The following is a 57,671-nucleotide window of genomic DNA, read 5'->3' on the forward strand; positions in this document are numbered from 1 at the left end:
GCATTTATTGAATTACTACCTGAAGAAAAACGCAGTGGGCACAAAAAAGTCGTGATCCCTCCGCGTGATACCTCGAAAGACAATATTATTGCCATTGAAGCCCAAGACCTCACCATGCGTTTCGGTAACTTTGTAGCAGTTGACCATGTGAATTTTAAGATCCCAAAAGGGGAGATTTTTGGTTTCTTAGGCTCCAATGGTTGTGGCAAGTCAACCACGATGAAAATGTTGACGGGTTTGTTACAAGCCAGTGAAGGGCAGGCATGGCTATTTGGCCAAGAAATAGACCCGAAGGATATTGAAACACGCAAGCGTGTCGGTTATATGTCACAAGCATTCTCATTATATAGTGAATTGAGTGTTGAGCAGAACCTTGTGCTTCATGCCAAGCTTTTTCATATATCTGAGGATAAAATCCCTCAGCGAGTTGACGAAATGTGCCAGCGTTTTGAACTTGATGATGTGCGAGACGTTATGCCAGACGACTTGCCTTTGGGGATCCGTCAAAGGCTATCTTTAGCTGTCGCGGTTATTCATGAACCTGAAATGTTAATCCTTGATGAACCCACTTCAGGTGTAGACCCCGTTGCCAGAGATATGTTTTGGAATTTAATGGTCGACTTATCAAGACGTGACGGTGTCACTATTTTTATTTCTACCCACTTTATGAATGAAGCAGAGCGCTGTGACCGCATTTCACTCATGCATGCAGGTAAAGTCTTAGATTGTGATACCCCTGTTAACTTGACCAAGAAAAGAGGGCTTGGCACGCTTGAAGAAACCTTTATCGCCTATTTACAGGATGCCGTGGGGGATGCAGGACAAGGACAAGAGACCGCGCCAGAGTTCCACGTTGACCCTGAACTAAAAGAACAAGCGACTGAAGCATTGAAAAAACGTTTTAGTTTGCGTCGGCTATTTAGCTATTCCATACGGGAAGGCATGGAGTTACGTCGTGACCCTGTACGTTCAACACTGGCATTATTAGGAACGGTAATTCTTATGTTTATCATGGGTTACGGCATTAGCATGGATGTGGAAAATTTACGTTTTTCAGTGCTAGATCGCGACCAAACAGGGCTAAGTCAAGGATATACACTGAACTTAGCTGGTTCACGTTACTTTATCGAACAACCTCCAATCAAAGATTATGATGATTTAGAGGCTGGTATGCGTAGCGGAAATATTACCGTTGCGATTGAGATCCCACCTAACTTTGCAAGAGATGTTGCTCGAGGGAGTAACGTTAAAATTGGTGTGTGGATTGATGGTGCGATGCCAAACCGCGCTGAAACTGTGCGTGGTTATGTACAAGCGATGCATTTAGCATGGCTGAGCACGATGGCTGCGCGCCAACCGGCTGGCGTTGCAGGGATACCGGCTATCGACATTGAGACTCGATATCGTTATAACCCAGATGTTCGTAGCTTACCGGCAATTGTTCCCGCGGTTATTCCATTATTATTAATGATGATCCCAGCCATGCTGAGCGCGTTGAGTGTTGTTCGGGAAAAAGAGCTCGGTTCGATTATCAATCTTTATGTTACTCCGATCACCAAATTAGAGTTTTTGCTTGGAAAACAGCTCCCTTATATTCTATTGGGTATGTTTAACTTTGTGCTACTTTGTATATTATCGGTATATATATTTGGTGTTGAATTTAAAGGCAGTTTTCTGACGTTAACGTTGGCTGCATTTTTGTATATCAGTATTGCAACAGGCATGGGGTTATTGATTTCATGCTTTATGAAAAGCCAAATTGCGGCAATTTTTGGTACTTCTATCATTACGTTGATACCCGCAACTCAATTTTCAGGAATGATTGACCCTGTCTCATCATTGGAAGGTATTGGCCGCTGGGTTGGGATGGTCTATCCAACATCACATTTTTTGACTATCACACGAGGAACTTTCTCTAAGGGATTAAATTTATTCGATTTACAGTCATCATTTATCCCATTACTGATCACCATACCTTTGGTTATTGGGCTAAGTGTTCTATTCCTGAAAAAGCAGGAGGCATAGCGATGATCCGTAAAATTCAGAATATTTTTAACCTAGGAGTCAAAGAATTACGCAGTTTAGGCCGCGATAAAGCGATGTTAGCTTTGATTGTTTTTGCTTTTACCGTGTCGATTTATTCGTCAGCAACCGTGACGCCTGGATCTTTACATAATGCGCCTATTGCGATTGCTGACCAAGATAAATCACAGTTATCAAACCGAATAATCAATAGTTTTTATGCACCTTATTTCTTATCTCCTGTAGATATTACGCCAGACCAAATTGATGGTTTGTTAAACCGTGGTTCATATACGTTTGCATTAGATATTCCACCTAATTTTCAACGTGATGTGCTTGCAGGGCGGCACCCAGAAATTCAAGTCAATATTGATGCAACAAGGATGAGCCAAGCCTTCTTAGGAAATAGTTATATTCAAAATATTACCTTAGGGGAAGTGAATGAATTTTTAGCAAAATACCGTAGTAATGCGAGTTTGCCTGTCGACTTGGAAGTACGTATGCGCTTTAACCCCAATTTGACACAGTCATGGTTCGGTTCTGTCATGGCAATCATTAATAATATTACGATGTTATCGATTGTTTTAACGGGGGCGGCGCTGATCCGCGAGCGGGAACACGGTACAGTCGAGCATTTGATGGTTATGCCTTTAACACCATTTGAAATTATGATGTCGAAAATATGGTCAATGGGGCTGGTGGTACTGATAGCATCCGGTGTTTCCTTAATTTTGGTCGTAAAAACATTGCTACAAGTACCAATCGAAGGGTCTATCTTATTGTTTATGTGTGGGGTGGCCTTGAGTTTATTTGCGACAACGTCGATTGGTATTTTTATGGGGACGATTGCACGCTCCATGCCCCAGTTTGGTTTGTTGATGATCTTAGTGCTATTGCCATTAAATATGCTTTCTGGCGGGATGACTGCGCGAGAAAGTATGCCTCAGCTTGTTCAAGATATTATGTTAACCATGCCGACAACACACTTTGTTAGCCTTGCTCAAGCGATTTTATATCGCGGTGCTGGCTTCCAAATTGTTTGGCCTCAATTTGCAGTTCTTGTTGTGATTGGTGCTGTGTTCTTTTCTCTCGCACTCATTCGTTTTCGTAAAACGATTGCCACCATGGCATAACCTACTGTACATGAAACATCCATTAAAAATAAAACGCTTGCTGAATTGTTCAGTAAGCGTTCTAATGCTTTGCCTATTAATTATATGAACATGATTAGGTTGTGCCTATCAAATCGATAGTAGGTAATGATTGGATTAAGCTGCTGTAAAACAGTAACTTAATAGGCAACCAAACAGGAGAACATCATATGTCATTAATTAATACTCAAATCAAACCATTTACTAACCAAGCATTTAAAGATGGCCAATTCATCGAAGTTTCTGAAAAAGATGTTGCAGGTAAATGGAGCGTTTTCTTCTTCTATCCAGCTGACTTTACCTTTGTTTGCCCAACTGAACTGGGTGACATTGCTGACCATTATGAAGAATTCCAAAAATTAGGTGTTGAAATTTTCTCTGTTTCTACTGACACACATTTCACCCATAAAGCATGGCATGCAAGCTCAGAAACTATCAGTAAAATCAAATATGCCATGATCGGTGACCCAACTGGCGCATTAACACGTAACTTTGAAAACATGCGTGAAAACGAAGGCTTAGCAGACCGCGGTACTTTCGTTGTTGACCCACAAGGTATTATTCAGGCAATCGAAATTACTGCTGAAGGTATTGGTCGTGATGCAGCTGACCTGTTACGTAAAGTTAAAGCAGCACAATATGTTGCTAGCCACCCAGGTGAAGTTTGCCCAGCTAAATGGAAAGAAGGTGATGCAACGCTGTCTCCATCTTTGGACTTAGTCGGCAAAATCTAATTAATCTATCTTAATTGATTAATACTGAATAATTCAGGTTGCAGGTGTTTAGGCCTGCAACTTGGATCATGACGGGTATATGTACCCGATTTTATGATAAAAATTAAAGGGGATTACATGCTCGACAATAATTTACAGGCACAGTTGAAAGCCTACTTAGAACGTTTAACTAAACCCGTTGAATTAGTTGCTAATATAGATGACAGCCAAAAATCAAATGAAATCAAACAGCTGTTAGAACAAATTGCATCACTGTCAGATAAAGTCACTGTACGTGAAGAGCGCAATAGCGCACTAAGAACACCGTCTTTTTTAATTACTAACCCAGGTACAGATAGTGGTTTGCGTTTTGCAGGCTCACCTCTGGGACATGAATTTACCTCTCTTGTGCTAGCATTATTGCAAATCGGTGGTCATCCATCGAAAGAAGCGCAAGAGTTATTAGAGCAAGTTAAAGGCCTTGAAGGCGAATTCCACTTTGAAACTTATTACTCTTTATCTTGCCATAACTGCCCAGATGTTGTTCAAGCTCTGAACTTAATGGCAGTTTTAAATCCAAATGTTAGTCATACCGCCATTGATGGCGCGCTTTTCCAAAACGAGATTGATGAACGTAATGTCATGGGCGTTCCAGCGGTTTACCTGAATGGAAAAGAGTTTGGTCAAGGGCGTATGACACTCAGTGAGATTGTGAGCAAAGTTGACACGAATGCCGATGCGCGTGCAGCGAAATCACTGACAGAGCGCGAGCCTTTTGAAGTCCTCGTGATTGGTAGTGGCCCAGCAGGGGCTTCAGCAGCAATCTATACTGCACGTAAAGGGATCCGCACAGGCGTGATAGGCGAGCGTTTTGGTGGCCAAGTCATGGATACGGTTGATATTGAAAACTATATTTCCGTTATCAAAACGGAAGGCGCTATTTTTGCAGGTGCGTTGAAGAACCATGTGGACAGCTATGATGTTGATGTTATTGATGGGCAGTCAGTGACAAAATTGATCCCAGCTGCGCAAGAAGGTGGTTTACACCAAATCGAAACAGCATCAGGCGGGATCTTAAAATCACGCAGTATTATTATTTCAACGGGTGCTCGCTGGAGAAATATGGGCGTTCCAGGGGAACAAGAATACCGGACGAAAGGTGTTACATTCTGCCCACACTGCGATGGCCCATTATTTAAAGGCAAGCGTGTTGCCGTGATTGGCGGTGGTAACTCAGGTATTGAAGCGGCTATTGACCTAGCGGGTGTCGTTGACCATGTGACTGTACTGGAGTTTGCACCAGAACTGAAAGCGGACTCAGTATTACAGCAAAAAGCACGTAGCATGAAAAATGTGGATATTATCGTTAATGCGCAAACCTTAGAAGTAAAAGGTGATGGCAGTAAAATGACCGGCCTTGAGTATAAAGACCGCACTGATGATAGCGTACATTTATTGGAAGTTGCGGGGGCATTCGTACAAATCGGTTTATTGCCTAATACCAATTGGTTAGGCGACACCGTTGCCAGAAACCGTATGGGCGAAATTGAAATTGACGCTCGTAACGAAACCAGTATTAAGGGTATTTTTGCTGCTGGTGACTGTACTACAGTACCTTATAAGCAAATCATTATTTCAGCCGGGGAAGGGGCCAAAGCCGCACTTAGCGCATTTGATTACCTAATCCGCACAAGTACCAGAACCGCTGAATAGGTGTAATTTACTTTATATTCAGTGAGTTGTAGTCAAAAGGCACTCGGGGGCGAGTGCCTTTTTTTTGTGCATAATCTGTACAAAAAAGGCTCAAAAGTGCCTAAAAGTGTTCAAGTGTGGACAACTTGTGGACGATCTAAACGCTGATTTGGTGGTACTTACAGCGGAGAAATGCGTCCCAGTGTGGACAATTTGTGGACACGCAAAAGTTAAATTTGTATTGCTTTTCGTCGTCAAAATCATCCTAAAACGAACAATCTATTAAGCTAACTCTGTGCCTCCTTTTAATGGATTATACGTAATCGCATCTTGAAGAAAGTCCGGTGCAAAGTGTGCGTAGGTCAGTGTTTGCTGTAATGTCGAGTGACCTAAGATTCTCTGCAAAGTAATAATACTGCCGCCATTCATCATAAAATGGGTTGCGAAAGTATGCCGTAATGCGTGCGTGGCTTGGCCCTGCGGCATATCAGGCTTAATGGTCTTTATGTGCTTTCTAAACATATCATAAGAGGTGTTTGGAAAAAGCAGACCGGATTTTCGCGTACACACAGCATCCGCGACTTCTTGGGAAATCGGCACAATGCGCGCTTTGCCCGTTTTGGTAAAAGTGAAACGGATTTTATTTTGGATCACGTGCTCGCGTTTTAATTTAACTGCTTCCCCCCAACGCGCACCGGTGCTTAAACATAAAATCGCCACTTTTTTATTATCACCTTTTAATATATTCAGCAGCAGCCCAATTTCTTCATGCGTTAAATAGGACATCTCAGTCGCTTTTTGCTTTAACCGTGATAGCCCTCGTATTGGGTGTTTACCCATAAATAAATCCGTGCGCTTTAAAGCGGTAAATATGCCGCTTATCGCTGAAAAATCACGGTTTATCGTGGAGGACTTGATATCGCCCCGTTGAAAGGGTTGTATTCCGAGTCTAGCTATCATGCTAATGGGTTAGGTGCGGCAACGGTGAAATTTGCTTTACCCGAGGGGGCATATTGGGAACGAATTATTGATAGACCCTCACGGTTTGATCGCAAAGCTAATTTTTTTGGTTCTTATAAAGGGTATTGGTGGACACTGCCGCAACAGGATTTGACTCAAGCTAAAGAGATTTGGCTGACTGAAGGTATTTTTGATGCACTTAGCTTGATTCAAAATGGTATTGCGGCTGTATCGTTAATGACTTGCCATAATTACCCTGAAGTCGCGTTGAATGCGCTGAAAGCTGCACTAGGGAACAATAAAAAGCCGTTGTTGGTTTGGGCGCTAGATAATGGCGCAGCCGGCGAACGCGCCATGAAAAAGTTTGTTGCCCGCAGCCATGATGATGGCTGGAAAGCTACGGCCGCGAGACCTGCTGAAAAAGAGTGTGGCAATGATTGGAATGACTTGCATATGAAAGGCAAGCTAACGGAGCGCGATATCGCCCGTTATCGCTATTACGGCAAGTTATTATTAGCCTCAACGGCGTTTGAAAAGGCGCGTTTAATGTTTAACTGGACGGAGCGTTCAGAGTTCGATTTTCAGCACGATAACCGCTTGTATTGGTTTAAGTTGGATATCGATAAAATGATGAAAACCATTGAACGTATTCATGATGCCGAACCTGATTTAGATGAAGATGAAGCCAGACAAAAAGCGGTAAAAGAGTCCGGCACGGTGGTTGAAATCGCTAATTGTTATCCCACACCATTATATTTCCAAAAGTCTGTAGAAACCGACGAGTCATGGTATTACATGCGCGTCGATTTCCCTCGCCAGCCGCAAGTTAAAGCCACTTTTACCGCCTCACAGTTAACCAGCGCCAGTGAATTTAAGAAGCGTTTATTGCATGTGGCCAAAGGGGCGGTTTATACCGGCACAACTTTGCAATTGGACCGCATTTGCAAGCAAGCCTTGCCGGATATCAAAGAGGTGATCACGCAAAATTATGTAGGCTATAACAAAGAGTATGGTGTGTATGTGTTTAATGATGTTGCGGTGCAGGATGGTAAGTGTTTTACGTTAAATGAGGAAGATTATTTCTCTCTTAATAAGTTGGATATCAAGACGTTAAGCCTTAGCCCATCATTGGCCATTAATACCGATTTTAGCGAATTTGATACCAGTTGGTTAAGTTCTCTTTGGGATGCGTTTGGCGCAAAAGGTTATGTGGTGTTGGCGTTCTGGTTGGGTTCGTTCTTTGCGGAACAGATACGCAAGACCCATAAAAGCTACCCATTTTTAGAAATATGCGGTGAGCCTGGTTCAGGTAAAAGTACGTTGATTGAGTTTTTATGGCGTTTATGTGGCCGCGCAGATTATGAGGGGTTTGATGCATCAAAATCGAGTGTTGCCGCTCGAGGACGAAACTTTTCGCAGATAAGTAATTTGCCGGTGTGTTTAATTGAAAGTGATCGTGTGCAAGATAACGCAAAACTTAAAGCGTTTGATTGGGAAGAACTTAAGTCACTGTATAACGGCCGCGCGACGCGTTCGTTAGGGGTGAAAAATAGCGGTAATGAGACTTACGAACCATTATTTAAAGGTAGTATTGTGATTGCACAAAACGCAGAAATTAACGCGTCACGCGCCGTTTTAGAACGGATTATTCATCTTTATACCGATAAAGCCGAGCAAAGTGTTGAAACCCGTTATGCGGCCATTGCCCTTGAGCGTTATCCCATTGAAAAATTATCTGGTTTTTTGCCTACGGTATTGATGAAAGAAGCGGCGATATTAAAGCAATACAATGAGCGCGTAGATGGCTTACAGGCGCAGTTATTTGCGGACAAGGCGATTAACCATGAGCGGATCGCCAAAAACCATGCACAGTTAATCGCATTATTGGAAACGTTAGCGTTAGTTTTACCCGTAAAAGCGGCACATATTCGCCAAACTCGTGGCTTTATTATTGAGTTGGCCAAACAACGTGTTCAGGCGATCCAACTTGACCAACCGCAAGTGATGGAGTTTTGGGAGCTGTTTGATTATTTACACGATAATGAGGCCTTTGGTGTGAATCATTGCGGTGAAAAGGGAGTTTATGCGGTGAATTTTAACCATATTGCACAGGTGGCCAGTGAATACCGCCAGTCTATGCAATTGAATACCGATATTAAGAACTTATTGAAATCGGGGCGAATGCGTAAGTTTGTGGGCGTTAAGACGGTGCGAAGTGTGGTAAACAGCCAGTTTAATAGCACGCTTGCGGTGGGGAGTACGCTTAAAAGACCCGAAGTGATTAAGTGCTGGGTATTTCAGGAAAACAGTGAGAGTTAGTTTTCTCCTCTATTTATCTATAGGCTGCCGATGTGCAGCCTTTCTTTTATCTGTAGAAAGCCATCAAGTAAGTGCTATAAATACTCAGAATGACAAACAAGTGAAAGCATAATGGATTGTACAATAAATGAGCATTACTAAGTGTCTTTTATATAAATAGAGAATTTGTGGGAGGGGTTCGGAAAGCGGTTACAATGGTTACAAAATTAAAATAGTCTTATATCTTATTGATACTATAAATAAATATGGTAATAGAAAAAGGTTACAAATGGGTTACTTTGTGGTTACGTGTAACCGTTTTAATAGGTTACAAATTAAAAATATAACTTATTGTTTTATAAGGATGTAACTTTTTAAACCCTGTTTTGTAACCCGTTGTAACCAGTAAAAAGTTACAACGGAGTTGTTTGTAATCAGTGGGTTATAGGTGGTTTTGGTGGAGTGTAACCGATGTAACCGGTTTCCGAAGCACTGACCGTTATTTGTGGTACTAAATTCGATTATTGTATTGATGTATCAGAATAAAGATTATGCGTTATTTAATGTTTTTTATAAATGTGCATAACTTTTAGGATTAGCTCTGATAGTGGCTATAGTACATATAATTGATATACGAAATACTATAAGATAAGTGTTAAAAAATAAGCCATTAAAGTAGATGTTAGTGAAGCTAAATATTATGTAAGATATAGAATTACTTGTTAGAATATAGTCTACTATATAGTAATTATTTATAACTAATTAAAGTTACAGTTTAAAAATAACTTAAACTGTAACTTTTGATTTTTAATTATTTAAATAAACTTTCTAATGCATCTAACTTATTTTTGGCATTATCTATTCTTGAATCGTATAATCTAGCTTTCGTATCTTTAAGTTTGATTTTTACTTTTTGCTTAAGGTCATCGTAGTTATCAAGTTTATTTATTACTGTTAACGCATCAGTTTTTAAGCTTTTTTTTATATCATCAATAAAAACCGCATCTTTATTTAATAAATTTTTTCTTATCTTTGAGTTTACCGTGTATATACAGTTAGTAAAATTAAGAGCCAAATCAGAGAAATTATCATCTCTAGATAAATCATTGATAAATGAATACTTATGTCTGTTGTAATGAATATTTTTAATCTTGAGCGTTCCATCATAATTTATATGAAAATTAACTTCAATAGACTCATTGATAACATTAATTATGGAGTTAACATCTTCATCAGAAATTTCATCCCATAAATTTATGCTAAAATCTTGACACATTGGAATGATTAGATATCTATCTATATTTTCACTATCAATATCGATCAAAAAATCAATTACTTTAACAAATCTACGTTTAGTGATTAAGTCATCTTTTAATATTTTGTATAGTTTTTCTTTTGTTTCTTGAGGAATGTCCTGAATAAAACATGCTGCATGGTATTCTTGGACTGATTTATGTAAAAAAACATATCTATTATAACCATCCCTTTGGATTAAACATGTAATATTAATAAGGTCAGATTTTAATTTTTCAGGGTCATGTTTGTTTTTATCTATGTTGCTTATTTCCATTCCTTTTTCAACATATTTACTAATTGATAATTCATCAAAAGAATTTATATCATCATAGATACTTTTAAAGCATAGTGTGCAGAAGCATTTTAGACAATCAGAGACTGTTACTGAAGATGATTTTTTTCTATTAAATCTTTTTACAATATCATGCCTTAAATATAATGTGCTAAATAGATTTTTATAAAATCCAACCGCATTTGTAGGCATTTCTTCAAAATGAGAATGACAAATATAGAATAATGTAACTAAAATAGGTGTGTTCATTACATTTTGTAAGTTTTCATTTGCCTCAAAACGTGAGATTATATCTTCCAATAATTCATCTTCATTTCTACCATCGTACATACTTAGTTTTATTAAAATGGATCTTATGTCATAATAATTTAATTTTTCAACTTTTAAATTTTCGATATTAACTTCATAACATATCTCAGTATCTGGTCTGGTTGTTGTTATAATTTGAGTGTTATACTTAGTGTATATTTCTATTATTTCATTGAGGATTACTTCTCTTTTGTCAGAAGATACTTCATCAAACCCGTCTAAGAACAATATTATCTTGCCACTTTTCAATAGGTTACAGGTGTCATTTGAAGTCAAGTCTATATTGCACTTTGATAAAATATCATCTTTTATGTAATTAACTATCCCATTGGTTTCAGATTTATATAGTGTTATAAAAAAAGGAAGTTTATCCCCATTCTTTAATTGTTCAATAAATATTTTTTTTAAAATAGTACTTTTTCCTTGGCCTGCAAAACCAATTATATTAGTGATTTTTGAATTTTCAATAAAAAAATTATCTGCTACTTTAATAGGCGCTGAGTAATTATCTTTTATGGTTAGAGTCAATGGGTGATAAATGTTGTTTATATATACATCTTTATTCTCACTATGAATTGTTCTAGTCTTTGTTACTTCTGCAACATGTTTTATTAGATAACTATTGTAATTTTCTTTTTTTAACAGATTTTTAATTATGTTAGTACCTAATGGGAAATTAGTACTTTCAAAATATAAAAATAGTGAATCTAACAGTTTGTTTCCTGCGCGGATTATGCCTAGTTTTGTGAGTTCTAACAGAGGATCCATTTTAAGAGCCATTATTTATTATTAATATATTTATATTATACTAGGGATTGTAATTAGTCATCTTAAGTTTACATAAAATAAAGAAAAACTGTTTTTCAAGCATATTTGATGAGTTAAATCTAGTGTTAAATAGAATATAACTGATTATTTTGATTTTATAGAATAACGCATACAGTCTTTCAGCCAGTATGAAATACCTAACCTATAATAAATGTTGTTAGTTCTAATGCTAGAATAAAAACCTGTTTTCTTATGCTATGAAAATATAGGTGTTATAAGGCTAATTTTGAACTAATTTGCACTATTTTGATGATGGTTTGTTTTTCATACAATTATAGTTTGGGCTTGCTTCCAACCCTCCGCACACCTGCACAAATTCCCACCCCTTTTGTGTGCGGGCGAGGCGGGGGAGCAAGCGCCCGCAAAGGGGTAAAGATGAGCCGCGCTGGCTATGGTGTGATTAGCTCGTTAATGGTGTTATTTGCGATTATTCAGGCTGTACAGCCTAGATGAGATAAAAAATAAATTTGGGTGTGTGGAACAGATAGAACGGCGCTAAGGCCGTTCTATTACGTTTGAAAGGGGGAATGTCGGTTAATGTGAATTGAATGGTTTATTTATAATTCGGTTCTTTGTTCTTCGCCTGCGTCAAAAAATCCAGCAATGCATATTGTTTAAAGAGGATCACTTCAACACCTAGAATGTCATTAATTGATTTCATGCTTTCCATCAGTGGTAGTAACTCATTGAACCAAAACACCATTGCGGCTTTTTCGATATCACCAAGGCTACCCGAGCCTTGCGGGATGATCCCCATCAGTTGTGGTGGTATCCGGTGCATGGCCAACAAATCATCGCGGGTGGTGTCCTTGATACCAACAAACTCGTCTTTTGCGCTGATTTGTGAGAATGGTAAAATTTGAATCCCATCCTTGCCACCGTTGGCGGCATACACAAAGATATTCTTAAACGCCTTGCCTTTGCGGGCTTCGGTGAGTGATTTTTTTAATGACTCGACGGCCTTGTCATCAGCCAATGCCGCGGAAAGATACACCATGACACCGGCGTGACTGCCATTTTCATAATAGTTGGTCCGAAATAGGGTGGCTGAATGATTCAAGTTAGCGGAAATAAGTCCGGCCAAATAATCGGGAACGCCGTATATCTCTTGGTGAATACACGGGTTTTTCAAATGGATAATGCTATTTTTGCGAAATTCGTAGGCATCTTGGTAATTCTTCACTTGCCAGTATTGTCCTTCATTCACACCGGCACGGGTGTACTTAGCCAAGGAGGGTTTAAGAGTTAACATATCACCGAGCCAGTTAATACGTTTTTCAAGGTATCCATTACCAAAAACCACAAAATCCTGCGCTAAGGTAGTGAAATCAGGGCGTGATAAATACGGTGTTGGTTTAAAACAACTGGTGATCACATTACGTTTAAACACTAGCGGTGATTGATGGTAGGCAGCTGACGAGGTAAACGAACGCGCAATACCAGTAAAATCAATTGGAGTTTCATACCAGCGGCCATTATGGTTGCACTCCATGCAGTCCAGCAAATCACCAATGCCAGAGACAATTTTACGGATTGGGCAGAGGGGAATTTAGTCAAAGTTCCTGCCTTTGATTTAACGGTCGGTGGCGTGCAGCTCCTCGGCGTCAATGACCGGCTTATGTCATTAACATTAACGGATAATCGGGGTTTTGAGGCTGACACACTAGAACTTACTATCGATGATACCGACGGCAAAATTGCGTTACCGGCGCGTGGGGCTGAGATTTCCGTTTCCCTAGGCTGGCAGGGGGAAGCTTTGGTACACAAAGGGATATATACCGTTGATGAAATTAGCCACTCAGGCCCTCCCGACCAAATCACGGTAACTGCCCGTAGCGCGGACTTTCGGCAAGACTTCAACGTCAAACGGGAATACAGCTGGCACGATATCAAAGTGCCTGATGTGGTGAGTGCGATAGCGGGGCGTTATAACTTAAAACCTGCGGTCAGCAAACAATTGATGTACATCGAAATTGACCACGCTGACCAGACCAATGAAAGCGATATTAGCTTTTTAACGCGCATGGCTGAAATGCTCGGCGCGATAGCCACCATTAAAAATGGCAGTTTATTATTTATCGTGCCTAATCAGGGAGTCACGCAAAGCGGCAAGCCGTTACCAGTAATCACAATCATGCGGGAAAGTGGGGATAGGCATTATTTCCGATTGGCCGACCGGTAAGCGTACACCGGCGTACAAGCTTACTGGTTAGATTTGAACTACGGCAAACAAAAGAAAACCAATCTTAAACGCAAGCAAAAGCCCAAAAAAGAGAAGTCGAGCAAAAAAGAGGGCGATTATATCGAGGGTGCCGAGGGTAACGTTTTTGTGATGCGACAAACCTTTAAAAACGAGCAATCCGCTAAACGTGCCGCCGCGGCCAAGTGGTCAAAATTACAAAGGGGCGTAGCAGAATTTAATATTACGTTGGCCGAGGGGCGCGCAGACCTTTACCCTGAAATGCCCGTCACGGTAACTGGCTTTAAACCGACTATTGATAGTCACCAGTGGGTGATTAGCCGAGTGACACACACCATTGATGGGAACGGGTTTATCACCCATTTGGAACTGGAAATAAAAATCAAAGATATTGATATGACGGATGGCGAGCAAAACGAAACATAATTGATTATAATAACGTCAGGCATACCCATAACCCAAGGTTATAAAATGGCGTTCAATTGTCCAAAGTGTGGCGCTGTGACTTATACCAAAACCAGTAAATCCATGAGCAGTGAAACCCGTAGAAGTTACCATCAATGCCAAAACTTGCTATGCGGCTGTTCTTTTACGACAATAACCTCAGTCGAGATTTATCTAACAAAAACAATCCCACAAGAACTGCCAGAAGGCTTTGAAATCCCGATGGATGAGCTACCTAGATCACATCGGGGAGAGAAACAGATGGAGATGTTTTGATATGTGGGGAAATAGTTAATGCATTACACTCGTACAATACCAGTTCCTGGTGTTCTGAGTTTTTTTAGCCATTGAGCTATGTTATCCCTATTTACCTCTTCAATTGGATAACTTCTTGCTTCTATGGTTGAACGGGCTCCAACACTAAATTCAGACGAAGTCACTAAAATGCCTAGTTCGCTTCCTTCATGAAGTATGTCGGTGTATAGTCCTTTAACAGTTACTTTATCTATCTTTTTATTAATTCTTTTGCATTGAATAATATAATTAGGAGCACCTATGCTTGTTTTGTTCCATACTCTTAAGTCGACACCATCATCATTACTACCAGGACCAAGCTCAACAGTATAGCCAAATCGTTGAAAACATTCCGCGGTTAATTCTTCAAATTTTCTCCAGTGGATTTCACCTAATTTTTCTATATTATTTGATAAGAAATCTATAAAGCGTTGATCAAGAAAAGCTCCACTATTAGCGATAGGGTTATATTGTTTAAATAAATCAGATAAATTAATAATATCTCTATATTGATGAAATTTTATTTTAGTATTTGGGCTATGCTTCATCATATTATCATAACTTATAAGCAACTGAACTATTGCATCTAGCCCTGCTTTTCCAAAAGTTTTAGATGCTTCTGTCATCATACCTTCTGGATTTAAAGACTTCGCCCCTTCTGTAATTGCTTTTTTGATCTCAAGGTCTATATGCTTATAAAAAATTTGATTAATTGAATGTGCAAAATCAGCTCCATTTTTATGTTCTATTTCTCTCATAGTTTTAAATGTTTCAAATATTCCACCAAATGGCTTATCTGTAACTCCTATTTTATGTAGAAGGGTATAATAAAGTGAGTCATATTCCTCTGACCTAATCCGAATTGGATGGGATTCTGAAGAATGTACATACTTATCAAACCCGCTACCTTGTAGAAGGTCACAGATCTCTTCAATTGAAGCTGCAAGCCCTGATTTATAGCCAATAATTTCATGGAGATGATTTGCAAGTTCATGTTTTTTAAACAAAATGGCTCCCATAAGAACTCCTTTTTTAAACTAATTAACTAAATGTACTTTTTAGGGATTAACATACATCATGATGAAATAAAATTGTAATATCCGTAGTATAATACATTTTTTAGGACTATTAAAAATCAAAAAATATATTTTATATAGGTAGTGTTATAATCTCAGAATTATTAAACAAGAGGCTTTAGTTATGAAAATAATAAATAATAATGAGTTGAAATTTATTTTTAAAAAAATGATTTTAAGTTATAAGTATATTTCTTTTGGTGTTGCATGGGCCTCGTCAAAAATGGATTTATATACGTTACTTGTTTCTTATAAAGAAAAGATAAAAACAGGCATCATTGGAACTCATTTTTACCAAACTCATCCAGATGTTTTAGATGATTTTTGTATGTCTAAAAAGGTTAAATTTATCTTACAGCCTAATGGGGTTTTTCACCCTAAAATATATCTTTTTTGGAATGATGAGAATGATTGGAGTGTAATTATCGGAAGTGCGAATTTTACATATGGTGCCATGGAAAAAAACACAGAGTTATGTGTATTAATCCAGCAAGAAGATTCGAATTATGATCTTACATATTTTATTGAGCTAATAAGTAATTATGAAAAAAATGCCCAAAGTATCACTATAGATGAGGCGAGGAAGTATAGAAATATCTGGAATATTAGATCTCGATCCTTGCTGAAGATTGCAGAAGTCTATAATAAGAGCAAAAATACTAACATATTATATAGTAAAGTATTAACAATGGATTGGAAGGAACTATATAAAGAAATACAAAATGACCCATATCATGGGTTTAAAGATAGAATACATCTTTTAGAAAAAATAAAGTCTTATTTTGAAAGGAATACACATTTCTCAAATATGGATAAAGGTGTTAGATGTGGTATAGCAGGGCTTAGAAGTAATGAAATAAAAAATTGGGCTTGGTTTGGTTCCATGATCGGTGCTGGAAAGTATTATAGTGCCATTAACTCAAATAATATAAATATATCTAATGCGCTGGATGAAATATCGTTAAGTGGAACAATAACGAAAGATTCTTATTTAGAATATATTGGGTTGTTTAAGCTAGCATTCCCAGAAGGGAGGGATGGCGTTGGTATTGCAACACGGCTACTATCCATGAAACGACCAGATCAGTTTATTTGTTATAATGAACAGAATAAAAAAGAGCTTGCGGAAGAGTTCTGTTTATCTAAGCGTAACTTAAACTATGATGAGTATTGGGATTTGATTATTGAACGAATAATGGATACTCCTTGGTGGAATTCTGAACTGCCATCCTCTGGAATTGAACGAAGTGCATGGCAAGGTCGAGTAGCGATGCTTGATGTTCTATTTTATAAAGAAAAATAATTATATCCAATGATTATACTGAATACGAATTCTCAAGAGATAGCGACATAGTTATAGATGGCATGTTTCTTGAATTAACTGTTGCAAATACTAACCCAATACTACAACTTGCAGAGGTTTTTTACTTGGATGTTACTCATCAATTTACATTGACTTGCTTTGAGCCAAATATCCCTGTCGCAGTTATTGAAAACTTGATTGAACAGGCTAAAGAACTCCTCCAATACATTGAAAAATAAGCAAGAATAAAGCCTCTTATCAAAAGAGGCTTTATAAGTGTGGTCAATATGTGGACATTGACTATTGACTAAATCCATTTAAATCAATTGTTTAACTCACTTTTGGAACGCCGCACTTAGCGCCTTTGATTACCTCATCCGCACAAGTACCAGAACCGCTGAATAGTTATAATTTACTTTATATTCAGTGAGTTGTAGTCAAAAGGCACTCGAGGGCGAGTGCCTTTTTTATATAACTATGGGTTATGACTAAAAATAAGCAGGTTTAAAAGTGAAATAAAAGTTTTTTTAAACTAAGTGTATTAAGAATAAGTTGGTTAAATTCTTGAGCGTTGTGTCTATCGCCTGACATTTGGCCGCCAATTAAACATAAGTGAACCAATTTCCCGATTTTTTCGGCATATTCACGGGGAATAGAAAGCTGATTTAGTTTATTAATAACGAAGGACAAACGTTTTTCATCAACACGGTGTTGGTACTCTGCGACTAAAGAGTCGTTAAGTGCCCAAGCACGGATAGCTATCTCTCTTAGTGGGTGTTTTTGAGAGGCAACATTAAGGTATCTTTTTAAAATATCATCAAGAGTATGCCCCATGTTAGCTTGTACCAACATCAGCTCTGTATATTCTAGCTCCCAACGATAAAGCAGTGTGCGTACAAAGTCTTCGCGATTCTTAAAATGATGGTAAAAAGACCCTCGAGTTACATTTAATAGCCTAGCAATATTTTCACTGGAAAAACGAGTATGTCCTTCAGTGTCTAATATTTTAAATCCCGCGTTGACCCAACATTCTCTAGTTAATTTTTTCATTGTTCAATACAGACTGTGTATGGTGAAAACATTATTGTTACTGTTCAGCTCTAACTTGTCTTAATAAGAGTGTAAGGGAATTAATATGAAAGAAATAGCTATTATTGCTTTCGATGATTTTACAGATATCGATTTATTTTTGATGTGGGATATTTTGGGGCGTAATCAACAGGATTGGCGTGTGCGTATTTTAGGTGTGACACCAACAATTCGTTCGACGCATGGATTAACAATTACGGTCAATGGTGCAGTGAAAGATGCTAATACGGCTGATGCAGTTTTATTTAGTAGTGGCAAGATAGGAGTCCCAAATATTTTAACTAATCCTAATTTTTTACCTAAATTACATTTGGACCCAAAGCATCAATATATTGGTTCTATCTGCGCAGGCGCATTTATTTTAGATGAGTTGGGACTATTACCAGAACGCAAAGCAACGACACATCAAGATGCGCGTGAAGGCCTTATATCTCGAAAAATAACACCTATAGATCAACCGCTAGTGTGCCATGGGAAAATTGCAACCGCGGGAGGTTGTTTGTCTTCTGTATATCTTGTTGGCTGGCTGATAGAGTCTCTATTTGGCAAACAGAAGCGCAAAGAAACTTTGTACCATGTTTTACCTGCTGGACAGCAACTAGAATTTGAAGATTTAATCCAATCAACACTAAACCAAAGTGAAATGTCATAAACTTTTTGAAGGTGGTACTCAAATGATACGCCACCTTTTATTATTGTAGCGAATGATTCTTACTGTATAACCCAAGTGTTTTCTTTATGTATCAATTAAATTCATTTCATTAATCAATGTTCAAACCTGCGCAACGATGATTCGCTCCCCTCATAATGTGGATGCGTAAATACCCTAATATAATGATTTTTAACAAAAAATAATATTTATTTGTTTTCTGTCACATAATTAAAATAAGTCAAATTTATGATCATGAAAATCATTCACGTTCGAAATGAAATTAAGTCGCTTTCACTCAGTCAACAGCTCTGGCATAAATTAGATAACGCGAGCAAGTTAACGTATTTACAACATAAATATTGATGAATAAAAAACGAAAACTTCTAGAAAATCAAGAAGTAAATTTAGTTTCTATCTTAGAATTTAGGGTGTGGCGAGACGATGAACAAAAATTTTACATTTACGATTAAAAGTAGTCTTTTTGATGAAAATTATAATCCTTCTGAAAATACACGTATAACAACTAACTTTGCTAATTTAGCCAGAGGGAAAAATCGCCAAGAAAATTTGCGTAATACGCTTGTCATGATGAACAACCGTTTCAATACATTGGCCTATTGGGATAACCCTAAAAGTGACCGTTATTCAGTCGAGTTGGAAATTATTTCTGTCGAGATGAGTGTTGAAGGGAATGGTCATACTTTCCCCGTGATTGAAATATTAAAAACCAATATTGTTGATCATAAATCGGGCGAGCGAACTGAGGGCATTGTTGGAAATAATTTTTCATCTTATGTGCGTGATTATGATTTCAGTGTTTTATTGCTAGATCACAATAAAGACCAAGCCAACTTTAGTATCCCAGAAAACTTTGGTGACTTGCATGGGAATATCTTTAAATATTTTGTGAATTCGGACGAATACAAAGCGCATTTTAGTAAGGCGCCAGTGATATGTTTAAGTGTATCAAATAAAGATATTTACCACCAAACTGGAAATACCCATCCTATATTGGGTATTGAATATCAGCAAAATGGAGCTTCATTAACGGATCAATATTTTAAAAAGATGGGGTTACAGGTTCGTTATTTCATGCCTAAAAATAGTGTTGCACCGTTGGCATTTTATTTTACGGGAGACTTGCTGAGCGATTACAGCAATATTGAATTGATTAGCACAATCAGCACGATGGAAACATTCCAGAAGATTTATCGGCCAGAGATTTACAATGCGAACTCTGTGGCGGGGCCATGTTACCAACCGAGTTTGACGAACCAAGACTATTCATTAACAAAAATTGTTTATGACCGCGAAGAACGTAGCCGATTGGCTATTGAGCAGGGGAAATATACAGAAGAACACTTTATTGAACCCTATAAGCATATTCTAGAGCAATGGTCTGCTAACTACGCGCTTTGATTAATTATAAAAATTTAAGGTCAATTATTATGAAAACATTATTACCAACATCTACCGCTGGCAGTTTACCCAAACCTTCTTGGCTTGCTCAGCCTGAGACGCTTTGGTCTCCTTGGAAGTTGGAAAACGAAGAACTTGTAGAGGGAAAACAAGACGCACTGCGTTTATCCTTAGAAGATCAACTGCGCGCAGGAATTGATATTGTTAGCGATGGTGAACAAACGCGTCAGCACTTTGTGACGACATTTGTTGAGCATCTCAGTGGCGTTGATTTTGAAAAGCGAGAAGTGGTTAAAATTCGCGATCGCTATGATGCGAGCGTGCCGACAGTGGTTGGAGCGGTTGAACGTCAAAAACCTGTTTTTGTGGAAGATGCTAAATTTTTACGTAAGTTAACGAACCAGCCGATAAAATGGGCGCTTCCTGGCCCGATGACAATGATTGATACACTGTATGATAACCATTACAAAAGTCGTGAAAAACTGGCATGGGAATTTGCTAAGATTTTGAATCAAGAAGCAAAAGAGCTTGAAGCTGCAGGGGTTGATATTATTCAATTTGACGAGCCTGCTTTTAATGTGTTTTTTGATGAAGTGAACGATTGGGGTGTAGCTGCATTAGAAAGAGCCATTGAAGGGCTAAAATGTGAAACCGCAGTTCATATTTGTTATGGATACGGCATCAAAGCCAATACTGATTGGAAGAAGACACTGGGTTCTGAGTGGCGGCAGTATGAAGAGGCTTTCCCAAAACTGCAAACCTCGAGCATCGATATTATCTCTTTAGAATGTCATAACTCTCATGTTCCTATGGACTTAATTGAGCTTATTCGCGGTAAAAAAGTAATGGTGGGGGCGATTGACGTAGCGAGCAATATCATCGAAACACCAGAGGAAGTCGCTAATACATTACGTAAAGCGCTCCAATTTGTCGATGCCGACAATCTTTATCCATCCACTAACTGTGGTATGGCACCGTTATCTCGTCGTGTTGCAACTGGTAAGCTTAATGCATTAAGTGCCGGTGCTGAGATTATCCGCAGAGAATTGTTGAATAAGTAATTTAAGTATAAATTAACGAATACAAGGACCCAGAGTTGATGGAGTGCCCTATAAAGTTGGGACTTCATGGTATCTGGGTTTTTTTGTTGTTTTGAGTTTCTTTTTTTGCTCTAAACTGAGGTATATTAGGCGTATTATCTCAAAATTACTATTTTCAACAGGAATATCGGCAATGGCTTTGATCCCTAAAAACTATGCGCGATTAGAAAGTGGCTATCGTGAAAAAGCACTTAAAATTTACCCATGGGTTTGTGGACGCTGTACCCGCGAGTTTGTGTATTCAAATTTGCGTGAATTAACCGTGCATCATATCGACCATGATCATACCAATAACCCAGAAGATGGCAGCAATTGGGAGCTGTTATGTCTATTTTGCCATGATCATGAACATTCTAAGTACACCGAAGCTGAAATGTATGGCACGAATGTCGTGGCAGGGGAAGATGCGCAAAATGACGTTGAGGCAGCAACTTATAACCCGTTTGCTGACTTGAAATCGATGTTAAATAAGAAAAAATAAGTCTCATTGTAAATTCAGTCGATTATATCAAAAAGCACTCTATTGAGTGCTTTCTTGTGCGAGTTTAAATCCGTATTGGTTGTTAATGTATATCCTCATGACTGCGGTATATGAGCGATAATTCAGGGTGATGCCATAGACTTGCAGGAGTCACTGTTTTACGCTCCCACGGAATTTGTCCAATAAACCATAATTTCCAAAAATTTAATTTTGCATTCGGGTTTTTAGTTAATAATTCTTTGAAGGTTTCTAATTCCCCTATTTGAACTGATAACGCAGATTGATAAATATCGAAAACAAACTTTGAACAAAACTGCCTAGAAGACTCATAATTAAATCCAGTGTGATAAAACTTATTTAAACGAGCAGGAACTTCGGAAACTAATGCAGATTTTTGTTCATTGGTTAATGTATGTGTAAATCGACGTACGCTGTAACGTTTATCAGATGAACGGGCAATAAAGCGAGATAAGGTCGTGGTTGTTGAAAGCGGAACGCGACTTTCTGCAATCAAGTAGTCTTCGCCATTATGGCCGACAATCATACCAACATGGTTACTCCAACATAAAGAAGCCGAGGCTATTTGCCTAAACAGCTCGGTTCCAATACTGGTAAAGACAACATCGCCAACTTCGTACTCATGGGGATAATTTATTTTTGTCATAAAAGTACCTCAATATAAACAATGCTATTAAGGTACAGTTATAAAGACTAGAAGAATTCTCGCTATCGGATAAACGCTGAAAATCATTCTTGTTTAACTAGGGTATATATTAGTCAATTGTTCACTAAGTAATTTTATATTGCTAATTATCTCGTCTTCGCAATGAGCAGCATAGCCAAATAGAATTGCATTTTGGTGAGAACTTTGAATACAGTAGCGCGATAACGGTTGTGCACCAAAGCCTAACAGACGGCATTGGTTAAGGATCACGTTAGTATCATAACCGTCTTTAACCCAACAGACAGTATGAATGCCTGAATCCGTCATTTGTACATTAAATAGGTGAGGGAGATAGTGATTAATGGCATTGATAAACGTATTTTGCCTATCGTAGCATATCTTCCGTATTTTTCTGACATGACGTGCATAGTGGCCTTCTTGGATAAACTGGGCTAAAGCGGCCTGTTCTAAATAACCACAATGGCTATCGCTATAATATTTCATCATGGTGAATGCTTCACTCAGAATTTCTGGCACAATTAAGAAACCTAAACGAAAGCCAGGATACATCATTTTAGAAAACGTCCCTGCATAAATAACACGTTGATGATTATCTAAGCCTTGTAGCGCTTGAATTGGCTTTGATAAAAAGCGAAATTCACTGTTGTAGTCATCTTCAAAAATCCATGCGTTGTTTTGTTGTGCCCAATCCAATAATGTTAAACGCCGCGGTAAGCTGAGGGTTGTGCCTAGCGGAAACTGGTGAGAAGGCGTGGTATAAATTAATTTTGCTGTTTCATGGTGTTTTGCACCGTAGGCAATATCCATTCCTTCTCTGTCAGATGAAATAGCAGCAATATCAGCACCTGCAGCGGTGAAAATAGCTCTGGCGCTATCATAACCAGGGTCATCTAACCATACTTTGTCCCCTTGCTGTAATAAGATTTTTGCTACTAAATTAATGGCTTGTTGCGTCCCATTAACAATAATAATTTGTTGTGGTTTGCAGTGAACCCCGCGAGTCGAACGGACGTAATCTACCAATAAGTTTTTTAGCGGTGTATATCCATCAGGATGATTAAAATGTGCAATAGTCTGTTTGGATTTACGCCAAACACGGCCTAGTAGTCTTCCCCATAATTCATGTGGAAATTGGTCAACACAGCCAATACCAATATTAAACATTTGGTACTTGTTGGTGTCCGGGCGCGATTTTTCCCATAAGTTCGTTAAAGTAGAAACTTTAGGATTCAGATTTAATGCAGGATATCTAGATTGGTCATTCTGCTTAGTACTATCTATGGTACCAACTAATTCATCAGGAATGTGGGGAGAAACATAAGTTCCCGAGCCTTTTTTTGAATAAATATATCCTTCATCAATTAATCGTTCAAACCCAGCAATGACCGAGTTTCGTGAGATCGACATCATTTCGGCTAATGCTCTAGAGGAGGGGAGTTTAATGCCGACAGCAATACGACCATCTAAAATAGCGTTACGTATTGTGTGATAAACATTTTCCTTAATATAGCCTTCTTCAAGTAAAAGTAATGGAAACTGTGCATGCTGTTGGCGTCGCATAAAGTGGATCCTAAATAAATAACAAAAGTGTCTCTTATACAGAGCCAGATTGCTATGTACTATAGCGCCATTATGTAATATGTCTATAAATGGAAGGGTTATTATGAATAAAATGGCATTACCAGTGACAGTCGAATTTGTTACTCCTGATCATTACTCAGCATGGTTAGTATATTGGTTGGAATACCAAAAATTTTATAAAGTCGACTTAAGTGAAGAAATTACCTTAAAAGCATGGGCGCGTTTTTTTGATGAGAATGAACCGATGTATTGTGCTGTTGCACTTGAAAATGGCAAAGTTGTTGGCTTTGTGAATTATTTATTTCACCGGTCAACATGGGCTGAAAATGATTTTTGCTACCTTGAAGATTTATATGTGACGCCAGAAATGAGAGGGCGGCATGTCGGGAAGCAATTAATTGAATTTGTGCATGCACAAGCACAAGAAAAACAATGTGGCCGCTTATATTGGCATACACAAGAAACCAATCTACGTGGGCAAAAACTGTATAACTGGGTGGCAGAAAAACCTGGTGTGATTGAATATAGGATGCCTTTGTAATAGAGCTCAGCAGTATATTCTATATTTTAATAAAATATTGGCAGGCCCGCGGTTTAACAACAACGGGCTTTTCTGTTTTATCAGAAAATAAGCAAAAATTAGAGTGTTAAATTGGCTAGTTGGCTTCTAACGTCCATTAATGCGAAACCGAGCAGATTTAACCCTTTCCATGTTAATGGGTTTTCAATATTTTCAGCATCCTCAGCAAGGCCTATTCCCCATATTTTATCGACAGGGCTAGCTTCAACGAGCACGCGCTCATTTGTGGAGAGTAAAAATTGTCCCAATTCTTTATTCTGAGAAAATTTTGCCATATTAGCCGCAACGACAATAGCGAAACGATTTTCATCCCAAACATCTTGCTTAAACCCACGAACTTCACGGCCAAATGCTTTAGCCGCTCCAGGATTTGGCGCATAAATAATTTTATCCAGCGTTTCTAAATCGCCAAATAAGCGTGCTTTCTCGGCCATCATAAAATGTTCTGCACTGGCAAAGCGGTGGTTATTGACAATAAATGGGGAAGGGTACCATTGGCTGAAACAGCTTTTTGTTATTTGATTTTGTTTGGCTTGGTGGCCCCAGAAGAAAACATATTTAAATTTTTTCCCTGAGCGATATTGTTTGCAGAGGCTTGTGATATCCATAAATTAAACTTTATTAAGTAATAATATTCTTAGCTTATCGATAATAAAAAGATTTGGATATCAGAAAAACCTGCTTAGTATGCTAAGCAGGTAATAAAACTAAAGTACTTTACTTAAAAATTCCGCAGTTCGTGGGTTTTTAGGTGCAGTAAAGAGTTGTTCTGGTGTGCCTTCTTCTTGAATAATACCTTGGTCAATGAACATGACTCGGTCAGCAACTTCACGCGCAAATCCCATTTCATGGGTGACGATGACCATCGTCATACCTTCATTTGCAAGAGTTTTCATCACGGAAAGTACTTCACCAACTAATTCGGGGTCAAGTGCAGATGTCGGCTCATCAAATAACAGAATAGATGGCTGCATGGCTAACGCTCGGGCAATCGCAACTCGTTGCTGCTGCCCTCCAGATAAACTGGCTGGCCATGCATCAATTTTATCTAACAGTCCTACTTTGATCAGGAGTTGCTCAGCTTGCTTAAGCGCCACTTCCTTTTTTATACCTTTCACTAAGGTAGGGGCCATCATCAAGTTTTCTAACACAGTCATATGAGGGAATAGGTTAAAACGCTGAAACACCATCCCCACATTTTCCCTCATCTTATTTAAATCAGTTTTAGGATCATGAACGTCAAAGCCATTGACTTTAATCTCACCGCCATCTGGACGTTCTAGTGCATTTAAACAGCGTAGAAAGGTGCTTTTTCCTGAACCGGAAGGGCCAATGACACAAATCACTTCTTGAGGTTTAACTTCGCAAGAAATGCCTCTGAGTACATGGGCATCACCAAATTTCTTTTGTAAATTATTAACGTAAATCACTTCTGCCCAACCTTCTTTCCATATATTGCACCAACTGAGCAAGTATAAATGTCAGCATCCAATAAATCACAGATATCGTTAAGTAGGGTTCCCAGTAAGTTGCATAAGCACCGGATACAGTTCTCGCTGCATAGGCGAGATCTGCCAAGCCGATAGCGGAAGCGAGGGAGGAATCTTTAACAATCGCGATGGCATTATTTCCCAGTGGGGGAAGAATGCGCCGGAAAGCTTGCGGAAGAATAACCTTACGCATTGTTTTGGCCCAACTCATGCCAAGAGCACGAGAAGCCTCCATTTGCCCTTTATCAATGGACTGAATACCCGCACGGAAAATTTCAGAGACATAAGCTCCTGAGTTTAAAGTAATTGCAATGACACAAGATAGAAATGCACCGTAATCTGAGCGGAGCATTTTAGCGGTGTCAACGGACATTATCCCAGATGTAACAAATAACCCATCACGAGGGTTAATAAACAGTGGCACTAAGGCAAAGTGAACAACCATTATTTGAACGAATAACGGAGTACCGCGGAAGGCACTGACATAGAAGCGAACCGGCCACTGTACAAAATAATGTAAAATAGGTTTCCAAATTCCTTGTTCAGCTTTGGCCGTTCTTCCTAAGCCGAGGGTTAACCCCCATAGTGAGCCTAAAATAACGCAGATGATGGTCGCTTTTATCGTCATCATTGCGCCTTCAGCAAATAATGGAGCGTATTCTTCAATTATTTCCCAACGAAACGCAGACATCTTAATTTTCACCCTGATTTATAACGTGAAAAAGCCATCCAAGGATGGCCTTAAGTTAGATTAAATTATTGTTTTGGTAATTGAGGAACGTTTTCATCAAACCATTTTTGGTAAATTTTATTGTATGTACCGTCTTCGATGATCTTATTTAAGCCGTTATTTATCTTTTGCTGTAATTCACTATTTCCTTTAGCGACAGCAATACCAAAATATTGTTTTTCGAAATGGTTATCGTAGATCAGTTTAAATTTTTTCTCAGGGTGGGTTTTTATGTAGTATTTAATGACACCGACATCACCAACCGCAGCGTCAATGCCATCTTCGAACAGTTCTTGTAATAAAAGCGGAGTATTGTCAAAACGTTTGATTGCTGTGCTGTTTTTACCTATTACATCAGAAACAACAATATCACCAGTGCTGGAGTTCACGACGCCCACATTCAGGTCTTTTAAGCTATTTAAGTCTTTTACATCAGAGTTTTCGCTGATGACGATCGCTTGCTCAGCAGGGAAATAAGGGTTAGAGAAATCAACCATGTTTTTGCGTTTATCTGTAATCGTGATCCCTGAAATTAAGATGTCTCGATCACCAGACGACAAGGTTGCAAAAATCCCTTCCCAAGGTGTATTGACAAGCTTAACGTCAAAACCTTCTGCTTCTGCAACCGCTTTAATGATGTCAATATCAAAGCCTTCAAGCTGTTTCTGGCTATTTTCATATTCGAATGGGCGGTAAGTCCCGCCAGCACCAACGGTATAGCTTTCTTTTGCGTAAACATTCCCGGCGAAGGCTGCTAATGACATACAGCCAGCAAAAACTAATTTCTTAAACATACCAACCTCTTTAATTATGCATTTATAGTGAATAAAAATACATAATATTTCTGTTGCAGGCAAATGATTTTTATATAGCGAAGTGAGATAATTTTAGGGTTTAATTTTTTATGGGTGGAAAAATATTCATTTAAAGATAAATAAGTGAAAGTTGATTAAATCGAAAATAAATTGAGAAAAGTAAAATATAGGAATAGCGCTTTTTTTACCTATCAGTTACAAAAATTTAACGATAGACTGATTAACAAACTTACTCAATACTCGAATAAAAACAGATTACGCTCTCATGGATAAGATTCTATTAGTTTTGTGGCCATTATTTGCTCTCATTGCAATGGGATTTGTATTACGACGTTCGACAATATTCGCGACTGATTTTTGGCCGAGTGCGGAAAAATTAAACTACTTTATTTTGTTTCCCGCACTGTTAATTAACAGTTTAGCCACCGCGCCTTTGGATAATCCTAAATTACCCTATCTAGCGAGTGCTATCCTTTGTGTTTTAGCGATTAGCTCTGCGCTAACTCTAGGTTGTAAATATTTATTCAGAATACCTATCCCGAGGTTTGGTGCGTATATCCAAGGAATTACGCGGTTTAATACTTATTTAGGGTTGGCTATTGTTGCTGATTTATTTGGCAAAGAAGGGATCGCTATTGCTGCGGTAATTATGGCTGTTTTGGTGCCAAGCTGTAATGTCATTGCGGTACTTTCGTTATCTTCGGGACAAAAGGTTTCAGTTAAGCAAATTTTATTACCGATCATAAAAAATCCATTAATCATTTCCTGTGTCGTTGGTGTGTTATTAAATATATCACCTATCGGATTGCCATTTGGCTCTGACCAATTTTTAAAATTACTTGCAGCCGCCAGCTTGCCACTGGGGTTAATATGTATTGGGGCCGCATTACAAACAGCAACGCTAAGAAATGAATTTAAACCTATTATGGCATCGACATTGCTACGTTTATTTCTTATGCCTATTTTAGCGGTAACAGTGGCGGGGCTATTTTCGTTGCCAAATCTTGAAACCATCCTATTAGTACTATTTTTTGCTATCCCTACGGCGCCAACAGCCTATATTTTAACGCGTCAGTTAAATGGGGACAGCCAACTAATGGCAGGTATAATTACATTACAAACCGTGGCAGCGGTGTTCACATTACCAATTATTCTATCCTTTGTAGTGCATTGATCATGATAATAAATGCATTGCTGAAGATATAAGTACATTAATCGCAATATATTTTGCAACTGTCACATTGATACTCTATGTTATCGGAGATGATTTTATCTGATGATGAGGAGTTGTGTGTGTCTTTGGAAAAATGCCAGAAATATGAAAACTTATCTATTGACGATGTTTTAGATAAACTTTCGTTGTTATATAGCAATGCGATTGATTCATTAAGAGATGCTATCGCTATTTATGTAGAAGAAGGCCGCATACCAGATATTACTGAAAGGGATAATGGGTTATTTGCTTACCCTGAACTGTGTGTTACATGGGAAGGGAAAGTCGATCACTGCGAAAAAACACGTGCATATGCACGCTTTGTTAAACGCGGTAATTACACCATTACGGTGACTCAGCCAGAGCTATTTCGTGCTTATTTAGCTGAGCAACTGTCTATTTTGCAGCAAGATTATGATGTCACTTTTGCTGTTCGCCCTTCAAAAATTGAAATTCCTTATCCTTTTGTCATTGATGGTTCAGATTTAGTGTTGGATAGGAGTATAAGCAGTCATTTAGCTGCACATTTTCCGATAACCGATTTATCTCATATCAGCGATGATATTACAGATGGTTTGTACTCTGCTACGGATGAAATGCCGCTGTCTCATTTTGATGCATTGCGTGTGGATTTTTCATTAGCGCGTTTGAAACACTATACAGGAACCCCTCCTGAACATGTCCAACCGTACATTTTATTCACCAATTATAATCGCTATGTCGATGAATTTGTGAATTGGGCATGTGAACAGGTCCGTGATCCTGAAAGTCGTTATATTGCATTATCTTGTGTAGGACATAATTATTTAACTGCTGAGAATGCAGACCCACAAATTGCCACTTCTGATTTAACCTGGAAAAAATTTCAAATGCCTGCATATCATCTAATCGCTAGAGATGGTGCAGGAATTACTTTAGTGAATATTGGTGTTGGGCCTTCAAATGCAAAGAATATTTGCGATCATTTAGCCGTTTTACGACCACATGCTTGGTTGATGATTGGCCATTGTGGCGGGTTAAGAGAAAGCCAAAACATTGGCGATTATGTTTTGGCCCATGCTTATTTGCGTGATGACCATATTCTTGATGATGTATTACCGCCAGATATTCCTATTCCAAGTATAGCGGAAGTCCAGCGCGCCTTATATGACGCAACAAAACAAGTTAGTAATATGCCTGGGGAATTGGTAAAACAACGTCTCAGAACAGGAACCGTTGTTACAACTGATGACCGAAATTGGGAATTACGTTTTTTTGCAACAGCTCGCCGTTTTAACTTAAGCCGCGCGGTCGCAGTGGATATGGAAAGTGCCACAATTGCAGCTCAGGGTTATCGTTTCAGGGTTCCCTATGGCACGCTGTTATGTGTTTCTGATAAACCATTGCATGGCGAGATTAAATTACCCGGTCAAGCCAACAGTTTTTATGAAGGTGCAATCTCAGAACACTTGCAAATAGGTATTCGTGCTATTGATTTATTAAGGCAAGAAGGGGATAAATTACACTCAAGGAAATTGAGAACATTTGATGAACCCCCATTTAGATAGCAAGGAGATGCAATCAATGGCTGTAATACCTGTGCTTGAAACAGAAAGATTGATATTAAATAAACATCAAGTGAGTGATTTTCCTGCACTTGCGAAATTATGGGCAACTGAGTCGATGGTTCGCTACATTGGTGGTATGCCATCTAGCGACCGCGAATCATGGATGCGCATGCTAGCTTACGGTGGTTTATGGCCGTTATTAGGATTTGGTTATTGGGCTGTCCGTGAAAAAGCAAGTGGCCAGTATATTGGTGATTTAGGGTTTGCTGATTTCCATCGCATGGTTGAACCCCAAGTTAAAGGTATTCCAGAAGCGGGTTGGGTCATTGCACCTGAATTTCAAGGAAAAGGTTACGCAACAGAAGCAATGCAGGCCGCATTGTCTTGGCTAGTAAAAGAAAATAAGTTCCGGCAATCTATTTGTTTTATTGAGCCGAGGAACTTAGCCTCTTTACGGGTGGCTGAAAAGTTGGGTTACGTAGTTGACCGTGAAATTTTTATGAATGGCGCAATCACGGTATTATTACGGCAACAATTAGCTTAAGTTGTGAATGTTAGAGCGGGTTATAATTTCATGCATGATGAACTGGATATTTCTCAAGTTAGCCAATTATCAGGTCTAGCGGCATCAACCTTACGTTATTATGAAGAAAAAGGGTTGATTAAACCGATTGGGCGCAAGGGGTTAAAACGGGTTTATCACGGGAAAGATGTTATCACCCGCTTATCTTTAATTGCATTAGGGCAAGAAGCTAAATTTACACTCGACGAAATTGCTATCATGCTCAATCATAAGGATGGCCCTAATATTGAACGTGCGAGCTTACTTGAAAAAGCTGAAGAAATTGAGCAAACCATACAGGGGTTATTAGCCTTAAAAAAGGGTATTTTGCATATTGCGAACTGCCCTGAAGAAAATCACTTTTTATGCCCTAATTTTCAAAAAATTATGGAAAACAGCTTAAAATTAAACTCACTAAAGAAAAGTCAGCGTTAAACATTATCCCACCATTGATAATAATCAATCCTATTTTAAAGCATAGAATGGGATTTATTCTCTGATTACACTCCTAAGATTACCGTCACCATTTTAGGAAAGTTATGACTAACCATTTTCTTGCATTTGAGAAAACCATCGTTGAACTCAATGACAAAATTGAAGCGCTTATTGCTTTCAAACAAAAAGGGCATCCTTCAGAAATAAAGTTAGAAGAAGAGATCATGCTCTTGAAAAAAAAGAGTCATTCGCTGACGAAAACGATATTTGCATCTCTTGGGGCATGGGAAATTGTCCAGTTAGCTAGACATGCACTAAGGCCTTATCCCCTTGATTATATTTCATTGATATTTACTGAATTTCAAGAGCTAGCAGGTGACCGCGCTTTTGCTGATGATAAGGCGCTGGTGGGAGGGCTTGCTCGTTTGGATGGTAGGTCTGTTATGGTGCTGGGGCAACAAAAAGGGCGTACAACAAAAGAGAAAGTTATGCGTAATTTTGGTATGCCGTCGCCAGAAGGCTACCGTAAAGCACTCCGTTTAATGAAAATGGCAGAACGTTTCCATTTACCTATTTTGGTATTTATTGATTCTGCTGGGGCTTACCCCGGTGTTGGCGCTGAGGAGCGAGGGCAAGCAGAAGCAATTGCACGCAATATCATGGAAATGTCACATTTAAAAACCCCCATTATTTGTGTTATTACAGGTGAAGGTTGCTCTGGCGGTGCGTTAGGAATTGGTGTTGGCGATCGTATTAATATGTTGGAATACAGCACGTATGCAGCGATATCCCCGGAAGGTTGCGCTTCTATTTTGTGGAAAGATCCCCAAAAGGCACAAATTGCAGCGGAAGCAATGGGTATGACCGCGCCACGGTTAAAAGAGCTTGGTATTATCGATACTATTATTTCTGAGCCCTTGGGGGGAGCACACCGCGACTATCAATTAGCTGCACAACAATTAAAACAACAGTTACTGACTGATTTAAATGAACTAACTCAATTAGATATGGAAGTATTGTTGGCGGAACGGTATCAAAAAATAATGGATTTTGGTTACTGCTAATGCTATTAGTTCAGGTTAATAGAAAACTGTAGGGGTTAAATATGGCTGTTGACCTGAATTTATTGAAAGTGTTTATTGCTGTTGCGACACAAGGGAGTTTTGCCAATGCAGCAAAGTTACTTTCAATGCCGACATCGAATGTGAGTCGTTATATTAAACAGCTGGAGCAACAACTTAATAGCCAATTAATTGAACGCACAACCCGGCAAATGCGGTTGACCGAGACGGGAAACATTTTATTTGAGCAAAGTCAAAAGCTAGTCAGTGAATTAGAACAGGTTGTGGTGCAAATTTGTTATCCACAGCAAATTACGGGAACGTTACGGCTAACTATTCCGAGTGAATCTGGTAGTTTATTGTTAGCTGATTTATTAGCAAAATTTGCATTGTCCCACCCACAATTGAATATTCATTGTGATACTCAATTAATCCCCCAAGATGTCATTAGTGATGATATAGATCTATTACTCACTTTTCATCGTGGTCATCTTGAAGACAGTAGTTATCATTCACGCTTGGTTAAATCATGGCAAAGCGTTGTGGTAGCAGCGCCTCAGTTAATTGAAAAAGTGGGAAAACCACGTTCATATACTGATTTAGCCAGTATGCCGTGCATTTCGAGTTTGAGTGCGTTACAGGGGCAACCGTGGATATTTATTGATTCATCTGGCTTGCAGAAAAAAGTGATAATTAACAGTAACTACCGAGTGAATAGTGGCGCACTGGCTTATGCTGCTGCAATGAATGGGATCGGTTATGCCATTCTGGCATTAGAAGCATGCGCAGAGCAGATTAAACAGAAGAAATTAGTGCGCATAGAATTCGATGAAGTATCGCCAGCGCCAATAGAACTTCGTGCAGTTTATGCGAGTCGTAGTGCATTATCGCCGAAGATAGACGCTTTTTTACAGTATTTGTTAGCAAATATTTAGTTATGCTAAGCGTGGATCAACGCTAAAATCCAGTGGTTTAACCGTCCGTATGGCTTTTTGAAATTGCGGATGCAACGGGTTGATTATTGCGTTGTATTCATAGGGAATAATACAAGAGGGAATTAACAATACTAAGCTATCTTGGTTATTAAGCCATGTAGTGCCAATATCCATTGTAGAGGTTGGCGCTGGGTCTTGTTGCCAATCCGTTGGAAGGTGGTCTAACGACAATTTCATTACGTACTTATCATTGATATCTATGGATAGTAAACTGAACTGGTTTAATAGTATGTCTTGATTGATGTGTACGAGTATTTCAAGGGTTGCTAATGAAATACTCGTCGATGTATAAACAGCGGGAGTCCCTTTATGATTCCAACGCCCACCATAGAGCATAGCCCCTTGGCCCGACCATGCATCGTGAGCAAAACTGGATTTAACCAACCGATATAGGATCATGAAAATACACCATGTTCAATACGGCCAATTAAATCAATCACTTCAATGGCTCCGCTTTCTGTTGCGATAAGCTCAATAGGGCGTAAATGACCCAAGCCTTTCACTGGGTGATTGAGCCAATCACTTGCTGCGTGTTTATCACCATTAAATAAACGCACTGCGGCATCAAATACCCTTACTAGACGTGCAATTCGTTCACTTTCATCAGCATTTAGGGGCTGGCCAGCATTTTTGCGACGAGCGATATTCCGTTCATTGATACCAGATATCCGCAATAGTTCTGCTTTGCTCACCCCTGACCACTCTTGGATATTGTCTAAGACAGAGACAGATAGGCCTTGACGTAAATAATGGGTTAATTCAATACCCCTTTCAGCGGGTAACCCGACATGGCGCCATAGTGGCTTAAAAGCAGAAGCTGCGGGTTGAAGCGGCGTTGTGGGGATATAGTTTCTCATTTGAACCTCCTGACATTTGTCACCTTCATTATAGACAAATGTCAGGGGGATGTAAAATGAACGAATAAAAAACGAGCAGGATACGGTTACTTATCACCACGTAGGCGAATTGTCAGGCCTTTTAGGAAGTAACGCAGTAATTGGTCTCCACATTCGCGGTAGTTTTTATGACCTGGTTTGCGAAATACAGCGTTAAGTTCAGGCTTAGATACGCGAAAGTCAACAAGCTGATAAATTTCAATCATATCTGTATCTTTTAATTCAAAAGCCACGCGTAATTTTTTGAGCATAATATTGTTATTAAGGCGGCTATCAACTTCAGGTGCGGGATGATTTTCATCTTTTCCACGACGGTGATAAATTAAACCGTTTAGAAAATGCCCCATGACATTGTCGTTACATTCAACATATTCAGGCTCATTATCTTTTTTTAACCAAGCCACCATTTCTTCTTTTGTAACATCCAAATCTGCAAGTTTTACGATTTTAACCATTTGGGCGTCGCTTAAGTCCAACATATAGCGAACGCTGCGTAAAACATAATTATTAAGCATGGTATTGTATTATCCATTATCTATAAAAGTTAATTGGCTATTTATTGAGTAAGGCCAATAAAGTATTCACTATGACAATCAATGACAGGGTGAAATTGAAAAGGAATGTATTTTGAGAGAGGCATATTATGAGGGATTAACCAAGATAAAGCAAAGTGCTAAACGATGCTTTATCCTGAATAATAAGTTAACCGATGAAATAAATAAGGGAATAGAAAAATACTAAGGTAAGACCGACAGTTAACAGCATATTTTTCAATACTGAGGCAACAACGACACAGAATAACGCCCCCCATAAATAAGGATTATCTAGGAAGGAACGTAGCTCATGGTTTTCCAATAAGATAACAGGAGCACAAATTGCGGTTAATAAGCAAGGTGCTGAGTACCCTAACGCTTGACGAACCACAAGTGGGAGGCGTATTGGCAACTGTGGTATTAGAAAAATATAACGTAGAGTAAAAACAACCGCTGTTAAGGTAATAATTAAAAGCCAAATCATTTTTCTTCCTTCAATATACGTGAAACAGCCACTGATACAAACATCCCACCCACACCTGCGATAACAATAGCACTGCTAAAGGAGTACATTGAAAGTACGATAGCGACAACGAGCGAAAAGATAACGCCACAAAGTGTGCTTATTTTTCTGGTTAATGGAACGACGATTGCGAGCAAAGTTGCAACCACAGAAAAGTCGAGATGTAAGCGGCTCAAATCGCCCACAATATTGGCCATGGCAATCCCACAAAGGCTAGTAATTAACCAAACAAGATAAAAACTAAACCCAGCACCAAAGAGATAGGGAAAACTTAAACTCTGGCGTTTAGCAGCACTAATCGCAAATAGTTCATCAGTCAGCAAAAAGCCGATGCTAAGGCGCTGAGGTGTTGTAAAGTCTTTAACTTGGGGGCGCAAAGTCAGCCCATAGAGTAAGTGCTGGGAAGTAATAAAAAAAACAGAAATAACAATTGTGATATAGCCTGCACCCGAGTTAAGCAACCCAAGAGTGACTAACTGTGCTGCGCCTGCAAATACCATTGCAGACATCGCTACGCTTTGCCAGAAATCGAGACCAGTTTCGACAGCCATTGAACCCGCTAAAACTCCCCAAGGAATAACAGCGAGATTGAGAGGAGCGGTATGAACCGCGCCTGCCATCATCGCTTTTTGCCATTGATTATTTTGTTGTGACGCCATTTAAGCTAACCTTATTGTAGTTATGAGTACTTATATAATTTGATTGATTTTAAAGAGATAAAATATTAGTGGTGGGATATTTTAGTTTCATACAGGCTTTATCCGACTTTACTTCTAAATAGCACCGACTTTTATGTTATAACGCGAAACCTTAATCAAATCACTACTGCTATTTCTATTTATTCCATGGCATTAAATACTGTTTAAGATTTAAATTTTGGTGTTTATCTCTATTTGGCTGGCTATTTATAGCTAGCTTCTGATTAAGAGGTTTGTTTTGGGTTATTATTTCAATTTAATCCTCCGGTTCAATGTTGTTTGTCTAGTATTTTGCATTTAATTGGTTTTATATATCGTAATGCAATTATCAGGTAGTGATATCTTTTACAAGTCATGTAAAGCCTGTATCATAATAACCATAAAGAAACAATGTGAATTTTTTGTTATAACTTTTATTGAGTTAGCGGGTTTCCTATGCTTGAAAATCTCGGTATTACAAATTTATGGACTTATCTTATCGGTGTTATTTTTATTACACTGGTACCAGGCCCTAATTCTTTATTTGTTTTAACTAGCAGTGCAAAATATGGTGTGAAAAATGGTTATAAAGCCGCATTAGGTGTCTTTACAGGAGATGCTATCCTCATTTTTCTCTCATTTTTAGGCGTTGCATCTTTAGTAAAAACATCACCTATCTTTTTTAGTGTTATAAAATACGCAGGGGCAGCTTATTTATTTTATTTAGGGATGAAAACCCTGTATAGCGTATTATATAAAAAAGAAAATACAGGCGATGTTGATTCAATTATCTTAGAAACCAAGGGTACCTATAAAAAAGCTGTTTTTTTAAGTTTACTAAATCCTAAGATGATCATTTTTTATGTTTCATTTTTTATCCAATTTATTGACCCAGCTTACCCAAGTGCAGGTGTGCCATTTTTCATTCTTGGCCTAATTTTAGAAACCTGCAGCATGATTTACTTATCACTGCTGATCTTTGGTGCGGTTGCTGTAACGAATATGGTCAAACATAATAAAAAACTGTCTAAGTTCTCTAATAGCTGTATTGGTGCCGTATTCTTGATGTTTGGAGCAAAACTTGCACTAACCGCATAATGGTTTTATCAGAAATTGAATATCCTTTGGCGTAGGTTTTCCGTTAACCCATGGGGGTTCATTTGGAGCCCCGTCCTCAGAATACATAACTTGTTGCTTATAATAATCAAATGAGTTTTCCAATTTAGTCCCCTAAAAGTTTACAGCTAACCGTATCAACTAAGCATACGACAATTTATTTTGAAAGACCGCGCTTTGAATGCCCCATATTTTCAATAATTAACTCATCCTGCAAATCTTTTGGGCGCAGCAACAATCACATGGCTCAGGCTCGTTACCAAAAAAACGTTGATAAAATAGCAGAGCAGATTTCTCGTGGAGAATTGAAGCCCAGAGCTCGATTTACGATCCATAGAGCTTTTGCTAAGCAAGAGGGTATTTCATTAGTGACAGTGTCACAGGTGTATCGTGAGCTTACTGAAAAAGGCTTAGTGAGTGGTGAGAACAATAAAATCAGTCATTCTCTATATGGTGGACTTAGAATAAAGCACAAAAAATTTGATGTTTTTTATCGGATTAACGTCTAATAAGATGTATCAATAGAATAGTTAATGGAAAAATGATGTTAAAACACTTAATTGAAGTAGCAAAGCAATATGCTAAACCCGCCACCTTTAATGGTTATATAGAAACTGGCTATGTGGCTTCGGCATTAGAAACAGAAGATGGTGAGATCTATAGTGGTATCAGTATTGATTCTGCATGTTCACTTGGCTTTTGTGCGGAACATGCCGCTATTGCAGATATGCTTAAAAATGGCAAATCAGTCATTAAAGCCATTGTTGCCGTTGATGCTTCAGGTTGTATCGTGCCGCCTTGTGGGCGCTGCAGGGAGTTGCTAAGTCAGTTGTCGGATAAAAACCAGTCAACAGTCGTTGCTGTCAATGAAAACACGCAAGTGACATTAGCAGAGCTAATGCCATATGACTGGAAGGCAACAAGGTGTTAGGCTCGACACCAGAAATACAAGGTAAGAATGGCACAATAAAAAAGAGAAGTGGTGAGATGAGAAAGGAAATTAAACATTTTACGGCAACAGCAATGATCCGTAATGAGCATGGTGAGTTTTTATTACACGAACATCAAAAACTTGGTTTTTGGTTACCCCCAGGTGGCCACATTGAAGAGAATGAAGAACCACAACATGCTGTTTTTCGAGAAGTTCTTGAGGAAACAGGGCTAGAGTGCCGAGTGATTAGTTGCGGTTTGCCATTTGCCTCACAAGTGCATGATTCATCTCATACACAAGTACTACCGTTGCCCATTGCTATTTTGAAAGAATTTATTGCGGATAAAAAGAGAGGAAACCATTGGCATATTGATATGATTTACTTATGTGAGCTATTACCCTCATCACAACCGCCTTTTGCTCCATTTGAATGGGTGCCATTTGAGAAACTCACCAAACTCAATATTCCTGAAGATGTTATTGAGTTGGCGAAAGTGGTTAATGAATACTATCGGTTGCAGGGCAAATAGCGATCATTTGTGTGAATATAAGATTAATTTACATTAAAGAATAATAAAGATAATCCCAATAGAATGAGTAGAGTACCAATTGTTCTATCCATAACGAATTGGTAGTTAAGAATTTTGTTTCGTACTACAGGTGTTGCAAAGAAAATAGCAATTAGACTAAACCAAAGCCAATGAGCGAAAGAAATAAATAGGCCATAACTCAAATTTAACCAAATTGAGTTCTGTGTACTGATAACTTGGCTATACACAGAGACCACAAAAAACATGGTTTTTGGGTTTAACGCATTCGTTAAAAAACCATTTTTAAATGCATTTAAGGCCGATAATGGCTTTGAGGTGGTCTTGTCTGAGGATATTTTGACTTTATTAGTCAATGATTTAAACCCGATGTACACCAAATAAAATACACCAATAAGTTTAACGATTAAGAATAATGTTGGTGAACTCAAAATGACTAAAGTGATGCCGAAAACGGTATAAAACACATGAACTTGCACACCTATAGCGATACCTAGCGCACACAGTAAGCCTGTTTTAATTCCATAGGTATAACTATTACGAGTTACCATAGCAAAGTCCGGTCCCGGACTAATAACAGCTAAAATGGTTATAGTCGCTACTGCAATAATTTCATTCATATTAATTTCCTAAAAGGTAATAAAAACAGACCAAAAATGTATTTTTTTTGAAATCGCTTGTTTATTTATTGTTTTTATTATCAATAGATTGAATAAAACTAAAAAGCGATTTATCCTGACGCAAATCTGTCAGTTTTAGTTACCTATATATGAAACTACCACCATTAACGTCATTACGTTTTTTTGATACTGCTGCAAAAGCAGGCAGTTTTGTGCAAGCGGCACATGAGTTGAATGTGACTCATAGTGCGATTAGCCGACAAATTCGTTTATTAGAAGAATACCTTGGTGTTGAGTTATTCGAACGAAGGAACCGTGCTGTTTTTTTAACAGCGAACGGCCAAATATTGTTACAAACCACTAGTTCGATATTTGAACAGCTCAAAGATGGTATTGAAAAGATAAAAAACAGCACATTTCCTGATGTTGTTAGCTTGTCTTGTGAACCAACAATTGCAATGAAATGGTTAATACCTCGACTTACGCATTTTTATCAGCAATATCCTCATATTACAGTACATTTAGTCGCAGCTGGTGGTGTAATTGATTTCACAAAAACGAACGTTGATTTAGCATTGAGGCGTAATGATTTTAAATGGAATGACAATCTTTGCGCGGTAAAAGTGTGTTCAGAACGAATGGGAGTCGTGGTTCGGCCTGAACTTGATTTTAAGAAAAACGCTAGTCATATAGCACTGCTATCAACCACATCTAGACCCAATGCATGGGAAACTTGGCAAAATATAAAAGAAATAGCGCTTCAAAATAGTAAAACTATTACATACGAGCACTTTTACTTGTGTATTCAAGCGGCCTTAGCTGGGCAAGGGGCGGCTCTCGCGTCATTTTTGATGGTTGCCGACGAAATACAATCGAAACAATTAGCCGCGCCATATGGTTTTATTGAAGATAATTCAGCGTACTATTTATTGTCATCGAAACCTGTTGAGCAAGGTAGTGCAGCGGCTATTTTTACGCAGTGGCTAATTGAACAGGTGAATATCAGTATTGAAACTCTGATAGATAAAAGATAATTAGCTATCAAAAAAAGAAGGTTTGGTTATAAAGCCAGCGAGTCTTAATGAAAAATAAATAATTTATGCCATAACCTTTTCTTTGCATGCTATATTTCTCGGCTAGGTCTAGTGTTTTATGTCGGAGCAAATAATGAGCAAAATACGAGTCGGTGTTATTTTTGGTGGTCGATCAACAGAACATGAAGTTTCACTACAGTCCGCTAAAAATATTATCAATGGGTTAGATCGCAATAAATTTGATGTATGCCTTTTGGGGATTAATAAAGAAGGGCAATGGCATGAATATAACGAATCTGATTATTTATTGCATGGTGATGATCCCTCTCGTATTGCGTTAAATACGCCTAAGCGAGCCATCGCACTTGTTCCAGGTAAAACGAGCGAGCAATTTATTTCGTTAGAAGATGCCAAGCCATTGCCACAAATCGATGTTATTTTTCCTATTGTTCACGGTAACTTAGGCGAAGACGGCTCGTTGCAAGGGTTATTGCGCATGGCGAATTTGCCGTTTGTAGGCCCAGGTGTTTTAGGCTCCTCTGCCTGCATGGATAAAGACGTTACCAAAAGATTACTTAGAGACGCAGGCTTAAATATTGCTCCATTTATAACAGTGCTCAAAAATGAACGTGCAACAACTGAATATGAAGCGACCGTGGCGCAATTAGGCTTACCACTTTTTATTAAGCCAGCAAATCAAGGTTCATCTGTCGGGATCAGTAAAGTCAGCACTGAATCGGAATTTAACGCGGCGCTGGATTTTGCCTTCTTATTTGATATGAAAGTCCTTATTGAAAGCGCAGTAAAAGGGCGTGAAATTGAGTGCGCCGTATTGGGTAATGAAGAACCTCTTGCCAGCCCTTGTGGTGAAATCGTATTACACGACAGTTTCTATGCGTACCACACTAAATATATTGATGAAAATGGTGCTTCTGTCGTGGCTCCTGCACAATTAGATGATGCAGTGAGTGATAAAATACGTGAGATTGCCTTATCTGCGTACCGCGCACTAAATTGCAGTGGAATGTCCCGTGTGGATGTTTTCTTAACGGAAAACAATGATGTAGTCATCAATGAAATCAACACATTGCCTGGCTTTACAAATATCAGTATGTATCCAAAATTGTGGCAGCAAGGTGGTATGACATACCCACAATTAATCAGCCGACTGATTGAGTTAGGAATTGAAAAATTCCAACAAACTGCGATGTTAAAAACGGCATGTGATGAGCTTTAATCGCTGAGTAAAATACTAACTATCTCGGTGGTTTTTATGACTACCGAGATGTTTCTTAACCCTGAACTTGAGCTTTCATCTGCTGTAAAAATAAATTTGTTTCTTTTGGAGAAGTGAGCCGAACAAACTGAATATGGCGTAAATTGAGATTTGCCATATGACTTAGGTTTCTTTTCTTATTTGGATAGTAGGTCTTTAGCAGCCACAAAATTATCGAATCGCGGCTGAAAAATGCATTTTTCCAACGTTCTTTATTGCCTGTATCTTCCCACAGCTCTTGCCCAGAAAAAATGCGCGCTAATGTACGCGTAATAGACTGATAAAGGGTTCGAGGCAAGGAGTAATCCAACCAAACCACCATATCAACCTCTTTCCATTTAATGGGTTGAGTCCGTGTATAGTTTCCATCAAGGACCCATCCAGACCCCGCGTTATCTAATGCAGCGGTGAGTTTCTGGCTAAGCTCATCATCCGAAGAACCTTGCCAATTTGCTAGCCAATATAAGCTATCTAACTCAATAGGAGGGACATTTAACAACAAAGAAAGTTGCTGGCAAAGGGTACTTTTACCGCTGCCACTCGTGCCAATAATATTAATTTTCATATGTAAACATCAGACGGATTTTGTTATTAGGATTGATTTGGAATGGCTGAATCTGGAACCATTGCCTGAGCAATGATCCCAGATTAGATGCCTCTACAAGTAACTCAATTGTTGTAAATTATTTGCACCAGACATAATTGATATAGCGGAATAGTGGCTCAAAACCGAATTTTTTATATAGGTCAAAACCTGCTTCAGACGCATCTAGGAAGCAGTGCTCTACGCCTTGCTGGCGGCAAAATACAAGTGCGTAATCAATGAGTTGTGAAGCGTAGCCATTACCTTGGTAGCTTGGCTCAGTACCAATATCATCAAAACGGGCTAACGTTCCTTCAATCGTCACAGTCATTGAGGTCGCAGGCTCGCCATTGACGAGTAACACAAGGTGAAACTGTGGAGCGCCTTGCTGTAGTGCATCTTCATGATAACGCACATATTCCTGAATAACCTGGTCGTGCTCTTCTGACAGATAAAATGCAGAAACCAGAGGCTTTGCCCACAAGGACAGATCGTGATTCGCTAAGACGATATCGACTTGGTTATCAGGCAGTTCAACTTCATTTTGCTTAGCTAAGGTTAATGCCATCGCAGTAGTGACGCTGTCACGTTTATACCCTAAAGATTCGGCTTCATTAACCACCTGCGGGAGCATCTCTTCGGGGATCACTAAGGTATGGTTTTTCTTCTGTGAAACAAACAGGTTGTGAGCCTGCATAAAGGCGTGACTGGTCGAGTCAGGCTGCAAATAAATGAAGTTAAACGCCGGCGAATTAAGGGGCGTTAAATAGCAAATTGTGTGTTGTGCAATCTGGATACTATGTTCACAAATAGATGTCCAAAACGTTTTTTCAATCGATTGATAATGTCTTAAATAGTACAACGGAATATTCATTTGTCAGTTACCTGATACAAAACGAGTTAATCGATATGGGCCAAGGGCAGCTTGTTCTATTCCATGCAAGATTTCATCTTGAGCCAATTGGCATATCAAAGGCGCTAGCGTGATCGCAGCGTGCATACTGATAATATATAAACCTTCGAAATCAGCAACTTTTCCGACAATTGGCATCTCATCTTTAGGCATAGGTCGCATTCCTATGAAAGCGTTTTCAAGATTTAACGTATGACTACCTATAAATGAATTTTTAATCGTTGTAAGGGCGTTTTGTGCGATAGCCACCGCATTGTGCTCAGGTTTTTCACTAATATAGTCTTCAGCACAGAGTATTTTACCTGAACCTGCTGGCCGTAGCTCCATTTGTGGTGTCGAAATGATATGTTGAACCAATGTTTGCTCGGTGGAGCCATTGATATGCACAATGATAGAGGGAGAGGCTATAACAGGTAATTCAACATGTAGCGATTCCATAAGTGCAGTCGCGTCTGTACCCGCAGTCACGATAACCTGTTCAGCCCAAAAAGTATCTGTTTGAGTCTTTACGCCAATGATGCGTCCACCTTCCTGCAAGATAGCTTGAACTTCCTGTTCAGGTAAGTAAATAACGCCTTGTTCAATAGCAAAGGATAATAGCGTTTTTGTTGCATGAATGGGGTCAACACTACCTTCATCTGGGCAAAATGCAGCGAGTTCAGGTAAAACAGATAAGCAAGGTTCCATCTTGTGAACGGTTGACTTGTCCAATAATTCGACATTAAATCCACTCTGTTGGTGGTGGTAGACATATTCTGCAGTTGCTGAATCTGTTTCTTGCCAGCTGAGAGCACCTGTCCACTGGATATTTAACTTTCCATCAGTGTGTTCATCGAGTTCATGCCATGCAACAAGCGCCTGTTGGCGAAGTTGGCTATATGCATCAGGCCTTCCATATGACACATTCAACCAAGCGAAAGCGTGCTGTGTAACACCTTGGCCTGCGTGCGCTTTATCAAGCAAAATGACCTGCTTATCAGATTGTTTTGATAAATACCAAGCTAATGTTGTACCAACAAAACCAGCTCCAATAATAATAATATTTTTTTTATGAGTCGGGTCCATTAAGCCTCAGTGTTTACAAGGAAATCGTTAGCAGGAAAATTAGAAAGGATTTTAATAGTTTAATGAATAATTATATAGATGAAACCTATAAATAAAGCACGATTACACCCATTTTTATCAGATACGAACAATTGATGACAGAAAACGGAGAATAGGGCTACAACCTAGTAGCCCAATGAGACTAAAAAATTAAACACGGATAAAACGAGTCACAAAAGCAATAATAACTAATAGTGCAGAGATTAATAATAATGCAGTCGCCAACGATAGTTGGAAAGCAACAAAACCAATAGCAGCTGGTCCCGCCAAAATACCTAAATAGCCTAAAGTAGAAATTGCGGGTACGGCAAGAGCCTCTGGCATCGTTTTTTGCTTCCCTACAGCAGAAAACATCACCGGTACTATATTAGATGAACCCGCACCGACTAATGCAAAACCCATGATGGCCAATATGAGATGAGGAGATAAAACAGCAATAACAAAACCGAGGCAAGCAAGTAAAGCACCTAAAAATACGACACGTGCGGAACCGACTCGCATAACAATTTTGTCGCCCAGTAATCGGCCAATAGTCATGGTTGTAGCAAAAGCAGCAAACCCTAAACCGCCTAAAGTCTCTTTTAATCCATGGTGTTCAATTAAGAATACAGCACCCCAGTCAAGTACTGCGCCTTCAGCAAGAAAAACGGCAAAACAGACGATGCCAATCACCAAAACAACGCCTTTTGGGATAGCGATAAGCGGGCCAGTTGGGGCATTAGCGTAAGGGATTAAACCGTTATAGCAAATAGCTAACAAAACCACTGCAACAACTGAAATGATGATTGATGACATTGTTGCGGAAGCACCAAGTAGCAAAACTAAACTCATGGTACCTGCACCCGCGATGCCACCGACACTATAAAAACCATGAAAACCAGACATGATTGGTTTATCAGATGATTTTTCAACAATCACTGCTTGAATATTCATCGCGCAATCCGTTAAACCAATGAAAATCCCAAATAATAATAAGGCAATAATGATAAAGTTAACTTGCGATAAAGAGGATAAAATGGGGAATAACAAACTAAAGGCGATGGTGGAAAAAACCATTAAGCGGCGGCAGCCAAACTTGGCAGCTAATGCTCCAGTCACTGGCATCGCAATAAGTGCCCCTCCACCAAAACATAATAGCAGCATGCCAAGGGTAGCATCATTTGCTCCTGTGTTTAGTTTGACATAAGGAACAATGGCCGCCCAGGCTGCGGTAACAAAACCAGCAATAAAAAAAATAATTCGAGTAGAAATTTGCTCCCTTTTAGCGGGTATTAAAGATATATGGCTATTAACTTGTTGAGTAGATTGCATTTTATAGTACTTCTTAAAAAATAAAATTAACTACCTGTATTTAAGATAGTCAGAATTTGTTCATGAAGATATGGACAGCCCGTTGCAACAACGGCACCGCCAGCTTCGGCTCGGTTGCCATCCAATGTAGTCACTATGCCACCCGCACGTTCTATAATAGGGATTAATGGAACAATATCATAAGGTTCCAGTGCGAATTCGACACAAATATCGATTCTACCTGCTGCTAACATTGCCATTGCATAGCATTCTCCTCCATAGCGAGTCATAAGTACCTGTTTCTCCAGCGCCATAAAATGAATGTCTGGGCGTGCTGCAATAGGTTCTGGTGATGTGGTATGCAAAATGGCTTGCTCGAGTTTGACTTGCTTGCGAGTAGATAAGCGATATTGCCCGTGAGAGCTACTGGTCCAGCTCCCGTGTTGGTCAGCCCAAAAGCGTTCGCCAATATAGGGTTGGCTCATCATCCCCATAACCGCTTTGCCATGTTCAGTTAGGCCTATCAGGTTTGCCCATAAAGGAAGACCACAAAGGAAAGGGCGGGTTCCATCAATGGGGTCAAGCACCCATTGAATGGGACCAGTACCCGTTATTCCATACTCTTCACCCATGATAGAATGCGTTGGGTAATGTTTGGATATCAGTTCTCGCATGGCTTTTTCTGCTAGCTTATCTGCTTGAGTGACCGGGTCGAAGCGATAGTTCTCTTTGGGTTTGTTTGCAATAACGCTGAGTTCATGTGTTCGATAGTATTCAAGGGAAATTTTACCGGCAGTATTTGCAAGCTCATGTAAGAAAAAGCTATCTGGTAACGGAGAGTGCGCCATTTAGTTGTCCTCGAGTGCTTGAACAAGATAGTGTTTGACATCTTTTCTTGCTCGATTATGATCGATAAAAATAGTTAATGAGGAATTCCATGCTCGATTATGTCGCTTTTCCAGAACAAAGGCAAAATAAAATTCGCCAGCTACTACAAGATGAAGGGCGAGTGGTTTGCACGACATTAGCCCGTGAAATGCAAGTTTCAGAGCATACTATTCGTAGGGATTTAAATGAACTAGCACAAGAAGGCGTTTGCCGCCGAGTCCATGGTGGAGCGGTTAGTATGCTTGAAGAAAAGGGCGCATTCGAGCAGAGAACGGCACAAAACCAAGATGAAAAGATCAAAATAGCGAAGGCTTGCAATAAACTAGTCAAACAAAATACCTGTATTTTTATTGATTCAGGTTCAACTAACTTAGAAATCGCTCGTTATTTACCTTCAGAACTATCGTTAACGGTTGTGACTCACTCTCCATCAATAGCATTGGAATTAATGAAAAAACCACTATATGAAGTGATTTTAATTGGTGGGAAATTAAACCGCCAAGTTGGCGCGAGCATTGATATTTCTGCAGTAAATCAAATAAACCAAATTCATTTTGACCAATGCTTTATTGGTGGCTGTGCTTTAGATCCACAAATGGGGGTCTCGATATTCGATTATGAAGAATCTAAATTTAAGAAAATCCTTTTTGAGCGCAGTAATCAAGTTATTATGGGAGTGACCGCGGACAAGTTACCCGGGGTCGCGAGGTATAAGATTGCCAATTGTGATCAAATTTCAATCTTAGTTATGACAACAGAATTGAATAAACAAACGGCTGACTTGTTTACTAATATGGCAATAAAGATCGCACAAGCATAGGCCATTATATCTAACGTTTATCTTATATCGTGAGGGCATTTTAGGTGCTATTTGTTATAAAAAACTCAATATAATATCGTCGAAAGGCCCTTACAAAACATGATGAGTGTATGATGAAATTAAAAATTGCCGTGTTGTTATTTTCAACTTATTCGTTAAGTGTATTTGCTCAGGATTTACCTGTGAATATGCAAACTCTTCACCTAGCGGGCAAAGAAATAAACTATTACTTAATCCAAAAGCAAGCAGAAAAATCAAAGGATTTATTAGTTTTATTACAGGGTTCTGATTGTAAAAGTGTTATTAATAACCCAAATATGTTGAAAAACTTCGGTGTTGTATTTCCTGATAATGATATTTTATTAGTTGAAAAAACAGGGCTAAACAGTCATGTGGGGACTAAAGATGAAGAAGCTTCAGAAGAAGAATGCCCTGTTGACTATATGTCGAAAGACTCGCCATTAGAACGCGCCAATAATTATATAGTGGTATTAAAACAATTGAAAAATGATTACCAACACATCGTGCTATTAGGCGGAAGTGAAGGTGCGTTGGTGACTAATTTAATTGTTGCTCAAGAAAACTTTATTACCGCATCCGTTGCATTGAATGTTGGTGGTCAATATTTTATCAATGACGTATTGTACAGTATTGAAAATAATACACCTAAAGAAGAGGTTGCAAACTCAAAAGAAGGTTTTAAACAATTTGCAGAAGCGGTAAAACAAAAGCAATTAAATAACGACCAATTTGTCAGTGGACATGGTTCAAAATGGTGGTATGAGATGCTTACCATTGATAATTCAAAACTTATCCAGTCAGTCAAAACTCCACATTTAGTGATACAAACAATGGCGGATACCAATGTGGATGCTCATGGTACAGATAATATGATGCAACAAATCCGTAATCCCCATGTTAGTTATCGAGCATATCAAGATTTAGACCATTTTTTCAAAGATAAAAATGGGCAATTGCAGACAGAACAAATTGTGACAGATATTCAACATTGGTACCAAACGGTGACAAAATAAAGTGGATATATTAGTGGAATTACTCCCATTATTATGTCACCCCCGAACAATTAGGCACCTCGGTTATTAAGATGCATTTAATAAAATCACTCTGCAATGTAGCTGTAGTAATTAAATATAGGTTCAAAACCCAGCTTTTTGTAGATAGATAATCCATCGCTGGATGATTCTAATACACACTGTTTAACCCCTTGCTGATGGCAAAGGTATAGCGCATGTTTAATAAGTAAAGTCGCTAGCCCTTTACCTTGGTATTGAATATCAGTACCAATATCATCAAGTCGAGCTGTTTGATTATTAAATGTCATAGTTAAGGTTGAGACTGGTTGCTGATCTGCAAATAAGACTAAATGCACCATATTAGTTTGTTTATCAAGCGCTCTCTGGTGATAACGAATATACTCGTCGGTAACAGTTGAGTCACTTTCATCTGTATCAGAATCGACAGGGAATGCTGTAATTAAAGGCTGAGCCCAATCTTTCAGTTGTTCATTGCTCAGTGCTACCTGAAAACCAGAATTAAGCTGTGGTGGTGAATTGTATTGTGATAAAGCCTCTTGCGGCAAAATCATTGCGGTTGATTCACCATCTGCGATTAATCCACGTGTCGCTATTTCCGTCTCAAATACTGAAAGTACCTGTTCATGAACAACCAATACATAAGGTTTAGCTTGCTGTTTGAATAACGTTTCGGCCTTTTCGTAATCTGAAATGAGAGCGCCTTGGTGGAGATAAATATAATTAAATATAGGTAATGGCAGCTCAGAAAAATAAGCACTAGTTTGGTTGCTGATTTTCACCGCATTTGCACATATTGCAGCCCAAAAATAGTGTTCTTGTTGATAGAACAAATTTTCATTGTTATTCATTATGTGTACTCAATTTATTGTAGTAGATAATATTTTTATAGTTTGATTGTATATAAAACTGAGTGTTCACTATAGTGTTCGTAAAATTGGAAGCACAAAAAGAACCATTTTATTGCAATTTATTAGGTTTATAAGAAAATAGGGGCTCCTAACAAAGGCATTGCATAAGAAATAAGAGAAATATTATGAATAACGCCCCAGACACGATAACCTTTTTTGAGCGTTTACTTCCATTGGTGGTTTCCGGTAAAAAAATTATCACTATCCGTGATAAAAGCGAGAGCCATTATATCCCTGGGACTATTGTGAAGGTATACGCGTTGGAAACAGACGAATATTATACTGATATTAAAATACTGTCGGTAGAGCCAATTTTTTATGATGACATTTCTGAATACCATGCTAAGCAAGAAGCCATGAGTCTAGAGACGTTGAAAGCGCTTATCAAAGAGATTTACCCAAACGAGCCATATTTATACGTAATTACTTACCAGTTGCGAAATAGCACTGACTGATCACGAATATAGTTTTTTTGCAATTTGTAAAAATGCCTTCGTTGCAGGTGATGCTTGGTTTTCGTTATTAACAGCAAAAGCAATACTACGCTTAACCGGTGGGTTAAGGGGTTTAATCACGATGTCTTGAAGATGAGCAGGAATTGCTAATTGTGCAACAATAGAAATTGCTTCTCCCCGAGCTACGAGTGTAAAAGTGCTTAGCAATTGCTTTGTCTTAAATTGAATTTTTGGCGTTAATTTCTGTGAATGAAATAAATCTAGAACGATTTTTCCAGAACCCGCTTGGGTTAAATTAAATGGGTAATCACAAAGCTGCTTCAAAGAAATAGAAGGTTCATTTGCCAGAGGATGGCCTAATGGCAGTATAGCAACCATTTGGTCATCTTTGACTTTAAACGTATCAAAGCGTTCATCGGGTAGAACGACAACACCAACGTCAATTCGCTTTTCTTGTAACCACTGTGTAATGGTTTCATCATCGCCTTCATCAACCATAATATTTATCAATGGATATTTTTGGCGAAACTTATCGAGTAATGGCGGTAGGAGCCCTAAAGATGACCCCGGACCAAAAGAACCAATTCGCAAAATACCCGCCTTCAGACCATTTGCAGCAAATGCTTCTTGCTTCATCGCCTCCTGAATATTGAGCATATTATGAGCTCTTAATAAGAGTTTTTTTCCTATCTCAGTTAACGTGGTTTGATTTTGCTCTCGAGTAAATAACACGACACCAAGATCTTTTTCAAGGGATTTTACCGCGTGTGAAATGGCCGATTGAGAGATGTTTAATTTCATTGCAGCAAGCGTAAAACTTTTGAGTTCGGCTACTATTGTGAATATTTCAAGTTGGCTTAATGTCATGAGTAAATGCTCATTAGGATATGACTCAGCATTAAGGTTAGCTTATCCATCATGTAAAGAGAAGCGAAATATGAGTTGATAACAGGGAATACACGGATGAGCAATATAACAGAAATGAAAAGACGACCAAGTAATTTTATATTTTTCCAAATGGTATGTGTATCTGTCATTTGGGGAGGAACATTCATTGCAGGTAGGGTTATTCAACCTGAAATTTCACCGTTATTATCCGCGACGGTGCGTTTTCTTTTTGCCAGTATTTCGTTGGTTCTTGTCATTATACTCGGTCGATTAGGTTGGAAACGAATAAATAAAAGGCAGCTATGGCAGATTATGTTATTAGGGGCCAGTGGCGTGTTTATTTATCAAATTTTATTTTTTTATGGTTTACAAATTATTCCTGCGTCAAGAGCCGCATTATTAGTCGCCATTAACCCTGCCATGATAGCGTTCATTTCTTTTCTTCTTTGGCAAGAAAAGGTTTCATTGAAAAAAGGTGCTGGGATTACGTTATGTGTTGTTGGGGCAATAATCTTGTTATCAGATAAAGCGCCGAGCAGTGATGTTTTTATGGTTAGTAAAGGAGATCTAGCTATTCTAGGATGTGTAGTTAGTTGGGGGATTTATACTGTAACAGGTAAAAACGTTATTAAAGAAATAGGAGCATTACATACGGTAACTTACGCTGTGTTATTTGGGACTTTGTTATTGATAGTAACGTCGTTGTGTCTCGATATCACATTAGATACGGTATCATTATTTTCTCTAAAAGATTTAGTGAGTTTGGGCTATTTGGGTATTTTGGGATCAGCAATAGCTTACGTCTGGTATTATCAGGGGGTCTCACAATTAGGGGCTGCGGGTGCAGGGGCATTTATTGCACTAAATCCGCTGAGTGCGGTTATTGTGGGAACTCTATTTCTTAATGAGCAAATCAGCACAGTGATTTTTATTGGCGGAATATTAATTGTTTTCGGAATACTTATTGCGAATAAAAAATAATATAAAAATAGGCCAAGTAGAGGCCTATTTTACGTTTATTTAAATTGTTCTTGGTGCTTTAAAATAAATTCTTTAAGTGATGTCGGTGCTTTGCCTGTTATTGTTTGAAAATTATCGAAAACGATTCCTGAGCGGTCTAATTTTCCATTAGTGAAATCTACGTAATGGTCATAGATACTTTTCATATAGGCGAGCTCTAAATTATTTTTAAGGGCATGTTGCCAAAATTCATCGGGATTTTCTGCCTGATAGCTGAAAGGGATCCCCAACTCTTCTGTTAATAACTCAGCTATTTGTGTGTAATTTCTATTCTCATAACCAAGGCGATAAATTTGGCCTGCGTGCTGTTGCGGATTAAGTAAGCAATAAGCCGCAAGTTCAGCAACATCGGCACAGTCTACCCAACTGAGTACCGCATTGCCAAAATAAGAGCGCAAGACACCTTTTTGTAAGTTCTCATCCCCTTGATAACCCAGTAAGTTTTGCATATAAGATTCGGGGCGAAGGTGAGTAAATTGTATTCCTGACCATTCAATATAGCGTTCAATAAGTTGGTGCCATGCCCAATGTGCCACTTGCGCGTTATCGTCCCCACAGGCACCTAAATGCACGATATATTTCACGGCTGATTTTTTTGCGATATCAACAAAAACCTTACTTTGTACAAGCATATCAATGGTATAGCCTGTCATCATGAAAACAGAGTCGATATCTTGTAAAGCGGTTTCAATAGTATCTGGCTTATCATAATCCATAACAACAGTTCGATAAGGTGTGTTCTTCAATTTAGCAGGATCTCTAACCGCTAAAACAATATCATGATAGCCTTTTTCCTGTAATAATTGAACGAGGTAGTGACCAACTTGGCCTGTTGCACCAGTGATAAGAATTGTATTTTTCATGAATATCCTATAGTGACAATATATTCAGTTAAAGTGTTTTGCTCATAATATATTCAAGAGATTGCTGAGTTTCGCTTGTAAATAAAATTTCTTTCATAATATGCATATCGTTTGACTGATAAAATGTCATTGCTCGATTGTTACTTGCGAGAACATCTAGCCATAGCAAAGAGTCACCTTGCTGTTTTGCGAGCGCTTCAATTAATTTAAATACGATTTTTCCATAACCTTTACCTGTAGCACTAGGAGAAAAGTAAAGTTTATTTAATAAAGTACCAGCTAAATCGGTTTCAGGTATACAGGAGTGATAGGTTAGTTTTACTAAACCGATTGGGCTTGTATTTTCAATAATATACCAATCAATATACTGTTGATTAAGGTCTGCAGTGATTTTAGCTGTGCTGTACTCTTGACTTAAATATGTGTTAAGTTCATTTTGGTTATTCCATAATGTAGCAAAATGATGCAAATAACTTTCCGTACCTATTTTATGTAGCAATAATGCATCATGTTTCGTGGCTTTTCTTAGTATATGGGGAACTTGGTTCATAAATGTTTTCTCCTGTGCTTTATCAGTGTATAGCAATCAATTGATAAACGTCATAGAAGAAGAAAAGTAGAGCACTTTTGGTACTAAATAAGAAGAAAAAAGGGCAACTTAGCCCTTTTAACTGATAACTATTTAATTGTTTGGCTAATATCTGAGTAAGCAAATAATGCTTGAGCTCCACCAGTATGAATAAACAGAACGGGAGTTTTTTCTTCCGAGTTTTCTAAGTAGTCAATTAATCCAGCCATGGCTTTACCGGTATAAACTGGGTCTAATAAAATACCTTCTTGCCTCGCTAATAAATTGATTGCAGCGAGGCCTTTTTGGTTTGGCATTCCATACATCGGGGCAAAGAAATTATCCCATAATTGTACTTTTGGGGTTTTCGTTAGAGCCAGACATTGAGCCAACTCGGTTTGTAACTTCTCGACTTTAGGGGCTTGGTCTTGCTGCTTTCTTGAAACGGTTACGCCAATCACTTGGCTTTGTGGTAATAGTTCTTGCAAACCAATGGCAAGCCCTGCGTGTGTCCCAGCACTCCCAGATGCAACAATAACTTTATCAAATTCTATATGTTCTGGCTTCTGTTGAGCTATCTCAATAGCACATTGAATATAGCCTAAAGCACCTAATACATTTGACCCACCCACAGGAACAATATAGGCATCTTTAAGAGAAAGAGTTTCAATTAGTGCTTCCATTTGAGATTGTGGGTCAGTTAATTCATCACACATGACACAACGAGTGGCAAATAAGTCGGTTAATAATTTATTACCATTATGCAGAAAGTTAGGGTTATCACTTTGAATTGGATTTTCTAACAAAGCGACGCATTCAAGCCCATACATGGCAGCAACAGCCGCAGTTTGGCGGACATGGTTTGATTGAATTGCCCCCGCAGTAACAATAATCTTTGCTTTTTTGGCTAATGCATCGGCCATTAAAAATTCGAGTTTACGTAATTTATTCCCCCCCATGGCAAGAGGGGTCATATCATCACGTTTTATATAGATCTCACGGCCAAACTTATGCGATAAATTATTTAATCGATTAAGAGGAGTCGATGCGTTAAGTAAATCTATTTTTGCGAACTGTACTAATTGTTGTTGAAGAGACATCTAAACTCCCAATAATTAATAAGAGAAACCAAGGTAAAGGTAAATAGCAAGTACAACACTGGCCGTTACAAGTGCATAAGGCATTTGTGTTCGGATATGTTCAATATGTTCGCAGTCTGTCGCCATTGAGGCAACAATAGCATCCGCAGAGATTGGAGAGGTCATATCACCAAATATTGAGCCAGAAATTGCTGCACCTATCATATATTCAACAGGCATTCCTACAGACAGGCCTAATTGAACTCCGATAGGGATCATTATAGCGAAAGTTCCCCAAGAGGTACCTGTTGCTAAAGACATAATGGCGCTAATTATAAAGATAAAGCCAATAGAAAACCCTGGCGCCATAACGCCCTGAGTAACTTCAGCAATATAAGCACCTGTATTTAACTCAGCAGAAACATTTCCCATTAAGAATGCTAAAATCATAATTGAACTAATTTTTAGCATGTTGGCATAACCGATAAACAACTCTTTGAAGAACGCATCAATATTTAATAGGCGTCGGCCGACAAACCAACAGAAAGAAACCACTGTACCAAACATGACACCCCAATATACGGAAGTCGATCCACTTCCTTTGCTAAAGTCACCGTCGCCTGTAATATACAGAGCAATAGGTACCATTAACACCGTCGATAAAATAGGAATAAAAAAGTTTAATGAGGAATGAGCATTAGGATGGTCAATAATCTCTTCTTCGCTATCTTGGCTTTGTAATTGGGAAATATTCCCTGCAATGAAATTCTGTTGATATTTTTCTTCCGCTTTTTTCATGGGGCCCCATGAAACGTTAGTGAATACATAGAATAGAATAGTTATAATGGATAGCCATGCCATCAAGTTGTATCCAATCGAAGTAATTAAAATATCAAAAGGTTCACCTTGAATCAGCCCTTGGGATATTTGTACCCCGATTAACCCCATTATTACCGCTCCCCAGCCATTAATAATGGCGGAGGAACAAACAGAAACACACGCCGTTTGGATAATATAGGACATTTTTTCAGGGGCAACGCCATATTGTCGTGCGAGATTCTTAGTTGAAGCTCCGGCTACTAGCTGGTTAATAGAGCTTTCAATAAAAATAAGAGAGGTAATGATAATGGCGAGCAATTGAGTAGATTTACGGTTTTTAATCAGTTTTGTTTTATTTGTGAGTAACTGAACTAGAGCGCGAACTCCGCCTGTAACGACAACAAGTCTCATGATCCCACCAATCATGACCATAAAGACAATTGTTCGCGTATTCCCCGCCGATGAAAACGTATCAATAATACCATCAACAGTACCTTGCACACCTAATAGTAGATTGTGGTCATGAATAACAGTAAAACCAACGAGTATTCCTAACATTAATGAAAGCATGACTTGGCGAGTTAATATCGCCAAAATTATCGTCACAATGGGGGTAATAACGGTCCAAATACCATAGTCCTGCATGTGTTTACCTGTGATCCTAGTGAAAGTATGAATTTTATAATTATCGAAAAATCATAGCATTAATAGGAACACGGTAGAATAATTTTATTCAGCTTGAAATGAGTTGTGGCAATAAATTAATAAGAAAAAGGCCAAACAGATAAATGCTGGCCATATGTATAGATGGAATCAAATATTACTGTCGAGCTTGCCACTCTTTAGCGGTTATTTTACTGACATCTTCTGTCTTAGTTTCACCAATTAATTCAATAAATTGAGGTTCAAGAGTTGCATAGTATTTGAAGCCACATTTTTCTTGGGCAATTTTAGATTGTTCGTTACCTTGAAAGTAACCGCACCATAAATTATCTAATTTTAAATTAGTGAATGCATGGTGCATGATGGCGTTAATTGATTCTGGTATAAGGCCTTTACCCCAGAAGGGTACACCAATCCAATAACTAACTTCTGCATCATTTTCCCCAATGGGGAAATTACTTTCATGGCTAAATGATAATCCAATCAGACCAATAGCTTGGTTTTCATTTTTTAACGTTACAGCGTAAATTTCATCACGCATAAAAATATTCTTGATGATAGAAAGACTCTCTTCTTCACTTTTATGAGCTGGCCAACCTGCGATTGGGCCAACTCTTTCATCTCTTGCATAGAAATATAAATCAGCGGCATCTGTTTCTTGCCAAGGACGCAATACTAACCTATTTGTTGTAAGTACCATTTTCTAGTCTCTTCGTAAGGTGTTTTTAAACTTGGAGACCATTTTAGGTATTTATGGAAATAAAATAAGGGCGTAACTTGTTCATTTTGGGTACTTATGGCAACTTTTTTGTTATGCTTGCGTCATATGAAGCAAATTAAAGCACAATAATCATGCAGCATTTAAAAAATTATCAGATTGATTTGCCTGAAGCCATTCGGATTGGTGAAAGCAATATGGATGAAATGCAATGTAAACCGATTAAGACATCTTATGTGACGGTTTGTATATGCAAGCAAGGACATGCAGTATTCAATATTAATTTTAAACGGCACCCGGTACGTAAAAACGATATTATCGTTTTATATGATGACTCCTTTGCAATGCTGCAAGCCAAAACACGCAATTTTCGTTTGGAATATTGGTTGATTGATAAAAAGCTAGCAACAGAAATTGCTTATGCATTACCACGTCAACTGTTTGCTTTTTTTAATGATTTTCCTGTTATTTCAACGCCATTAGGAAAAGTGGAGCTACTTGAAAACTGGAGGTATATTCTTCTAGCTATAGTGCATAACTGGGGCGAACATGGGTTATTACAGTTAAAAAATCATTTGCAAAATTTATTTTTAGAAATTAATCATCATACTCAACACACATTTAGTAAACCAGAAAATAAAAGCCGCCAAGAGCAACTATGCTGGCGTTTTTGGGACTTAATTACAATTTACTGTAAACAATATAAAGAAGTAAAATTCTATGCTGAAAAATTGTCTATTACGCCATTTTACTTATCTAAGATTAGTCAAAGTTTCTTTAATGACCCGCCAAAAGTATTAATTGATAGGCAAGTTATTCTAGAAATAAAAGCATTATTAGAAGTTGGTAATCTGTCCATTAAGCAAATTGCTGATGAATTAAATTTTGAAGATACATCCTATTTATGCCGCTATTTTAAACGGCATACAGGAATGACATTAACGGGATTTAAAAAACGAGTTGCACAAAGAGAGCAGGGAAATAAATAACATTAGTATGGTTCAATTTTTGTTGAGTACTTTTTTATAAACTCAATAAAACAGCGCAGCCGTGGCGAAACAGCTTGGTTACGGTAATAAACTGCATTTATGGGCTGACGGATCTCAATGGTTTCTTTTGTTAACACTTGTACTAACTCCCCACTTGCGAAGGCGTCTTGCGTGACGAAATCAGCAGAACATAGAATTCCAGCACCTTGAATAGCAAGGTGAAATAAAACTTCACCGCTGGCACCTGCAATATCGGGGGTAATTTTTAATAACTGTCCATCATGCGACGTAACAGGCCATGTATTTAAGGACTCTGGATGAGTAAAACCTAATAGGCAATGTTTTTTCAATTCATCAACGCTCTGTGGTACGCCATATTTTTCTAAATAGGAAGGACTAGCAACTAAACGTTTCTGGCTAAAGCCCAGTAAAGTAGCATTGAGTGATGAATCCTTGAGTGTGCCAATACGAAATGCAACATCAATTCGTTTTTCTAATAGATTAGTAATCCCTTCATAGTTATGGATTTCAAGTTCGATTTGCGGATAAAGTGCATAAAATTGTGGGATCAACGGGGCAAT

58 protein-coding genes and 3 pseudogenes (2 of these 61 cut by a window edge) are annotated in these 57,671 nt (G+C 38.5%); 31 read left to right on the forward strand and 30 right to left on the reverse strand.

Annotated elements, in window-relative coordinates; all coding sequences use genetic code 11:
- The 4 genes from rbbA to ahpF form a co-directional block, all read left to right on the forward strand.
- Positions 1-2,025, forward strand: partial view of a ribosome-associated ATPase/putative transporter RbbA gene (gene rbbA, locus PR800_RS11115; RefSeq protein ID WP_102140386.1) — the 3' portion only. The gene continues 732 nt to the left of window position 1, outside the view; 2,025 of the gene's 2,757 nt are visible here — the last part of the coding sequence; its start codon lies off the left edge, out of view; it ends in the stop codon at positions 2,023-2,025.
- Positions 2,026-2,030: 5 nt separating this feature from the next.
- Complete coding sequence (locus PR800_RS11120) at positions 2,031-3,155, forward strand: ABC transporter permease (RefSeq protein ID WP_168222884.1); 1,125 nt, start codon at positions 2,031-2,033, stop codon at positions 3,153-3,155.
- A gap of 188 nt (positions 3,156-3,343) precedes the next feature.
- A complete protein-coding gene (ahpC, locus tag PR800_RS11125; protein WP_272530817.1) occupies positions 3,344-3,907 on the forward strand; it encodes an alkyl hydroperoxide reductase subunit C in 564 nt (187 codons plus the stop codon).
- 117 nt (positions 3,908-4,024) lie between these two features.
- Positions 4,025-5,599 (forward strand): alkyl hydroperoxide reductase subunit F, encoded by a 1,575-nt coding sequence (gene ahpF, locus PR800_RS11130; protein WP_166267477.1) that lies wholly within the window; start codon positions 4,025-4,027, stop codon positions 5,597-5,599.
- A 261-nt stretch (positions 5,600-5,860) separates the two neighbouring features.
- Here the strand turns inward: ahpF and PR800_RS11135 are convergent.
- A pseudogene (locus PR800_RS11135) lies at positions 5,861-6,496 on the reverse strand (tyrosine-type recombinase/integrase); the annotation flags it as partial.
- 66 nt (positions 6,497-6,562) lie between these two features.
- Here PR800_RS11135 and PR800_RS11140 point away from each other — a divergent pair.
- Positions 6,563-8,857 (forward strand): toprim domain-containing protein, encoded by a 2,295-nt coding sequence (locus PR800_RS11140; RefSeq protein ID WP_272530819.1) that lies wholly within the window; start codon positions 6,563-6,565, stop codon positions 8,855-8,857.
- Positions 8,858-9,647: 790 nt separating this feature from the next.
- Here the strand turns inward: PR800_RS11140 and PR800_RS11145 are convergent.
- Positions 9,648-11,501 (reverse strand): NACHT domain-containing protein, encoded by a 1,854-nt coding sequence (locus PR800_RS11145; RefSeq protein ID WP_272530820.1) that lies wholly within the window; start codon positions 11,499-11,501, stop codon positions 9,648-9,650.
- Positions 11,502-12,114: 613 nt separating this feature from the next.
- Positions 12,115-13,086 (reverse strand): annotated as a pseudogene (locus tag PR800_RS11150) (phage portal protein); the annotation flags it as partial.
- Between PR800_RS11150 and PR800_RS11155 the strand changes: the two are divergent.
- Positions 13,039-14,187 (forward strand): annotated as a pseudogene (locus tag PR800_RS11155) (phage late control D family protein). The pseudogenes PR800_RS11150 and PR800_RS11155 sit on opposite strands and share 48 nt — an antisense overlap.
- A gap of 45 nt (positions 14,188-14,232) precedes the next feature.
- The gene (locus tag PR800_RS11160) at positions 14,233-14,481 is read left to right on the forward strand and encodes an ogr/Delta-like zinc finger family protein (RefSeq protein ID WP_004254581.1); all 249 of its coding nucleotides are present in this window, start codon (positions 14,233-14,235) and stop codon (positions 14,479-14,481) included.
- Between the two features lie 23 nt (positions 14,482-14,504).
- On the opposite strand, the gene PR800_RS11165 is transcribed toward PR800_RS11160, so the two are convergent.
- Positions 14,505-15,518: a restriction endonuclease gene (locus tag PR800_RS11165; RefSeq protein WP_272530821.1), complete on the reverse strand. Its 1,014-nt coding sequence runs from the start codon at positions 15,516-15,518 to the stop codon at positions 14,505-14,507.
- 181 nt (positions 15,519-15,699) lie between these two features.
- Here PR800_RS11165 and PR800_RS11170 point away from each other — a divergent pair, with 181 nt between their 5' ends.
- Both PR800_RS11170 and PR800_RS11175 read left to right on the forward strand, forming a co-directional pair.
- Positions 15,700-16,878, forward strand: a complete 1,179-nt coding sequence (locus tag PR800_RS11170) for a restriction endonuclease PLD domain-containing protein (RefSeq protein ID WP_272530822.1) — start codon at positions 15,700-15,702, stop codon at positions 16,876-16,878.
- A 62-nt stretch (positions 16,879-16,940) separates the two neighbouring features.
- Positions 16,941-17,117: a hypothetical protein gene (locus PR800_RS11175; RefSeq protein WP_272530824.1), complete on the forward strand. Its 177-nt coding sequence runs from the start codon at positions 16,941-16,943 to the stop codon at positions 17,115-17,117.
- Between the two features lie 265 nt (positions 17,118-17,382).
- Here the strand turns inward: PR800_RS11175 and PR800_RS11180 are convergent, their stop codons facing one another.
- On the reverse strand, positions 17,383-17,928 hold the full coding sequence (locus PR800_RS11180; RefSeq protein ID WP_272530825.1) for a TetR/AcrR family transcriptional regulator: 546 nt from the start codon (positions 17,926-17,928) through the stop codon (positions 17,383-17,385).
- A gap of 85 nt (positions 17,929-18,013) precedes the next feature.
- Here PR800_RS11180 and PR800_RS11185 point away from each other — a divergent pair, with 85 nt between their 5' ends.
- The 4 genes from PR800_RS11185 (at position 18,014) to yajD (ending at position 21,619) form a co-directional block, all read left to right on the forward strand.
- Positions 18,014-18,619 carry a DJ-1/PfpI family protein gene (locus PR800_RS11185; protein WP_272530827.1) on the forward strand — a complete coding sequence of 202 codons (606 nt, stop codon included), beginning with the start codon at positions 18,014-18,016 and terminating at the stop codon, positions 18,617-18,619.
- A 441-nt stretch (positions 18,620-19,060) separates the two neighbouring features.
- Complete coding sequence (locus PR800_RS11190) at positions 19,061-20,038, forward strand: DUF1852 domain-containing protein (protein WP_102140676.1); 978 nt, start codon at positions 19,061-19,063, stop codon at positions 20,036-20,038.
- Between the two features lie 29 nt (positions 20,039-20,067).
- Complete coding sequence (locus PR800_RS11195; protein ID WP_272530828.1) at positions 20,068-21,099, forward strand: methionine synthase; 1,032 nt, start codon at positions 20,068-20,070, stop codon at positions 21,097-21,099.
- Positions 21,100-21,271: 172 nt separating this feature from the next.
- A complete protein-coding gene (gene yajD / locus PR800_RS11200) occupies positions 21,272-21,619 on the forward strand; it encodes an HNH nuclease YajD (RefSeq protein ID WP_102140678.1) in 348 nt (115 codons plus the stop codon).
- Between the two features lie 82 nt (positions 21,620-21,701).
- Here yajD and PR800_RS11205 read toward each other — a convergent pair whose 3' ends face one another.
- Positions 21,702-22,283, reverse strand: coding sequence for a YebB family permuted papain-like enzyme (locus PR800_RS11205; RefSeq protein WP_166267473.1), 582 nt, complete (start codon positions 22,281-22,283; stop codon positions 21,702-21,704).
- A gap of 93 nt (positions 22,284-22,376) precedes the next feature.
- Complete coding sequence (gene pdxR / locus PR800_RS11210) at positions 22,377-23,864, reverse strand: MocR-like pyridoxine biosynthesis transcription factor PdxR (RefSeq protein WP_272530829.1); 1,488 nt, start codon at positions 23,862-23,864, stop codon at positions 22,377-22,379.
- Between the two features lie 103 nt (positions 23,865-23,967).
- On the opposite strand from pdxR, the gene PR800_RS11215 reads away from it, so the two are divergent.
- Complete coding sequence (locus PR800_RS11215) at positions 23,968-24,426, forward strand: GNAT family N-acetyltransferase (protein ID WP_102140357.1); 459 nt, start codon at positions 23,968-23,970, stop codon at positions 24,424-24,426.
- Positions 24,427-24,524: 98 nt separating this feature from the next.
- Here PR800_RS11215 and PR800_RS11220 read toward each other — a convergent pair whose 3' ends face one another.
- The 4 genes from PR800_RS11220 to PR800_RS11235 form a co-directional block, all read right to left on the reverse strand.
- Positions 24,525-25,073 (reverse strand): NADAR family protein, encoded by a 549-nt coding sequence (locus PR800_RS11220; RefSeq protein WP_102140356.1) that lies wholly within the window; start codon positions 25,071-25,073, stop codon positions 24,525-24,527.
- Between the two features lie 99 nt (positions 25,074-25,172).
- Entirely contained in the window at positions 25,173-25,895 is a 723-nt protein-coding gene (locus tag PR800_RS11225) for an amino acid ABC transporter ATP-binding protein (RefSeq protein WP_102140355.1), read from the reverse strand.
- Positions 25,882-26,646: an amino acid ABC transporter permease gene (locus tag PR800_RS11230; RefSeq protein WP_102140354.1), complete on the reverse strand. Its 765-nt coding sequence runs from the start codon at positions 26,644-26,646 to the stop codon at positions 25,882-25,884. Before PR800_RS11230 ends, PR800_RS11225 begins: the two co-directional genes overlap by 14 nt.
- Before the next feature lie 65 nt (positions 26,647-26,711).
- A complete protein-coding gene (locus tag PR800_RS11235) occupies positions 26,712-27,479 on the reverse strand; it encodes a basic amino acid ABC transporter substrate-binding protein (protein ID WP_407072555.1) in 768 nt (255 codons plus the stop codon).
- Between the two features lie 286 nt (positions 27,480-27,765).
- On the opposite strand from PR800_RS11235, the gene PR800_RS11240 reads away from it, so the two are divergent.
- From PR800_RS11240 to PR800_RS11265, 6 genes are all read left to right on the forward strand, one after another.
- Complete coding sequence (locus tag PR800_RS11240; protein WP_272530830.1) at positions 27,766-28,674, forward strand: AEC family transporter; 909 nt, start codon at positions 27,766-27,768, stop codon at positions 28,672-28,674.
- Between the two features lie 125 nt (positions 28,675-28,799).
- Complete coding sequence (locus tag PR800_RS11245) at positions 28,800-30,260, forward strand: AMP nucleosidase (RefSeq protein ID WP_407072557.1); 1,461 nt, start codon at positions 28,800-28,802, stop codon at positions 30,258-30,260.
- Positions 30,241-30,804: a GNAT family N-acetyltransferase gene (locus PR800_RS11250; RefSeq protein ID WP_102140350.1), complete on the forward strand. Its 564-nt coding sequence runs from the start codon at positions 30,241-30,243 to the stop codon at positions 30,802-30,804. Before PR800_RS11245 ends, PR800_RS11250 begins: the two co-directional genes overlap by 20 nt.
- Positions 30,805-30,834: 30 nt before the next feature.
- The gene (locus PR800_RS11255) at positions 30,835-31,257 is read left to right on the forward strand and encodes a helix-turn-helix domain-containing protein (RefSeq protein WP_102140349.1); all 423 of its coding nucleotides are present in this window, start codon (positions 30,835-30,837) and stop codon (positions 31,255-31,257) included.
- A 104-nt stretch (positions 31,258-31,361) separates the two neighbouring features.
- The gene (gene accA / locus PR800_RS11260; protein WP_272530831.1) at positions 31,362-32,321 is read left to right on the forward strand and encodes an acetyl-CoA carboxylase carboxyl transferase subunit alpha; all 960 of its coding nucleotides are present in this window, start codon (positions 31,362-31,364) and stop codon (positions 32,319-32,321) included.
- Between the two features lie 41 nt (positions 32,322-32,362).
- Complete coding sequence (locus PR800_RS11265; RefSeq protein WP_206276378.1) at positions 32,363-33,253, forward strand: LysR family transcriptional regulator; 891 nt, start codon at positions 32,363-32,365, stop codon at positions 33,251-33,253.
- Here the strand turns inward: PR800_RS11265 and PR800_RS11270 are convergent, their stop codons facing one another.
- From PR800_RS11270 to PR800_RS11290, 5 genes are all read right to left on the reverse strand, one after another.
- The gene (locus tag PR800_RS11270) at positions 33,254-33,712 is read right to left on the reverse strand and encodes an RES family NAD+ phosphorylase (protein WP_206276379.1); all 459 of its coding nucleotides are present in this window, start codon (positions 33,710-33,712) and stop codon (positions 33,254-33,256) included.
- On the reverse strand, positions 33,709-34,170 hold the full coding sequence (gene parS, locus PR800_RS11275; RefSeq protein WP_210848088.1) for a type II RES/Xre toxin-antitoxin system antitoxin: 462 nt from the start codon (positions 34,168-34,170) through the stop codon (positions 33,709-33,711). The genes PR800_RS11270 and parS overlap by 4 nt, the downstream gene beginning before the upstream one ends.
- Before the next feature lie 86 nt (positions 34,171-34,256).
- Positions 34,257-34,724, reverse strand: coding sequence for a DUF1456 family protein (locus PR800_RS11280; protein ID WP_102140344.1), 468 nt, complete (start codon positions 34,722-34,724; stop codon positions 34,257-34,259).
- Between the two features lie 187 nt (positions 34,725-34,911).
- Positions 34,912-35,226, reverse strand: coding sequence for an AzlD domain-containing protein (locus PR800_RS11285; protein ID WP_210848087.1), 315 nt, complete (start codon positions 35,224-35,226; stop codon positions 34,912-34,914).
- A complete protein-coding gene (locus tag PR800_RS11290) occupies positions 35,223-35,924 on the reverse strand; it encodes an AzlC family ABC transporter permease (protein WP_102140342.1) in 702 nt (233 codons plus the stop codon). The genes PR800_RS11285 and PR800_RS11290 overlap by 4 nt, the downstream gene beginning before the upstream one ends.
- Before the next feature lie 474 nt (positions 35,925-36,398).
- Here PR800_RS11290 and leuE point away from each other — a divergent pair, with 474 nt between their 5' ends.
- The 4 genes from leuE (at position 36,399) to PR800_RS11310 (ending at position 38,519) form a co-directional block, all read left to right on the forward strand.
- Positions 36,399-37,040 (forward strand): leucine efflux protein LeuE, encoded by a 642-nt coding sequence (gene leuE / locus PR800_RS11295; RefSeq protein WP_102140341.1) that lies wholly within the window; start codon positions 36,399-36,401, stop codon positions 37,038-37,040.
- A gap of 260 nt (positions 37,041-37,300) precedes the next feature.
- Positions 37,301-37,567 (forward strand): GntR family transcriptional regulator, encoded by a 267-nt coding sequence (locus PR800_RS11300; protein WP_166267457.1) that lies wholly within the window; start codon positions 37,301-37,303, stop codon positions 37,565-37,567.
- Between the two features lie 35 nt (positions 37,568-37,602).
- Entirely contained in the window at positions 37,603-37,989 is a 387-nt protein-coding gene (locus PR800_RS11305) for a cytidine deaminase family protein (protein WP_202981455.1), read from the forward strand.
- Between the two features lie 56 nt (positions 37,990-38,045).
- Positions 38,046-38,519 carry an NUDIX hydrolase gene (locus PR800_RS11310; RefSeq protein WP_166267453.1) on the forward strand — a complete coding sequence of 158 codons (474 nt, stop codon included), beginning with the start codon at positions 38,046-38,048 and terminating at the stop codon, positions 38,517-38,519.
- A 23-nt stretch (positions 38,520-38,542) separates the two neighbouring features.
- On the opposite strand, the gene PR800_RS11315 is transcribed toward PR800_RS11310, so the two are convergent.
- Positions 38,543-39,157 carry a LysE family translocator gene (locus PR800_RS11315; protein WP_102140337.1) on the reverse strand — a complete coding sequence of 205 codons (615 nt, stop codon included), beginning with the start codon at positions 39,155-39,157 and terminating at the stop codon, positions 38,543-38,545.
- 149 nt (positions 39,158-39,306) lie between these two features.
- Here PR800_RS11315 and PR800_RS11320 point away from each other — a divergent pair, with 149 nt between their 5' ends.
- Both PR800_RS11320 and ddlA read left to right on the forward strand, forming a co-directional pair.
- Positions 39,307-40,191 carry a LysR substrate-binding domain-containing protein gene (locus PR800_RS11320; RefSeq protein ID WP_102140336.1) on the forward strand — a complete coding sequence of 295 codons (885 nt, stop codon included), beginning with the start codon at positions 39,307-39,309 and terminating at the stop codon, positions 40,189-40,191.
- 133 nt (positions 40,192-40,324) lie between these two features.
- Positions 40,325-41,428 carry a D-alanine--D-alanine ligase gene (ddlA, locus tag PR800_RS11325; RefSeq protein ID WP_102140335.1) on the forward strand — a complete coding sequence of 368 codons (1,104 nt, stop codon included), beginning with the start codon at positions 40,325-40,327 and terminating at the stop codon, positions 41,426-41,428.
- A 55-nt stretch (positions 41,429-41,483) separates the two neighbouring features.
- Here ddlA and PR800_RS11330 read toward each other — a convergent pair whose 3' ends face one another.
- The 5 genes from PR800_RS11330 to hisN all read right to left on the reverse strand — a co-directional run bounded on the left by PR800_RS11330 (position 41,484) and on the right by hisN (position 46,205).
- Entirely contained in the window at positions 41,484-42,032 is a 549-nt protein-coding gene (locus PR800_RS11330; protein ID WP_231068290.1) for an adenylate kinase, read from the reverse strand.
- 118 nt (positions 42,033-42,150) lie between these two features.
- The gene (locus PR800_RS11335; RefSeq protein WP_272530834.1) at positions 42,151-42,924 is read right to left on the reverse strand and encodes a GNAT family N-acetyltransferase; all 774 of its coding nucleotides are present in this window, start codon (positions 42,922-42,924) and stop codon (positions 42,151-42,153) included.
- Positions 42,925-42,927: 3 nt separating this feature from the next.
- A complete protein-coding gene (locus PR800_RS11340) occupies positions 42,928-44,028 on the reverse strand; it encodes an NAD(P)/FAD-dependent oxidoreductase (RefSeq protein ID WP_272530835.1) in 1,101 nt (366 codons plus the stop codon).
- Positions 44,029-44,217: 189 nt separating this feature from the next.
- The gene (locus PR800_RS11345; protein ID WP_272530836.1) at positions 44,218-45,378 is read right to left on the reverse strand and encodes an MFS transporter; all 1,161 of its coding nucleotides are present in this window, start codon (positions 45,376-45,378) and stop codon (positions 44,218-44,220) included.
- 26 nt (positions 45,379-45,404) lie between these two features.
- The gene (hisN, locus tag PR800_RS11350) at positions 45,405-46,205 is read right to left on the reverse strand and encodes a histidinol-phosphatase (protein ID WP_166267443.1); all 801 of its coding nucleotides are present in this window, start codon (positions 46,203-46,205) and stop codon (positions 45,405-45,407) included.
- Between the two features lie 89 nt (positions 46,206-46,294).
- On the opposite strand from hisN, the gene PR800_RS11355 reads away from it, so the two are divergent.
- Together PR800_RS11355 and PR800_RS11360 are read left to right on the forward strand one after the other, a co-directional pair.
- The gene (locus PR800_RS11355) at positions 46,295-47,065 is read left to right on the forward strand and encodes a DeoR/GlpR family DNA-binding transcription regulator (protein WP_272530837.1); all 771 of its coding nucleotides are present in this window, start codon (positions 46,295-46,297) and stop codon (positions 47,063-47,065) included.
- A gap of 110 nt (positions 47,066-47,175) precedes the next feature.
- The gene (locus tag PR800_RS11360; protein ID WP_272530838.1) at positions 47,176-48,099 is read left to right on the forward strand and encodes an alpha/beta hydrolase family protein; all 924 of its coding nucleotides are present in this window, start codon (positions 47,176-47,178) and stop codon (positions 48,097-48,099) included.
- A gap of 86 nt (positions 48,100-48,185) precedes the next feature.
- Here the strand turns inward: PR800_RS11360 and PR800_RS11365 are convergent, their stop codons facing one another.
- On the reverse strand, positions 48,186-48,968 hold the full coding sequence (locus tag PR800_RS11365) for a GNAT family N-acetyltransferase (protein WP_272530839.1): 783 nt from the start codon (positions 48,966-48,968) through the stop codon (positions 48,186-48,188).
- A gap of 185 nt (positions 48,969-49,153) precedes the next feature.
- Between PR800_RS11365 and yqfB the strand changes: the two genes are divergently transcribed.
- Positions 49,154-49,483, forward strand: coding sequence for a N(4)-acetylcytidine aminohydrolase (gene yqfB, locus PR800_RS11370; RefSeq protein WP_272530840.1), 330 nt, complete (start codon positions 49,154-49,156; stop codon positions 49,481-49,483).
- On the opposite strand, the gene PR800_RS11375 is transcribed toward yqfB, so the two are convergent.
- Positions 49,484-50,350: a LysR family transcriptional regulator gene (locus PR800_RS11375; RefSeq protein WP_272530842.1), complete on the reverse strand. Its 867-nt coding sequence runs from the start codon at positions 50,348-50,350 to the stop codon at positions 49,484-49,486. It abuts the gene before it with no gap.
- Positions 50,351-50,446: 96 nt separating this feature from the next.
- Between PR800_RS11375 and PR800_RS11380 the strand changes: the two genes are divergently transcribed.
- Positions 50,447-51,352, forward strand: a complete 906-nt coding sequence (locus PR800_RS11380) for a DMT family transporter (RefSeq protein WP_272530843.1) — start codon at positions 50,447-50,449, stop codon at positions 51,350-51,352.
- A 35-nt stretch (positions 51,353-51,387) separates the two neighbouring features.
- Here the strand turns inward: PR800_RS11380 and PR800_RS11385 are convergent, their stop codons facing one another.
- From PR800_RS11385 to PR800_RS11405, 5 genes are all read right to left on the reverse strand, one after another.
- On the reverse strand, positions 51,388-52,254 hold the full coding sequence (locus tag PR800_RS11385) for an SDR family oxidoreductase (protein WP_210848080.1): 867 nt from the start codon (positions 52,252-52,254) through the stop codon (positions 51,388-51,390).
- A gap of 28 nt (positions 52,255-52,282) precedes the next feature.
- Positions 52,283-52,804: a GNAT family N-acetyltransferase gene (locus PR800_RS11390; RefSeq protein ID WP_210848079.1), complete on the reverse strand. Its 522-nt coding sequence runs from the start codon at positions 52,802-52,804 to the stop codon at positions 52,283-52,285.
- Positions 52,805-52,932: 128 nt separating this feature from the next.
- A complete protein-coding gene (locus PR800_RS11395) occupies positions 52,933-53,922 on the reverse strand; it encodes a D-cysteine desulfhydrase (protein ID WP_102140322.1) in 990 nt (329 codons plus the stop codon).
- 15 nt (positions 53,923-53,937) lie between these two features.
- Positions 53,938-55,365, reverse strand: a complete 1,428-nt coding sequence (locus PR800_RS11400; protein ID WP_102140321.1) for a Na+/H+ antiporter NhaC family protein — start codon at positions 55,363-55,365, stop codon at positions 53,938-53,940.
- 175 nt (positions 55,366-55,540) lie between these two features.
- The gene (locus tag PR800_RS11405) at positions 55,541-56,083 is read right to left on the reverse strand and encodes a GNAT family N-acetyltransferase (protein WP_166267431.1); all 543 of its coding nucleotides are present in this window, start codon (positions 56,081-56,083) and stop codon (positions 55,541-55,543) included.
- Positions 56,084-56,235: 152 nt separating this feature from the next.
- Between PR800_RS11405 and PR800_RS11410 the strand changes: the two genes are divergently transcribed.
- Complete coding sequence (locus PR800_RS11410) at positions 56,236-57,090, forward strand: helix-turn-helix domain-containing protein (protein WP_210848078.1); 855 nt, start codon at positions 56,236-56,238, stop codon at positions 57,088-57,090.
- Between the two features lie 2 nt (positions 57,091-57,092).
- Here the strand turns inward: PR800_RS11410 and PR800_RS11415 are convergent, their stop codons facing one another.
- Positions 57,093-57,671: the 3' portion of a LysR family transcriptional regulator gene (locus PR800_RS11415; RefSeq protein WP_181489781.1), read on the reverse strand. The gene runs 321 nt beyond the window's last position; 579 of the gene's 900 nt are visible here — the last part of the coding sequence; the start codon falls outside the window, past its right edge; the stop codon is at positions 57,093-57,095.

Source organism: Providencia sp. PROV205, from assembly GCF_028479505.1.
GTDB lineage: Bacteria > Pseudomonadota > Gammaproteobacteria > Enterobacterales > Enterobacteriaceae > Providencia > Providencia huaxiensis.

What these genes read in the sequence shown, in the direction of transcription:
- PR800_RS11235 (WP_407072555.1), bottom strand. Translation starts at nt 27,479, where the DNA reads ATGTTTAAGAAATTAGTTTTTGCTGGCTGTATGTCATTAGCAGCCTTC.
- PR800_RS11290 (WP_102140342.1), bottom strand. Translation starts at nt 35,924, where the DNA reads ATGGCGTCACAACAAAATAATCAATGGCAAAAAGCGATGATGGCAGGC.
- PR800_RS11280 (WP_102140344.1), bottom strand. Translation starts at nt 34,724, where the DNA reads ATGCTTAATAATTATGTTTTACGCAGCGTTCGCTATATGTTGGACTTA.
- PR800_RS11305 (WP_202981455.1), top strand. Translation starts at nt 37,603, where the DNA reads ATGTTAAAACACTTAATTGAAGTAGCAAAGCAATATGCTAAACCCGCC.
- PR800_RS11160 (WP_004254581.1), top strand. Translation starts at nt 14,233, where the DNA reads ATGGCGTTCAATTGTCCAAAGTGTGGCGCTGTGACTTATACCAAAACC.
- PR800_RS11265 (WP_206276378.1), top strand. Translation starts at nt 32,363, where the DNA reads ATGGCTGTTGACCTGAATTTATTGAAAGTGTTTATTGCTGTTGCGACA.
- PR800_RS11240 (WP_272530830.1), top strand. Translation starts at nt 27,766, where the DNA reads ATGGATAAGATTCTATTAGTTTTGTGGCCATTATTTGCTCTCATTGCA.
- PR800_RS11380 (WP_272530843.1), top strand. Translation starts at nt 50,447, where the DNA reads ATGAGCAATATAACAGAAATGAAAAGACGACCAAGTAATTTTATATTT.
- PR800_RS11270 (WP_206276379.1), bottom strand. Translation starts at nt 33,712, where the DNA reads ATGATCCTATATCGGTTGGTTAAATCCAGTTTTGCTCACGATGCATGG.
- PR800_RS11395 (WP_102140322.1), bottom strand. Translation starts at nt 53,922, where the DNA reads ATGTCTCTTCAACAACAATTAGTACAGTTCGCAAAAATAGATTTACTT.
- PR800_RS11190 (WP_102140676.1), top strand. Translation starts at nt 19,061, where the DNA reads ATGAACAAAAATTTTACATTTACGATTAAAAGTAGTCTTTTTGATGAA.
- PR800_RS11405 (WP_166267431.1), bottom strand. Translation starts at nt 56,083, where the DNA reads ATGGTACTTACAACAAATAGGTTAGTATTGCGTCCTTGGCAAGAAACA.
- PR800_RS11345 (WP_272530836.1), bottom strand. Translation starts at nt 45,378, where the DNA reads ATGCAATCTACTCAACAAGTTAATAGCCATATATCTTTAATACCCGCT.
- PR800_RS11320 (WP_102140336.1), top strand. Translation starts at nt 39,307, where the DNA reads ATGAAACTACCACCATTAACGTCATTACGTTTTTTTGATACTGCTGCA.
- PR800_RS11215 (WP_102140357.1), top strand. Translation starts at nt 23,968, where the DNA reads ATGAATAAAATGGCATTACCAGTGACAGTCGAATTTGTTACTCCTGAT.
- PR800_RS11360 (WP_272530838.1), top strand. Translation starts at nt 47,176, where the DNA reads ATGATGAAATTAAAAATTGCCGTGTTGTTATTTTCAACTTATTCGTTA.
- PR800_RS11230 (WP_102140354.1), bottom strand. Translation starts at nt 26,646, where the DNA reads ATGTCTGCGTTTCGTTGGGAAATAATTGAAGAATACGCTCCATTATTT.
- PR800_RS11170 (WP_272530822.1), top strand. Translation starts at nt 15,700, where the DNA reads ATGAAAATAATAAATAATAATGAGTTGAAATTTATTTTTAAAAAAATG.
- PR800_RS11180 (WP_272530825.1), bottom strand. Translation starts at nt 17,928, where the DNA reads ATGAAAAAATTAACTAGAGAATGTTGGGTCAACGCGGGATTTAAAATA.
- PR800_RS11335 (WP_272530834.1), bottom strand. Translation starts at nt 42,924, where the DNA reads ATGAATATTCCGTTGTACTATTTAAGACATTATCAATCGATTGAAAAA.
- ddlA (WP_102140335.1), top strand. Translation starts at nt 40,325, where the DNA reads ATGAGCAAAATACGAGTCGGTGTTATTTTTGGTGGTCGATCAACAGAA.
- PR800_RS11310 (WP_166267453.1), top strand. Translation starts at nt 38,046, where the DNA reads ATGAGAAAGGAAATTAAACATTTTACGGCAACAGCAATGATCCGTAAT.
- PR800_RS11165 (WP_272530821.1), bottom strand. Translation starts at nt 15,518, where the DNA reads ATGGGAGCCATTTTGTTTAAAAAACATGAACTTGCAAATCATCTCCAT.
- PR800_RS11300 (WP_166267457.1), top strand. Translation starts at nt 37,301, where the DNA reads ATGGCTCAGGCTCGTTACCAAAAAAACGTTGATAAAATAGCAGAGCAG.
- PR800_RS11145 (WP_272530820.1), bottom strand. Translation starts at nt 11,501, where the DNA reads ATGGATCCTCTGTTAGAACTCACAAAACTAGGCATAATCCGCGCAGGA.
- yqfB (WP_272530840.1), top strand. Translation starts at nt 49,154, where the DNA reads ATGAATAACGCCCCAGACACGATAACCTTTTTTGAGCGTTTACTTCCA.
- PR800_RS11250 (WP_102140350.1), top strand. Translation starts at nt 30,241, where the DNA reads ATGAACCCCCATTTAGATAGCAAGGAGATGCAATCAATGGCTGTAATA.
- PR800_RS11285 (WP_210848087.1), bottom strand. Translation starts at nt 35,226, where the DNA reads ATGATTTGGCTTTTAATTATTACCTTAACAGCGGTTGTTTTTACTCTA.
- PR800_RS11315 (WP_102140337.1), bottom strand. Translation starts at nt 39,157, where the DNA reads ATGAATGAAATTATTGCAGTAGCGACTATAACCATTTTAGCTGTTATT.
- leuE (WP_102140341.1), top strand. Translation starts at nt 36,399, where the DNA reads ATGCTTGAAAATCTCGGTATTACAAATTTATGGACTTATCTTATCGGT.
- ahpF (WP_166267477.1), top strand. Translation starts at nt 4,025, where the DNA reads ATGCTCGACAATAATTTACAGGCACAGTTGAAAGCCTACTTAGAACGT.
- PR800_RS11390 (WP_210848079.1), bottom strand. Translation starts at nt 52,804, where the DNA reads ATGAACCAAGTTCCCCATATACTAAGAAAAGCCACGAAACATGATGCA.
- PR800_RS11185 (WP_272530827.1), top strand. Translation starts at nt 18,014, where the DNA reads ATGAAAGAAATAGCTATTATTGCTTTCGATGATTTTACAGATATCGAT.
- PR800_RS11410 (WP_210848078.1), top strand. Translation starts at nt 56,236, where the DNA reads ATGCAGCATTTAAAAAATTATCAGATTGATTTGCCTGAAGCCATTCGG.
- PR800_RS11205 (WP_166267473.1), bottom strand. Translation starts at nt 22,283, where the DNA reads ATGACAAAAATAAATTATCCCCATGAGTACGAAGTTGGCGATGTTGTC.
- accA (WP_272530831.1), top strand. Translation starts at nt 31,362, where the DNA reads ATGACTAACCATTTTCTTGCATTTGAGAAAACCATCGTTGAACTCAAT.
- hisN (WP_166267443.1), bottom strand. Translation starts at nt 46,205, where the DNA reads ATGGCGCACTCTCCGTTACCAGATAGCTTTTTCTTACATGAGCTTGCA.
- PR800_RS11400 (WP_102140321.1), bottom strand. Translation starts at nt 55,365, where the DNA reads ATGCAGGACTATGGTATTTGGACCGTTATTACCCCCATTGTGACGATA.
- PR800_RS11375 (WP_272530842.1), bottom strand. Translation starts at nt 50,350, where the DNA reads ATGACATTAAGCCAACTTGAAATATTCACAATAGTAGCCGAACTCAAA.
- PR800_RS11355 (WP_272530837.1), top strand. Translation starts at nt 46,295, where the DNA reads ATGCTCGATTATGTCGCTTTTCCAGAACAAAGGCAAAATAAAATTCGC.
- PR800_RS11385 (WP_210848080.1), bottom strand. Translation starts at nt 52,254, where the DNA reads ATGAAAAATACAATTCTTATCACTGGTGCAACAGGCCAAGTTGGTCAC.
- PR800_RS11330 (WP_231068290.1), bottom strand. Translation starts at nt 42,032, where the DNA reads ATGAAAATTAATATTATTGGCACGAGTGGCAGCGGTAAAAGTACCCTT.
- pdxR (WP_272530829.1), bottom strand. Translation starts at nt 23,864, where the DNA reads ATGCGACGCCAACAGCATGCACAGTTTCCATTACTTTTACTTGAAGAA.
- PR800_RS11195 (WP_272530828.1), top strand. Translation starts at nt 20,068, where the DNA reads ATGAAAACATTATTACCAACATCTACCGCTGGCAGTTTACCCAAACCT.
- PR800_RS11175 (WP_272530824.1), top strand. Translation starts at nt 16,941, where the DNA reads ATGTTTCTTGAATTAACTGTTGCAAATACTAACCCAATACTACAACTT.
- PR800_RS11220 (WP_102140356.1), bottom strand. Translation starts at nt 25,073, where the DNA reads ATGGATATCACAAGCCTCTGCAAACAATATCGCTCAGGGAAAAAATTT.
- yajD (WP_102140678.1), top strand. Translation starts at nt 21,272, where the DNA reads ATGGCTTTGATCCCTAAAAACTATGCGCGATTAGAAAGTGGCTATCGT.
- PR800_RS11365 (WP_272530839.1), bottom strand. Translation starts at nt 48,968, where the DNA reads ATGAATAACAATGAAAATTTGTTCTATCAACAAGAACACTATTTTTGG.
- parS (WP_210848088.1), bottom strand. Translation starts at nt 34,170, where the DNA reads ATGAGAAACTATATCCCCACAACGCCGCTTCAACCCGCAGCTTCTGCT.
- PR800_RS11255 (WP_102140349.1), top strand. Translation starts at nt 30,835, where the DNA reads ATGCATGATGAACTGGATATTTCTCAAGTTAGCCAATTATCAGGTCTA.
- PR800_RS11340 (WP_272530835.1), bottom strand. Translation starts at nt 44,028, where the DNA reads ATGGACCCGACTCATAAAAAAAATATTATTATTATTGGAGCTGGTTTT.
- ahpC (WP_272530817.1), top strand. Translation starts at nt 3,344, where the DNA reads ATGTCATTAATTAATACTCAAATCAAACCATTTACTAACCAAGCATTT.